The 47999-nt window shown below is 65.4% G+C and carries 47 protein-coding genes, 1 tRNA gene and 1 pseudogene (1 of these 49 only partly in view); 17 read left to right on the plus strand and 32 right to left on the minus strand.

Annotation, left to right across the window (positions count from 1 at the left end; all coding sequences use genetic code 11):
- The 7 genes in view from pknB to AC4D2E_RS16930 are tightly spaced (at most 44 nt apart) and all read right to left on the minus strand, a layout consistent with a single transcriptional unit that may run on beyond the window.
- On the minus strand, window positions 1–547 hold the start of the coding sequence (gene pknB / locus AC4D2E_RS16900) for a Stk1 family PASTA domain-containing Ser/Thr kinase (protein ID WP_490953344.1). The gene continues 1427 nt to the left of window position 1, outside the view; the window shows 547 of its 1974 coding nt (coding positions 1–547); it begins with the start codon at window positions 545–547; its stop codon lies beyond the left edge, outside the window.
- A 34-nt stretch (window positions 548–581) separates the two neighbouring features.
- Entirely contained in the window at window positions 582–2402 is a 1821-nt protein-coding gene (locus tag AC4D2E_RS16905; RefSeq protein ID WP_490953345.1) for a protein kinase domain-containing protein, read from the minus strand.
- The gene (locus tag AC4D2E_RS16910) at window positions 2399–3841 is read right to left on the minus strand and encodes a peptidoglycan D,D-transpeptidase FtsI family protein (protein WP_490911577.1); all 1443 of its coding nucleotides are present in this window, start codon (window positions 3839–3841) and stop codon (window positions 2399–2401) included. The genes AC4D2E_RS16905 and AC4D2E_RS16910 overlap by 4 nt, the downstream gene beginning before the upstream one ends.
- On the minus strand, window positions 3838–5268 hold the full coding sequence (locus AC4D2E_RS16915; RefSeq protein WP_104168187.1) for an FtsW/RodA/SpoVE family cell cycle protein: 1431 nt from the start codon (window positions 5266–5268) through the stop codon (window positions 3838–3840). Before AC4D2E_RS16915 ends, AC4D2E_RS16910 begins: the two co-directional genes overlap by 4 nt.
- Window positions 5261–6844, minus strand: coding sequence for a PP2C family protein-serine/threonine phosphatase (locus AC4D2E_RS16920; protein ID WP_490953378.1), 1584 nt, complete (start codon window positions 6842–6844; stop codon window positions 5261–5263). Before AC4D2E_RS16920 ends, AC4D2E_RS16915 begins: the two co-directional genes overlap by 8 nt.
- 44 nt (window positions 6845–6888) lie before the next feature.
- On the minus strand, window positions 6889–7377 hold the full coding sequence (locus tag AC4D2E_RS16925; RefSeq protein ID WP_104167534.1) for an FHA domain-containing protein FhaB/FipA: 489 nt from the start codon (window positions 7375–7377) through the stop codon (window positions 6889–6891).
- The gene (locus AC4D2E_RS16930) at window positions 7374–8114 is read right to left on the minus strand and encodes an FHA domain-containing protein (protein ID WP_104167533.1); all 741 of its coding nucleotides are present in this window, start codon (window positions 8112–8114) and stop codon (window positions 7374–7376) included. Before AC4D2E_RS16930 ends, AC4D2E_RS16925 begins: the two co-directional genes overlap by 4 nt.
- A 314-nt stretch (window positions 8115–8428) precedes the next feature.
- Between AC4D2E_RS16930 and AC4D2E_RS16935 the strand changes: the two genes are divergently transcribed.
- Window positions 8429–8511 (plus strand) — tRNA-Leu (locus AC4D2E_RS16935).
- A 65-nt stretch (window positions 8512–8576) separates the two neighbouring features.
- On the opposite strand, the gene AC4D2E_RS16940 is transcribed toward AC4D2E_RS16935, so the two are convergent.
- From AC4D2E_RS16940 to AC4D2E_RS16955, 4 genes are all read right to left on the minus strand, one after another.
- Window positions 8577–11996 (minus strand): error-prone DNA polymerase, encoded by a 3420-nt coding sequence (locus AC4D2E_RS16940; RefSeq protein ID WP_490953379.1) that lies wholly within the window; start codon window positions 11994–11996, stop codon window positions 8577–8579.
- Entirely contained in the window at window positions 11996–13621 is a 1626-nt protein-coding gene (locus AC4D2E_RS16945) for a DNA polymerase Y family protein (protein ID WP_490953346.1), read from the minus strand. The genes AC4D2E_RS16940 and AC4D2E_RS16945 overlap by 1 nt, the downstream gene beginning before the upstream one ends.
- Window positions 13618–14409, minus strand: a complete 792-nt coding sequence (gene imuA', locus AC4D2E_RS16950) for a DnaE2-dependent mutagenesis accessory factor ImuA' (protein WP_490911574.1) — start codon at window positions 14407–14409, stop codon at window positions 13618–13620. The genes AC4D2E_RS16945 and imuA' overlap by 4 nt, the downstream gene beginning before the upstream one ends.
- Window positions 14410–14507: 98 nt before the next feature.
- Window positions 14508–14900, minus strand: coding sequence for a DUF5997 family protein (locus AC4D2E_RS16955; RefSeq protein WP_104167530.1), 393 nt, complete (start codon window positions 14898–14900; stop codon window positions 14508–14510).
- 54 nt (window positions 14901–14954) lie between these two features.
- Here AC4D2E_RS16955 and AC4D2E_RS16960 point away from each other — a divergent pair, with 54 nt between their 5' ends.
- Window positions 14955–15659: a LysR family transcriptional regulator substrate-binding protein gene (locus AC4D2E_RS16960; protein WP_490953347.1), complete on the plus strand. Its 705-nt coding sequence runs from the start codon at window positions 14955–14957 to the stop codon at window positions 15657–15659.
- 133 nt (window positions 15660–15792) lie between these two features.
- Here the strand turns inward: AC4D2E_RS16960 and budC are convergent, their stop codons facing one another.
- The 3 genes from budC to AC4D2E_RS16975 all read right to left on the minus strand — a co-directional run bounded on the left by budC (window position 15793) and on the right by AC4D2E_RS16975 (window position 18720).
- Entirely contained in the window at window positions 15793–16560 is a 768-nt protein-coding gene (budC, locus tag AC4D2E_RS16965) for a meso-2,3-butanediol dehydrogenase (protein WP_490953348.1), read from the minus strand.
- 200 nt (window positions 16561–16760) lie between these two features.
- On the minus strand, window positions 16761–18161 hold the full coding sequence (locus tag AC4D2E_RS16970; RefSeq protein WP_104167527.1) for a GntP family permease: 1401 nt from the start codon (window positions 18159–18161) through the stop codon (window positions 16761–16763).
- 40 nt (window positions 18162–18201) lie between these two features.
- Window positions 18202–18720 carry a gluconokinase gene (locus AC4D2E_RS16975; protein ID WP_104167526.1) on the minus strand — a complete coding sequence of 173 codons (519 nt, stop codon included), beginning with the start codon at window positions 18718–18720 and terminating at the stop codon, window positions 18202–18204.
- 148 nt (window positions 18721–18868) lie between these two features.
- On the opposite strand from AC4D2E_RS16975, the gene AC4D2E_RS16980 reads away from it, so the two are divergent.
- Window positions 18869–19588, plus strand: coding sequence for a FadR/GntR family transcriptional regulator (locus AC4D2E_RS16980; RefSeq protein WP_490953349.1), 720 nt, complete (start codon window positions 18869–18871; stop codon window positions 19586–19588).
- Window positions 19589–20002: 414 nt separating this feature from the next.
- Here the strand turns inward: AC4D2E_RS16980 and AC4D2E_RS16985 are convergent, their stop codons facing one another.
- Entirely contained in the window at window positions 20003–20446 is a 444-nt protein-coding gene (locus AC4D2E_RS16985) for a hypothetical protein (protein ID WP_490953350.1), read from the minus strand.
- A 344-nt stretch (window positions 20447–20790) separates the two neighbouring features.
- On the opposite strand from AC4D2E_RS16985, the gene AC4D2E_RS16990 reads away from it, so the two are divergent.
- The 4 genes from AC4D2E_RS16990 (at window position 20791) to AC4D2E_RS17005 (ending at window position 23999) form a co-directional block, all read left to right on the plus strand.
- Window positions 20791–21051 carry a DUF6221 family protein gene (locus AC4D2E_RS16990; RefSeq protein ID WP_490953351.1) on the plus strand — a complete coding sequence of 87 codons (261 nt, stop codon included), beginning with the start codon at window positions 20791–20793 and terminating at the stop codon, window positions 21049–21051.
- 5 nt (window positions 21052–21056) lie between these two features.
- Window positions 21057–21824: a helicase associated domain-containing protein gene (locus tag AC4D2E_RS16995; protein WP_490953352.1), complete on the plus strand. Its 768-nt coding sequence runs from the start codon at window positions 21057–21059 to the stop codon at window positions 21822–21824.
- A 1124-nt stretch (window positions 21825–22948) separates the two neighbouring features.
- The gene (locus tag AC4D2E_RS17000; RefSeq protein WP_490953353.1) at window positions 22949–23194 is read left to right on the plus strand and encodes a DUF2188 domain-containing protein; all 246 of its coding nucleotides are present in this window, start codon (window positions 22949–22951) and stop codon (window positions 23192–23194) included.
- Window positions 23195–23267: 73 nt separating this feature from the next.
- Complete coding sequence (locus tag AC4D2E_RS17005) at window positions 23268–23999, plus strand: SOS response-associated peptidase (protein WP_490953354.1); 732 nt, start codon at window positions 23268–23270, stop codon at window positions 23997–23999.
- Here the strand turns inward: AC4D2E_RS17005 and AC4D2E_RS17010 are convergent.
- Together AC4D2E_RS17010 and AC4D2E_RS17015 are read right to left on the minus strand one after the other, a co-directional pair.
- Entirely contained in the window at window positions 23996–24976 is a 981-nt protein-coding gene (locus AC4D2E_RS17010; RefSeq protein WP_490953355.1) for a hypothetical protein, read from the minus strand. The genes AC4D2E_RS17005 and AC4D2E_RS17010 overlap by 4 nt on opposite strands.
- A gap of 51 nt (window positions 24977–25027) precedes the next feature.
- Window positions 25028–25759, minus strand: coding sequence for a hypothetical protein (locus tag AC4D2E_RS17015; protein WP_490953356.1), 732 nt, complete (start codon window positions 25757–25759; stop codon window positions 25028–25030).
- Between the two features lie 414 nt (window positions 25760–26173).
- Between AC4D2E_RS17015 and AC4D2E_RS17020 the strand changes: the two are divergent.
- Window positions 26174–26863: pseudogene (locus AC4D2E_RS17020) on the plus strand (DNA/RNA non-specific endonuclease).
- A 240-nt stretch (window positions 26864–27103) separates the two neighbouring features.
- On the plus strand, window positions 27104–27523 hold the full coding sequence (locus AC4D2E_RS17025; RefSeq protein ID WP_490953357.1) for a hypothetical protein: 420 nt from the start codon (window positions 27104–27106) through the stop codon (window positions 27521–27523).
- A gap of 101 nt (window positions 27524–27624) precedes the next feature.
- Here AC4D2E_RS17025 and AC4D2E_RS17030 read toward each other — a convergent pair whose 3' ends face one another.
- Entirely contained in the window at window positions 27625–27918 is a 294-nt protein-coding gene (locus tag AC4D2E_RS17030) for a 4-fold beta flower protein (protein ID WP_490953358.1), read from the minus strand.
- Between the two features lie 120 nt (window positions 27919–28038).
- Window positions 28039–29283, minus strand: coding sequence for a hypothetical protein (locus tag AC4D2E_RS17035; protein ID WP_490953359.1), 1245 nt, complete (start codon window positions 29281–29283; stop codon window positions 28039–28041).
- A gap of 828 nt (window positions 29284–30111) precedes the next feature.
- Here AC4D2E_RS17035 and AC4D2E_RS17040 point away from each other — a divergent pair.
- Window positions 30112–30705: a recombinase family protein gene (locus AC4D2E_RS17040; RefSeq protein WP_490911562.1), complete on the plus strand. Its 594-nt coding sequence runs from the start codon at window positions 30112–30114 to the stop codon at window positions 30703–30705.
- A gap of 282 nt (window positions 30706–30987) precedes the next feature.
- Window positions 30988–31926 carry a diacylglycerol/lipid kinase family protein gene (locus tag AC4D2E_RS17045; RefSeq protein ID WP_490953380.1) on the plus strand — a complete coding sequence of 313 codons (939 nt, stop codon included), beginning with the start codon at window positions 30988–30990 and terminating at the stop codon, window positions 31924–31926.
- Window positions 31927–32161: 235 nt separating this feature from the next.
- On the opposite strand, the gene AC4D2E_RS17050 is transcribed toward AC4D2E_RS17045, so the two are convergent.
- The 5 genes from AC4D2E_RS17050 to AC4D2E_RS17070 form a co-directional block, all read right to left on the minus strand.
- Window positions 32162–32506, minus strand: coding sequence for a hypothetical protein (locus tag AC4D2E_RS17050; protein WP_490911561.1), 345 nt, complete (start codon window positions 32504–32506; stop codon window positions 32162–32164).
- Window positions 32506–33261 carry a GAF and ANTAR domain-containing protein gene (locus AC4D2E_RS17055; protein ID WP_490953360.1) on the minus strand — a complete coding sequence of 252 codons (756 nt, stop codon included), beginning with the start codon at window positions 33259–33261 and terminating at the stop codon, window positions 32506–32508. Before AC4D2E_RS17055 ends, AC4D2E_RS17050 begins: the two co-directional genes overlap by 1 nt.
- Before the next feature lie 9 nt (window positions 33262–33270).
- Window positions 33271–34020 (minus strand): GAF and ANTAR domain-containing protein, encoded by a 750-nt coding sequence (locus tag AC4D2E_RS17060; RefSeq protein ID WP_490953361.1) that lies wholly within the window; start codon window positions 34018–34020, stop codon window positions 33271–33273.
- Window positions 34021–34668: 648 nt separating this feature from the next.
- Entirely contained in the window at window positions 34669–35406 is a 738-nt protein-coding gene (locus AC4D2E_RS17065; RefSeq protein WP_490953362.1) for a GAF and ANTAR domain-containing protein, read from the minus strand.
- 468 nt (window positions 35407–35874) lie between these two features.
- A complete protein-coding gene (locus tag AC4D2E_RS17070) occupies window positions 35875–36606 on the minus strand; it encodes an ANTAR domain-containing protein (protein ID WP_490953363.1) in 732 nt (243 codons plus the stop codon).
- A 370-nt stretch (window positions 36607–36976) separates the two neighbouring features.
- Here AC4D2E_RS17070 and AC4D2E_RS17075 point away from each other — a divergent pair, with 370 nt between their 5' ends.
- Window positions 36977–37642, plus strand: a complete 666-nt coding sequence (locus AC4D2E_RS17075) for a GAF and ANTAR domain-containing protein (RefSeq protein WP_490953364.1) — start codon at window positions 36977–36979, stop codon at window positions 37640–37642.
- A 40-nt stretch (window positions 37643–37682) separates the two neighbouring features.
- Window positions 37683–38396: a GAF and ANTAR domain-containing protein gene (locus tag AC4D2E_RS17080; protein ID WP_490953365.1), complete on the plus strand. Its 714-nt coding sequence runs from the start codon at window positions 37683–37685 to the stop codon at window positions 38394–38396.
- A gap of 336 nt (window positions 38397–38732) precedes the next feature.
- On the opposite strand, the gene AC4D2E_RS17085 is transcribed toward AC4D2E_RS17080, so the two are convergent.
- The 3 genes from AC4D2E_RS17085 to AC4D2E_RS17095 form a co-directional block, all read right to left on the minus strand.
- Window positions 38733–39005, minus strand: coding sequence for a hypothetical protein (locus AC4D2E_RS17085; RefSeq protein WP_490911550.1), 273 nt, complete (start codon window positions 39003–39005; stop codon window positions 38733–38735).
- Window positions 39006–39539: 534 nt separating this feature from the next.
- Window positions 39540–40346 carry an aspartate/glutamate racemase family protein gene (locus AC4D2E_RS17090; protein WP_490953366.1) on the minus strand — a complete coding sequence of 269 codons (807 nt, stop codon included), beginning with the start codon at window positions 40344–40346 and terminating at the stop codon, window positions 39540–39542.
- A gap of 267 nt (window positions 40347–40613) precedes the next feature.
- Window positions 40614–41537 (minus strand): DNA/RNA non-specific endonuclease, encoded by a 924-nt coding sequence (locus tag AC4D2E_RS17095; protein ID WP_490953367.1) that lies wholly within the window; start codon window positions 41535–41537, stop codon window positions 40614–40616.
- Between the two features lie 323 nt (window positions 41538–41860).
- Here AC4D2E_RS17095 and gdhA point away from each other — a divergent pair, with 323 nt between their 5' ends.
- A complete protein-coding gene (gene gdhA / locus AC4D2E_RS17100) occupies window positions 41861–43201 on the plus strand; it encodes an NADP-specific glutamate dehydrogenase (RefSeq protein WP_490953368.1) in 1341 nt (446 codons plus the stop codon).
- Window positions 43202–43551: 350 nt separating this feature from the next.
- Here gdhA and AC4D2E_RS17105 read toward each other — a convergent pair whose 3' ends face one another.
- Entirely contained in the window at window positions 43552–43965 is a 414-nt protein-coding gene (locus AC4D2E_RS17105) for a VOC family protein (RefSeq protein ID WP_490953369.1), read from the minus strand.
- Between the two features lie 137 nt (window positions 43966–44102).
- Here AC4D2E_RS17105 and AC4D2E_RS17110 point away from each other — a divergent pair, with 137 nt between their 5' ends.
- Both AC4D2E_RS17110 and AC4D2E_RS17115 read left to right on the plus strand, forming a co-directional pair.
- On the plus strand, window positions 44103–44744 hold the full coding sequence (locus AC4D2E_RS17110) for a hypothetical protein (protein WP_490953370.1): 642 nt from the start codon (window positions 44103–44105) through the stop codon (window positions 44742–44744).
- A gap of 49 nt (window positions 44745–44793) precedes the next feature.
- On the plus strand, window positions 44794–45006 hold the full coding sequence (locus AC4D2E_RS17115) for a helix-turn-helix domain-containing protein (protein ID WP_490953371.1): 213 nt from the start codon (window positions 44794–44796) through the stop codon (window positions 45004–45006).
- A 138-nt stretch (window positions 45007–45144) separates the two neighbouring features.
- Here AC4D2E_RS17115 and AC4D2E_RS17120 read toward each other — a convergent pair whose 3' ends face one another.
- The 3 genes from AC4D2E_RS17120 to AC4D2E_RS17130 all read right to left on the minus strand — a co-directional run bounded on the left by AC4D2E_RS17120 (window position 45145) and on the right by AC4D2E_RS17130 (window position 46702).
- Window positions 45145–45498, minus strand: coding sequence for a hypothetical protein (locus tag AC4D2E_RS17120; protein WP_490953372.1), 354 nt, complete (start codon window positions 45496–45498; stop codon window positions 45145–45147).
- Window positions 45499–45697: 199 nt separating this feature from the next.
- Window positions 45698–46246, minus strand: a complete 549-nt coding sequence (locus tag AC4D2E_RS17125) for a GNAT family N-acetyltransferase (protein ID WP_490953373.1) — start codon at window positions 46244–46246, stop codon at window positions 45698–45700.
- A 6-nt stretch (window positions 46247–46252) separates the two neighbouring features.
- A complete protein-coding gene (locus AC4D2E_RS17130; RefSeq protein ID WP_490953374.1) occupies window positions 46253–46702 on the minus strand; it encodes an AAA family ATPase in 450 nt (149 codons plus the stop codon).
- A gap of 117 nt (window positions 46703–46819) precedes the next feature.
- Here AC4D2E_RS17130 and AC4D2E_RS17135 point away from each other — a divergent pair, with 117 nt between their 5' ends.
- A complete protein-coding gene (locus tag AC4D2E_RS17135) occupies window positions 46820–47527 on the plus strand; it encodes a hypothetical protein (RefSeq protein WP_490953375.1) in 708 nt (235 codons plus the stop codon).
- A 264-nt stretch (window positions 47528–47791) separates the two neighbouring features.
- On the opposite strand, the gene AC4D2E_RS17140 is transcribed toward AC4D2E_RS17135, so the two are convergent.
- Window positions 47792–47999: hypothetical protein (locus AC4D2E_RS17140; RefSeq protein WP_490953376.1), on the minus strand; the 208-nt coding region annotated here is incomplete at its 5' end.

The raw sequence follows: 47999 nt of genomic DNA on the forward strand, positions 1-47999 counted from the left end.
CCAGCACGGCCTGCGTCTGGGTCATGGTGGCCTGTGAATCAGCGATGGCGCGGGCGATCCCGAAATCCATGACCTTGACGGCGCCGGCGGGCGTGATCATCACGTTGGCGGGCTTGATGTCACGGTGGACGATGCCCGCCCGGTGGCTGTACTCGAGCGCGCGGAGGACGCCCGCCACATAGGTGACGGCGTTCTCCGGGGTGAGGTCGCCGGCCTTGACGTGATCGCGCAGGGTGAGCCCCTCCACGTACTCCATGACGATGAACGGGACCCGCACCTCGTGCTGCGGCCGATCGGGGATCTCCTCCTCACCCGTGTCGTACACCGCCACGATGCTCGGATTGTTCAGCCCGGCCACAGCCTGGGCCTCCCGCCGGAACCTCGCCTGGAAGAGCGGATCCCTCGCGAGGTCCTCGCGCAGGACCTTGATGGCGACCGACCGGCCGAGGCGCAGGTCGACGCCCCTGTACACATCGGCCATGCCGCCGCGGCCGATCAGCTCACGGACCTCGTAGCGCCCGTTCAGGATGCGCTCGGTGGTTGTCACGTCGCCTCCTTCCGGCGCCGTCTCGGGTCGCAGGTCACGGACCGGAACTGGCTGTCGGTGTCGGTGTGGGCGACGGGGTCACCGGCTGCTGGGCCGCGGCCGTCGCCGACGGCGTCGTCGGAGCCGCCGGTGGCGGGGTCGGCGCAGGCGCCTGGGTCGGTGGAGGGCCGGACGAGACGACGTAGCTCACCTCGCTGTCGACCGGCACCTCGGCGCCGGGCCCCGGGTTCGTCCGCAGGACCGTTCCCTCGGGCTGCGTCGATTCCTCACTGCCCGCATTCACGGGCCGCAGTCCGAGTTCCACGAGGGCGGCCTCGACCTCCGCCACGGTCCGTCCCTGAAGGCCCGCCGGGACCGTGGCCTGCTCCGGTCCGGTCGACACGGTGAGGGTGACGGTCTCCCCCGGGCTCAGTGCTCCGACGGGGGCGACGCCGATCACCAACCCCTCGGCGTACTCGGCGGACGACTCCCGCTGCGCTTCCACGCGGAACCCGAGGCCTCCGAGTTCCGCCGAGACCTCTGCCTCGGGCCGGCCCAGGTACTGGCTCGGGGTGATGACCACCTGGTCGGCCTCCGTGGTGCTCGGAGACGGGGACGGTGACGCCGAGGTGGGCGACGGTGTTGACGAGGGCGTGCGGGACGTCGCCGGCGCCGCGGAGGTGCTCGTCTCCACCGGCGCGGGATCCTCGCCCCCTGCCAGCAGGGGCTGCAGGACCAGGAAGGCGATGGCGCCGAGGGCCAGCAGGAGAAGCACGATCAGCGGGATCAGCCACGGGCTCCGGCGGTTCTCGTCCTCGTCGCGGTCCGGCGGTGCGGGCGTCGCGTCGAGATCGTCCTCCGACCAGCCGCGCGAGGCAGCGAGGCCGGCCGCCGCGCCGGCTGCGGCAGGTGCGGCGACCGTGGGCAGTGCCGACGTCGTCGGTGCCGGTACCGCCGTGGTCGCCTGCGTGTCCTGGCGGGGAATCGCCGCGGTCGCGCTGTCGTAGTCCGCCGCGAAGGACAGCAGCCCCGGGACGGCCGCCTCCGCCGCACGGATGTCACCGGTGCGGATGGCATCGACGGCACGCGCGAGGGATTCGGCGTCGCGGGGTCGATCGGCAGGGTCCTTGGCCAGCATGGACCCGATGAGCGCCCGGACGGGACGCGGGATGGATTGCGGGAGCGGCGGCGGGGCGTCGTTGACCTGCGCGAGGGCGATCGCGATCTGCGACTCGCCGGAGAACGGGCGTCGTCCGGCCAGCAGTTCGTACCCGATCACGCCGAGTGCGTAGATGTCGGAGGAGCCCGTTGCCGGCTGGCCGGTCGCCTGCTCGGGCGCCAGGTACTGCGCCGTCCCCATGACCTGCCCCGTCGCGGTCAGCGGTACCTGATCAGCCAGCCGGGCGATACCGAAGTCGGTGATCTTGACGCGGCTGTCCGGCATCACGAGGATGTTGCCCGGCTTCACATCACGGTGCACCAGGCCCTGCCGGTGCGCGACGGCGAGAGCCGTGGCGGTCTGTCCGACGATCGAGAGCGTGCGGTCCGGGGAGAGCACCTGTTCCTTCTCGATGACGGCCGAGAGCGGCTGCCCGGGAACGAGCTCCATCACGAGGTACGCGGATCCGCCTTCCTCGCCGTAGTCGAAGACGTTCGCGATGCCCTCGTGGTTCAGCAACGCCGTGTGGCGGGCCTCGGCCCGGAAGCGGTTGAGGAACGCGGGATCGCCGGAGTACTCCTCCTTGAGGATCTTGATCGCAACGACGCGGCCGAGGATCTGGTCCCGGGCCTTCCACACCTCGCCCATCCCGCCGATGGCGATCCGCTCGGTCAGTTCGAACCTGCCGCCCAGGGTGATGCCTGATGTGGGCCTCATCTGTTCAACACCGCCTCTATGAGTCTCTTGGCACTGGGTGAGGTCAATTGCTGACCAGTGGGGATGTCCACGTTCTCCATCACGATCGAAAGGGCCACCTGGGGATCGTCCGCGGGAGCGAAGCCCGTGAACCATGCGTTGTCACCGGTCGCGGAGACCTCCGCGGTCCCCGTCTTGCCGGCCACCCGGACACCCGGAACCTGTGCGCCTGTCGCCGTGCCGTTGTCCACCACGTTGACCATCCACTCCGTGAGCTGGTCCGCGGTGTCCCCGCTGACCGACTGGCGCAACGACTCCGGCTGGGGCGAGTCGATCAGCTCCAGATCCGCGGCCCGCACCGACTTCACGAGCTGTGGCTTCATCTGCTGGCCGTCGTTCGCGATAGCCGCGGACACCATCGCCATCTGGAGGGGTGTCACCCGCGTGTCGAACTGCCCGATGGCGGACTGCGCCAACTCGGGGTCCGTCAGGTCCGACGGGAAGATGCTCGCGACGACGTCGGTGGGGATGTCCATCGTCTCGCCGAAGCCGAATTTCGCGGCCTGCTCCTGGATGGCCTCCTCGCCGAGGTCCAGTGCGATCTGCGCGAAGGGCGTGTTGCACGACTGTTCCAGCGCGAACTCCAGGTCCGCCGTCGTCCTGCTCGCGCAGCCGCCCGAGACGAAGTTCGGCAGGGTGTACTCGATCCCGGGGAATTCCAGTGCCGGAGGGTTCGGGATCTGCGATTCGGCGTCGTACTCCCCGGACTCGAGGGCGGCGGCGGCGTCGATGAGTTTGAAGACGGATCCCGGCGAGACGAGGGACTCCGTGGCCGGGTTCGAGTAGATCGAGAGTCCCGGCTGCTCGGAGAGCATCGCCGCGTTCTGCTCGATGATCGCCGTGTCATGGCCCGACAGGAGATTGGGATCGTAGGAGGGTTTCGAGACCATCGCGAGGATGTTGCCGGTGGAGGGCTCCATCACGACGATCGAGCCGCGCTGACCGTCGGGGATGAGGTCGGAGGCGAGCTGCTGGATCTGCGGGTCGATCGTGAGCTCCACGGATGCGCCCTGCGGATCGACGCCGGAGAAGAGGGTGACCACGCGGTCGTAGAACAGGGAACTGCTGGTGCCCGCGAGGATGTCCGACTCCGTCTTCTCGAGCTGCGACGACCCGAGGGACAAGGAGTAGTACCCGGTGAGGTGCGCATACAGCTCCGGTTCGTTGTACACGCGCTGGTAGTTGAACTGGTCGTTCGAGGGCACGGACTCGGCGATGGCACGGCCGTCGACCAGGATCGCCCCACGCTGCCGGCCGAAGTCCTGGTACAGCTGGCGGCTGTTCCACGGGTTGTTCTTGAGCTCCTGCGCCTGGAAGAACTGCACGTAGGTGAGGGAGCCGAGGACGAGGGCGAACATGCTGATCGCCACGACCCATGCCCTGCGGATGGCCTGATTCATCGGGTGGCCACCTTCGCGGTCCGCTTCTTCACGGGTTTGCCGCTGACCCCGAGCGCTTCGGGGAAGGAGTCCTTCATGGGTGCCGTCGGCACAGGACGGCGCGCGGTCTCGGAGATGAGCAGGATCAGGGCCACGATGAGCCAGTTTGCCAGCAGGGACGAGCCACCGGCGGACATGAACGGCGTGGTGAGTCCGGTGAGGGGGATCAGGCGCGTGATGCCGCCGATCACCACGAAGCACTGGAGGGCGATCGTGAAGGAGAGGCCGCAGGCGAGGAGCTTGCCGAACCCGTCCTTCGTGCCGAGGGCCGCCCGGATCCCCCGGGAGACCAGGAGCACGTAGAGCATCACGATGGCGACGACGCCGATGAGCCCGAGCTCCTCTCCCAGCGCCGCGATGATCATGTCGCTGTTGGCGTACGTGACGAGATCGGGACGCCCGGCCCCGAATCCGGTGCCGGCCAGTCCGCCGTTGGCCAGACCGAACAGGCCCTGCACCACCTGGTGGCTGCCGCCCGGCGCGCGGTCGTAGACCTCCGGGGCGAAGGCGTTGATCCACGAATCGAACCGCAGCGCGACGTGGCTGAACAGTTCCAGGGCCACGAAGACGCCCACGCCGATCATGGCGAGCCCGATGAGCACCCAGCTGACACGGCTCGTCGCGACGTAGATCATGACCATGAACAGGCCGAAGAAGAGGATCGAGGACCCGAGGTCCCGCTGGAAGATCAGGACACCGATGCTCACGAGCCAGGCGGCCGCCATGGGCGCGAGGTCCCTGAAGCGGGGGAGCTGGAGCGGACCGATCTTCTTGCCCGCCAGCAGGATGAGGTCGCGGTTCGTCGAGAGATACCCGGCGAAGAATATGGCGAGGGTGATCTTCGCGATCTCACCCGGCTGGAAGGTCCCGAATCCTACGGAGATCCAGATCCTCGCCCCGTTGATCTCCAGGCCGATCGGCGCCGGCGCGAGTGGCAGCAGGAGAAGGACGGCGCTGACGATCAGCGAGATGTACGTGAACCGGCGCAGCAGCCGGTGGTCCCTCAGCAGGATCAGGAGGGCGGCGGCGGCACCCATCGCGACCGCCGTCCACATCACCTGCTGCGACGCGACGGGATCGATGTCCGGATTGGACTGCATCGCTGAGAGGTCCAGCCGGTGGATCATGGCCAGGCCGATCCCGTTGAGTGCCACCACGATCGGAAGAATAAGCGGATCGGCATACTTTGCCCGGAGGCGCAGGACGATATGCAGGAAGAGGCTCATGAAGGTGAGCGTCAGTCCCTGGGTCCAGAAGAACTCACTGAACGCCTCCTCGCGATCGACGCCCGCCAGGTAGCTGGCGGTGATGGCGACGGCCAGCGCGAGGAGGAGCAGGAGCAGCTCGACGTTGCGCCGCGACCGGGGCGCGGTCAGGACATCACTCATCTGCTGCACCTTCACATTCGACGGCTGGGGATGACACGGCGGGGGAGGACGCCGTCGCCTGCGGTGATGCGGACGCAGCGGCAGGACCCGGCGAGGACGACGCGGACGCGGACGCGGATGAAGAGGGAGCGGCGGTCGGGGGCGACGGGGACCCGGACGGGCGGGGAGAGGCCGTCCCCGAGGGCGCGGGTCCGCCGGTGCCGGTGGTCGGGCCCGGTGATGCGGACGCCGTCGAGGACGGCGCCGGGTCGCAGCTGACGGCCCGCAGTTCACTGCGCAGGTCCTTGACGATCCGTTCTGCTTCCTCCAGGCTCGCCGCCGGAAGCGTGTTCGAGAGCTGGGACCGCTGGTACTCGGGCAGGTTGGAGACGGGGATGTCGGTCATCTCGTACAGCTCGCTGAGGCTGATCGGCCCGATCCGCTGGGGAACCCCGGTGTAGATCGCGACGCGGTTCTCGGAGTCCGCCACGTAGTAGCGCGTCTGGGTCCACGTGTAGCCCAGACCGACGACGGCGATGAGGATGAGGGCCATGAGGGCGAGGATGGCGGGGAGGAACCAGCGCTTCTTCCTCGGCGAGGCCTCGTCCTCCGTGTCCTCCGCGATCTCCGGCTCCGCCTTGTGCGTCAGCATCATCGCGGCGCGCCGTTCGGTGGACCGCTGGGTCACGATCGGGATCTGGCCCGTCTCGGTCGCGAGGGCCGCGGAGCCCACGAGCACATGCGGTCTCGTGAGCAGGTCCTGGCGGATGACATCGGCGCGGATCGCCGCACCGGGCAGGTCGCCGTTCCGGTCGATCTCGTGGGAGGCCGCATCGGGCTCGCCCGGCGTGTCGCGTTCACCGGCCGCCTGCCGGGCAGGGGGGATGAAGGCCGGTGGAGATGCGTCGTCGTCGTCCGCTTCGATGACCTCGACGACGGCGATGGTGATGTTGTCCGGGGAGCCGCCCGCGAGGGTCAGGTCGACGAGGGTGTCGACGCATTCGCGGACGCCCCTCGACTCGCGCATCACCCGCTCGACCGCGCGGTCCTGCAGGACCGCGTTCAGGCCGTCCGAGCAGAGCAGCCAGCGTTCGCCGGGTTCGACGTCGAACTGGGCGAGGTCCAGTTCCGGGCTCGCGTCGACGTCACCGAGGACCCTCATGAGGACGTTCTTGTGGGGGTGGGTCTCCGCTTCCTCGGGCCTGAGCCGTCCTTCCTCGATGAGGCGCTGGACGAACGTGTGATCCGTGGTGATCTGCTCGAAGACGCCGTCCTTGAGGCGGTAGGCGCGTGAGTCGCCGATATGGGCGAGGTGCAGCGTGCTGCCCTCGAGCAGGAGCGCCGTGACCGTCGTCCCCATGCCGGCGAGCTGGGGATTGGTGGCGACGAGTTCGGACAGGAGCGAGTTCGCGGTCTGGATCTCGTCGGCGAGGTGGGTCCCGGCGTCGCCGTCGTGCGCGCCGTGATCGAGGTGGACCAGGTCCAGGACGGTGGAGGCCGAGGCGACGTTGCCACCGGCGTGACCGCCCATGCCGTCGGCGACGACAGCGAGATAGCGGCCCACGTACGCGGAGTCGTCGTTCTTCGCCCGCACCATGCCCACGTCGGAGCGGGCAGCGAACCTCAGGGCGAGCCGCACGCCTATGGCCTCAATTCGATGACCGTCTTACCGATCCTGATGGGGACATTCGGTTCGACGGGCAGCGCGCGCGTCAGCTGGGTTCCCGCCAGGTAGGTGCCGTTGGTGGACCCGAGGTCCTCGATGAACCAACGGCTGCCCTGCGGGAAGAGGCGGGCGTGACGGCCCGAGGCGTAGTCGTCCTCGAGCACCAGCGTGGCCTCCTGGGCGCGGCCCAGGAGGATGGGGCTCGCTGCGAGGTCGAGGCTGGTGCCGGTGAGAGGGCCCTCCGTGACGACCAGCCGGCGGGCGGCTGCGCGTGCGGGGGGTGGCTCCTCCATGAGCTCGGGATTCCTGCGGATCTCGCGCGCGCTGGGTGCGCCCACCCTGTTGCGACGTCCCACCGCGAGGTCGCGGCGCAGGGCACCGACCGTGCTGAGGACGAGGACCCACAACAGGATCAGGAACCCGAAGCGGAACAGGGTGACGGTGAGTTCTCCGGCCTCGCTCATCGGTGGCTGGTCCCGTCCTGGGTCGGGACGAGGTGGAACGTCATGCGTGAGCGTCCCATGGTGATCGTGGAACCGTCGGTGAGTTCCGCCTGGCCGACCACCCGCTGCCCGTTGACGTAGCTGCCGTTGGTGGATCCCAGATCGACGGCGTAGATCCGGCCGCCCTGCGCCCGGATCTCCAGATGGCGCCGGGAGACCCCGGTGTCGTCGACGAGGATATCCGCCTCCGAGGAACGACCGAGGACGATGGAACCGGAATTGATCGAATAGCGCTGTCCGTCCATCTCGAGGATCGGCTGGAAGCGTGTGGGCTGGCGGCGGGGAGCCGTGGGAGCCAGCGGGCCCGGGGAGCGCCGCGCGGCGCTCTGCTTCTCGATGGAGGAATCGATCTCGAAGACCCCGGCCCTGAGTTCCGGATCGTGTTCGAAGGAGACGCGGACGGGCCCCTGGAGGCTGTACTGCTGACTGTTCACATGGGCGATGACGACGTCGCAGAGTTCTTCGGCGAGGGCCGAGCCCCACTGCTGCGCGAGGTCGAAATCGGAGTCGGACAGCCGGGCGGTGAACACGTTGGGGGCGAGGGTGCGGCCCTGCGCCAGGACGAGGGAACGGTTGTCCAGTTCCTTGCGGAGGGCGCTGGCGATCTCGAGGGGCTGCACCTGGGAGCGTGCCCCCGTGGTGAAGGCTCCACGGACCAGCTTTTCGAGTCCCCGCTCCACGTTGTCGAGAATGCCCATCGTCCGCCTCCTCCCCTGTCGCACAGGTGTTCAGGGCCCGGTCAGCAGGGTGCTGAGGGGCATGGCCCGGTTCTGGTCATGGCAAGGTCCAGCCGGGCAGGTTCCCTCCGATACTACTGGGAGCCTCTGGTAATGGGCTCCAAGCCGTCGCGCCGAGGATTACTTTGTCCTAACGATCATCCGCAGTCGCGGCCCGTATCGGCCCTCCGCCGGGCCCGACCGGGGGCGGTTTAGGTAATTGCCGCCGGGCTCCGTTATGCTTGTCTCTGCTGTTCACAACACCTGCCGGGTGCAGATGTTGGAATCTCGAAATTGCGCGAGTGGCGGAACGGCAGACGCGCTGGCTTCAGGTGCCAGTATCCGAAAGGGTGTGGGGGTTCAAATCCCCCCTCGCGCACAAGGACGACTGCAGGACATGAAGGGCCTCCGCTCAGCGGGGGCCCTTCGTCGTTCCCCGACCCGTCAGCGGAAGTCGCGGGACTTCGTGGTCGCCCTGAGCTGCAGGACCTCGATGCGGTCCGCCACGACATTGACGATCCCCTCCGCAGACCGCTCGAGGACGCCCCTGACGATCACGCTGCTGGCCTCCCGGGCGACCCGGCGGTAGCGCTGCCACACCCCCACCGAGCAGATGACGTTCACCAGTCCTGTCTCGTCCTCCAGGTTCATGAAGGTGATCCCGCTCGCCGTCGCCGGCCGTTGCCGGTGTGTCACGACTCCCGCCACCTCGATCCGCCGGCCGGACTCGGACGTCCTGAGCTCCTGCGCGGTCAGGGCTCCGCGGCGCTTCAGCCTCGCCCGGGCGTGGCGCACGGGGTGATCATCGGGGGTGATGCCCGTGGACCACAGGTCGGAGCCCACCTTGTCGATGTCCGAGAGTTCGGGCATCAGGGGAGGCTGGATATAGACGGCCGTGCCCCTGATCTGGCCCTCGCGCTCGGTGGACGCCGGCCCGGCGTTCCAGAGTGCCTCGCGGCGGCTCAGACCCATCGAGTCGAACGCGCCGGAGGCGGCGAGGGCCTCGAGCTGGCCCGCGTTGGCCCCCGTGCGGCGCGCGAGGTCCGGCATGTCCTCGTAGGGCCCGTTGCGATCCCGGTCGGCGACGATCCTCTCGGCGAGTCCCACCCCGACGGACTCGACACTGGCCAGCCCGAGCCGCACGGCATAGTTGCCGTCGCGGCGGTGGGGTGTGGAGTCGAACGGCGTGCCCTGGTCGAAGTAACCGACCGGCGGCTGCTCGTCCTCCGTGCAGCAGTCCCTGCCGGTGGTGCGTTCCGCCGGATCGTCGGCAGGCTCGTAGCCCTCGAGCGGCTCGAGGTCGGCGTGCACCCCGGAGTGCAGGATGTCGGGCCGCAGGACCACGGCTCCGTGCCGCCGGGCGTCGGCCACCAGCGTCTGCGGTGAGTAGAACCCCATGGGCTGTGCCCGCAGGAGCGCGGCGAGGAACGCCCCGGGATAGTGCAGGCGCAACCAGGCGCTGACGTAGACCAGCAGGGCGAAGCTGATCGAGTGGCTCTCCGCGAACCCGAAGTTCGCGAAGGCGTGGATCTTGTCGTAGATGGTGTCCGCGACGTCACCGGTGATCCCGTTGGCGGCCATGCCCTCGTACAGCGTGGCCTTGAGGGAGTCGATCCGCTCCTCGCCCCGCTTGGACCCCATGGCGCGGCGCAGGAGATCGGCGTCCGCTCCCGAGCACCCGCCCACCACCATCGCCATCTGCATGAGCTGTTCCTGGAAGAGCGGGACGCCGAGGGTCCGCTCGAGGACTGGTTCGAGGTCGGGGTGGATGTACCGGACTTCCTCCTCGCCCATCTTCCGTTTGATGTAGGGGTGCACGGCCCCGCCCTGGATCGGTCCGGGCCGTACGAGGGCCACCTCGATGACGAGGTCGTAGAACTGCCGGGGCTGCAGCCGGGGGAGCATGCCCATCTGGGCGCGGCTCTCCACCTGGAAGACACCCACCGAGTCGGCGAAGCACAGCATGTCGTAGACGCCCTGCTCCTCCTTGGGGATGGTGTGCAGTTCCCACTTCTCCCCGAGATGCCGTTCCACGAGGTCGAAGTTGTACTGGATGGCTGCGAGGATGCCGAGGCCCAGCAGGTCGAACTTCACCAGCCCCATCCAGGCGCAGTCGTCCTTGTCCCACTGCAGGACCGTCCGCCCCTCCATCCTTCCATGCTCGATCGGGCATACTTCTCCCACGGGGCGATCGGTGAGCACCATCCCGCCGGAGTGGATCCCCATATGGCGGGGGAACGTCAGGACCTCCTGCGCCAGGCCGACCACGGACTCGGGGATGTCGTGGTCACTGCTGGAGACGAGCCCGCCCCACCGCTCGATCTGTCGGGACCAGGCGTCCTGCTGGCCGGGACTGTGGCCGAGGGCCTTCGCCATGTCCCGGACGGCGAACTTGGGACGGTAGGTGATGACATTGGCCACCTGGGCAGCGTTGAAGCGACCGTACTTCCGGTAGACGTACTGGATGACCTCCTCACGGCGGTCCGAATCGAAATCCACGTCGATGTCGGGCTCCTCGTCGCGCATGCTCGAGAGGAAGCGCTCGAAGGGAAGCCGGTACTTGATGGAATCGACGGCGGTGATCTCCAGCAGGTAGCACACCGCCGAATTGGCGGCCGATCCCCGCCCCTGGCACAGGATGCCGTTCCGGCGCGCATAGTGCACGAGGTCATGGACGATCAGGAAGTAGCCCGGGAAGTTCTTGCTCTCGATGACGTCCAGTTCGCGTTCGATGCGGTCGTGGACGTCGGTCCGGCCCCTGTAGAGCTTGTCCGCCCCCTGCCGGACGAGCTCGCGGAGATAGCTCATCTGGGTGTGGCCCTCGGGCAGGTCGATGGCTGGCAGCCCGGGCCTGACGCTGCGCAGGGTGAAGGAGAGATCCGCGGCGATATCCACCGTGCGCTCCACCGCCCCGGGATAGTCCAGGAACCGCCGCGCCATCTCCGCACCGCTGCGCAGGTGGGCGGCGCCGGCCGCGGGAAGCCAGCCGTCCATCTGGTCCAGGCTCCGGCGGGCCCTGACCGCGGCCAGGGCGGAGGCGAGCCGGTGCTGCTTCGGTGTCGCGTAGTGCACGTTGTTGGTGGCCACGGTGGGCAGCCCCACGCGGGCCGCGACGGCGCTCAGGGCGTCGTTGTGGGCCGTGTCCAGGGGGTTGCCCTGGTCGATGAGTTCGACGACGACCGACTCCCGGCCGAACAGGTCGACGAGCCTCCGGAGTTCGGCCTCGGCCGCGGATTGGCCCGTGGCGACGAGCGCGGAGCGGACCGAACCCTTCCGGCACCCCGTGAGGATCATCCATTGACCGGCGGCATGCCCCGCCAGGCGTTCGAGGTCGTAGCGGGGCTTCCCCTTCTCGGCGTCCGCGGCGAGTTGGGCCTCGGTGATGGCCGTGGCCAGGCGGTGGTAGCCGGCCGATCCACGGGCGAGGACCAGCAGGTGCTGCCCTTCCGGATCGGCCTCCCCGTTCTGCGGCCTGGACAGGCCGAGCGAGAGTTCGGTGCCGTACATGGTCGAGATCCCCGGGTACTTCTCGGCGGCCTCCGCGAAGCGCACCGCACCGTACAGCCCGTCATGGTCGGTGAGGGCCATGCCGGTGAGCCCGAGCCGCTGGGCTTCCTCGGCGAGGTGCTCGGGGCTGGAGGCGCCGTCGAGGAAACTGAAATTGGAGTGGGCATGCAGCTCCGCATACGGCACCACGGGTCCTTCGGGGACAGGGACCTCGGCCGGGACGGTGTAGGGCTGCCGCTTGCGGGACCAGGCGGGGCTGTCGCCGCCGTCGGCGCCGACGGGCGGCGCGCCGGGCCGGGTGCCCGAGAGATTCCGTTCGAAGTCCGACCACGGGATGGGGGGATTGTTCCAGCCCATCAGTCGTAGCTCGCCTCGACCCACCACGCGTGATCCTCGAGCAGCAGCAGCCAGGCCGATCCCGAGTGGTCCACCAGCTGGAAGCGGCTGAGCACGCGCCCCTCCGGGTCCCACCAGCGTTCGTTGATCGGCCACGGGCCGGCCCAGGAGTGCACGGGCCGCCGGTCGTCGTGGGGGCCGGCGCTGAAGAAGGAGGGATCGGCGGTCAGGAGGCCCCGGGGATCGACGTCGACCGGGTTGCCCCGGGCATCGACGACGACGGCGGGCAGGGGGGCGGCGAACACCGTGGCCGGTGCTGGGCCGGGCAGGCGTCCGGGCCAGGGCTGCGTGCGGTCCCTGACCCGTGCTGTCGGGGACTGCGCCGGCGTGTCCCCCCACGGGATGAGGACCCGGCGGTCCGCGAGGAGCCGGCCCCCGGCGATGATCCCGGTCAGCACGGCGCCGTGGCCCAGCATGCTCTGCACGCGGGCCAGTCCGTGGTGGATCCCCTCGTCCGGTCCCGTGCCCCACAGTCCGTCCGCATGGTCGGCGAGGTCCTCGACGATCTCGGGCACGAGGTGGACCCGCGTGATGCCGGAGGTCAGGCCGTGGTCCGAGGCGTTGGTCCCCTGGAGCTGCCAGCGCACGCGGTCCACGACGTCGTCGGCGTCGAACCAGCGCGGATGCCGCCACTGGCGCTCGGACACCTCTCCCGACTCCGTGTGCAGACGGACCTGCAGCGCCGTGCACACCAGTCCGGCCTCCCGCAGTTGGTCGACGAACTCGCCGGCCCGGGTGCGGAACGCGAAGGCCAGCTGGTCGATGCGCGCGAGGGACGGCTCGAAATCTGCGGTGGCGTCGAGGTGCGGCGGAGGTCTCCGGGCGACGACGTCCCGGTGGTCGAGTCCGCTCGCCCGGCGGTGTGCGAGGGCGCCCTCGACGCCGAAGCGGTTGCGGACGTCGGAGGCATCGAGGGCCGCGAAGTCGGCGAGGGAGCGGATGCCGAGACGCTTGAGCAGCACGGTGAGCTTCGGCTGTTCGAGGACTTCCAGGGGGTAGCTGCCGAGGAACCAGGGCGAGCCGCCCTCCGGGATGACGACCAGCTGCTCGACGTCGTCCTCCAGCTCGTCGGTGGCCCTGGCGGCCTGCTCGGCTGCGAACGGGCCGTCCGCGATGCCGATCCGCAGGTCGGTGAGGCCGATGGCCGCGAGGGTCCGGAAGACCACGCCCGCGGCTCCGCGCTCGCCGCCGTAGTAGCGCGCGGGGCCCTTGATCCTGATGGCGCACAGCCCGGGGCGGATGACCTGGACGCCGGGCATGATCGTCTCCACGGCCGCGGTGACCGGTTCGAACGTGCGCTCGTCCAGCGACGGGTCGTACGGGAGTGACACGAGTCCGGTGCTGCGGGCCTGGGCCTCCCGGATGCGCAACCCCCTCCTCACGCCGTCCTGCCGTGCTGCGGGGGAGCACGCGAAGACCTCCCCCCGGTCCACGAGGACGAGTGCCGTGTCGGCGGGCAACGCGTGCTCGCGCAGGGCCGCCGTGATGGGCCAGTCGGGGCACCAGAGCATCATGGTCCGGGTGGCGGGCACGGTCCCCGCAGCTGCTTCGGTCGGCGGGGACGCTGCCGGCGGCGGAGTCGTCATGAGGACTTCATCAGCCGTGGTTCGAACAGGGTGGACGCCGGGCCGAAGGAGGTCTGTGCGAGGGCGGTGGACGCCGATGCCTCCGGAGAGGCGTCCTGCAGGTCCGCCAGTCCCACGTAGGCGTGGCGGAGCCGTCCGGAGGGCTGGGTCGCGGTGATCTTCAGGCGCCGGGCCCTCAGGTGGCCCGATCCCGAACCGAGGCCCTCCCAGGCGCTCTCCGCCACACCGAGCGTGGAGTCGCTCTGCTTCCAGTTGCCGAGGGTGATGAGCGCCGTTCCGCGCTGCCGGAGGCGTGCCTTGAGCCGGGCCCATTCCGTGGGTGCCAGGTGGTCCGGGGCCCGGGTCAGGATGATGGAGACGACGTCCACGAGGGCCGCGGTGACCGTGAGCCACTGGGAGCCGGGATCGGGGACCAGGATGAGGCGGTCGAGGTTGATGCCGAAGCCCTGGGCCGCCTCCACGCTGAAGTCCGGCATCCCGATGACGCTGCACCACGCGCCGGTCGAGGAGGGGCCGGCGAGCAGGGCCATGGCCAGGGTGGTGGAGTTCCGGACGGTGTAGGAGCCCCCCGACTGGAGGCCGCCGCCCGGCAGGATGTGCGCCAGGGCCGGAACCGTGGGCAGGCGTCGGGAGTCCAGCGTGCCGGCCTGCATGCTGTTGATACGGGCCTGGAGGTCGAGGGTGGTGTCCGGGATTCCCCGACCGCCTGCCGCCCCCGGACGCGTCGTCCCGGCGTCGGGGGAGGGCTCCTCCCTGTCGGGGGCAGAGCCGGCAGCTGGAGGCGTCACTCGTCAATATTCGAACAGGCGTTCGAATAAGTCAATCGTCGCGTCTCAGCCCCGACCTGGGTCCTGTGTGACGGATGGGACTCTGTTCCGTGCAGTGTTCAGGCGTCGGACGCCTTGCGTGCGGCATCGCGTTCCTTCACCCGTGCCGCCTCCGCGCGGACGGCCGCCTGCGTGGCCCGCTCCGCGACCAGCCATGCGGGCGGGTCCTGCAGCAGGGCGGTGATCTGCTCGCTCGTCAGGGGATCCGTGAGGCCGCCCCGGGCCAGCCCGCCGTTGGAGATGCCGAGCTTCTGCGCGACGACGGGACGCGGGTGCGGGCCGGTGCGGCGCAGCTCTGCGAGCCACTCCGGCGGGGTCTGCTGCAGTTCGTTGAACTCCGCGCGCGTCAGCTCGGTCTCCTGGAAGTCCTGGGGGGCGGCGGGCAGGTAGATTCCCAGTTTCTTGGCCGCCGTGGCGGGCTTCAGGGTCTGGGGGGTTTTCGCGGGAGTCATGATCCCAGCTTAACCGTCCGCCTCGCCGTCGCCGGTAGGCGCTACTGTGATCAGATGCCCGCAGACCCGCCCAGAACCCTGTCCGTCGGCTTCGTGCCGGGCGTGACGCCGGGGAAGTGGGTGGCCCGCTGGCGTGAACGGCACCCCGACGTGAACCTCGCACTCCACCAGCACGACGACGCCCTGACGGCGCTGCTGGACGGATCCGACGACGTCGTCTTCGTCCGTCTGCCGGTGGAGCGCACCGGGATCCACCTGATCCCCCTCTACGAGGAACAGCCCGTCGCGGTCATGTCACGCGACAACGAACTGTCCCTCTACGACGACGTGCCGCTCGGGGAACTCGAGGGCGAGCCCCTGCTCGACATCGAGGAGTGCGGGGGGCCGAAGACGGCCGTGGAGGTCGCCGCGACCGGCGCCGGCGTCGTCGTCCTGCCGATGTCCCTCGCCCGCCTGTACGCCCGCAAGGACGCCGTCCACCGCCCCGTCCCGGGGCTTCCCGTGACGACCATCGGGATCGCTTGGCGTGTGGAGGACGAGTCCGACGACGTCGAGGAGTTCATCGGCATCGTGCGCGGACGCACGGCCCGGAGTTCACGGCAACCCTCGCAGCGTGAGGCCCCGAAGAAGACCGCGTCCCAGAAGGCCGCCGCGAAGAAGGCAGCGGCCGGCGGGAACACCAGGGAGCAGAAGGGGGGCGGGAAGGCGCAGCCGGGGAAGCCGGCGCGTCCCACCGGGTCCCGCGGGAGACGGCGCTGACCTCCCCGTAGCAGCCGACCTCCCCGCGGTGCGGGCCTGCTCGGTGCGCGGCTGCGGCGGGTGCGGAGCGCAGGACCCGCTCTACCCACGCAACGAAGCCCGGGAGGGAGGCGCCGACATCGTCAGGGCCGGCTCAGGCCTGTGCGGGCTGACCGTTGCTGGCCATGGTGCCGCCGTCGACCGGGAGGACCACCCCGGTGATGAAGCGTGCGTCGTCGCTCGCGAGGAAGGTGATCGCGGCCGCGACCTCGTCCGGCAGGCCTCCGCGTCCGAGCGCGATACGCGCCGCGAACTCGTCGGAGAGTTCGTGCGGCTCGCCGTCCTCGCTCGTGAGGTCCGTCCAGATGAAGCCGGGCGCGACGGCGTTTACCCGCACGCCGTCCTTGCCGTGGTCCAGCGCGACGGCACGCGTGAAGTTGCTGACCCCGCCCTTGGCCGCGTTGTAGGCGCTCATGCGCCAGTCCGCCGCGACACCGGAGACGGAGGACACGTTGACGATGCACCCCCTGCTCTCCAGCAGGTACTCCAGGGCCGCCTTCGTCCCGTAGAACACCCCGGACAGGTCGGTCTCGATGACGCGGTGCCACTCCTCGACGCTCGTGTCCCGGACGGTGCCCTTGGAGATGGTGCCCGCGTTGTTGACGAGGACGTCCAGGCGCCCGTACCGCCGCACGGTCTCCTGCACCATGAGGGCCACCTGCCCGGCGTCGGACGAGTCCGCGGTCACCGCCGTCGCGCGGTCCCCGGGCAGGGAGGCGACGACGGCGTCGATCTTGTCCGCGACGGAATCCGTCAGGACCACCCTCGCCCCTTCGGCGACGAAGCGCCGGGCCGTCGCCTCGCCGATCCCCGAGCCGGCGCCCGTCACGATCACGACTTTGCCGTCGAATCTCTGCTCCATGCCGTGCTCCTCCTGGTCAGCCGGGCGGCCCGTCGATCCGTCCGGGCCGTCCGGGCCGTCCGATCCACCGTGTCACCGGGCGTCCCCGGCCGCAATGGCCGGATCCGGTACCCCGCCCGGCCCACCACCTGCTACCCGGGACACGGAGAGGCCCGTCCCGCACGATGCGGGACGGGCCTCTGGGTGGTGCTGCCGCGCTGTCAGGCAGCGGAGGCGAGGGCGAAGACGGCGGTCGCGATGGCGAAGCCCATGACGCCGATCGTCGTCTCCATGACGGTCCACGTCTTCAGGGTGGTCTTGACGTCCATGTTGAAGAAGCGGCCCACGAGCCAGAACCCGGAGTCGTTGACATGGCTCGCCACCACGGAACCGCCGGCGACGGCCACCACGAGGGCCGCCAGCTGCAGGCCGTTGTAGTCACCGGCCAGGATCGCGGGGGAGATGAGGCCGGCGGCGGTGGTCAGTGCCACGGTCGCCGAGCCCTGGGCGATGCGCAGGATCGCGGCGATCAGGAAGCCGGCCAGGATGATGGGGATACCGAGATCGCCGAGGACCGCGGCGAGTGCGTCGCCGATGCCGCTCGCCCGGAGGACGCCGCCGAACATGCCGCCGGCGCCGGTGATGAGGATGACGGAGCAGACCGGGCCGAGCGCCGATTCCAGCGTGCTCTCCAGTGCGGTCTTCTCGATCCCGCGGCGGCGGCCGAGCACATAGGACGCCACGAGGAGGGTGATCAGCAGGGCCACGGGGGTCTCCCCGAGCATGCGCAGGAACTGGAACCACCCCTGCTCGGTCACGCTCTCGTCCACGGCACCCGAGCGGGCCAGGGTGTTCAGGCCCGTGTTGAGGAAGATCAGCGCGAGGGGCAGCAGCAGGATCCCGACGACGGTGCCGAACTTGGGCGGGTTCGCCTCGGCGTGCTCGTCGGCCGTGCCGAGCAGTTCGGGGACGGGCAGGACGTACTTCCTGCCGGCCCAGAGCCCGTACAGGTAGGAGGTCACGTACCAGGTGGGGATCGCGGCGAGGAGGCCGACCATGATGACGAGGCCGACGTTCGCGCCGAAGAACTCGGAGGCGGCGACCGGGCCCGGGTGCGGGGGCACGAAGATGTGCATGACGGAGAAGGCACCCGCGGCGGGGAGGCCGTAGCGCAGCACGCCGCCGCCGAGGCGGCGGGCGACGGAGAAGACGATCGGCAGCATGACCACGAGGCCGGCGTCGAAGAAGATGGGGAAGCCGAAGATCAGCGAGGCGACGCCGAGCGCGAAGGGCGCCCGGTTCTCGCCGAAGACCCGGATGAGGTAGTCCGCGAGTACCTTCGCGCCGCCGCTGGTCTCGACCAGGCGGCCGAGCATCGCGCCGAGGCCCACCAGCAGCGCCACGGCGCCGAGCGTCGATCCGAAACTGCTGACCATCACGGGGACGATCTGCGACGTGGGGATCCCGGTGGCGAAAGCGGTGGCGAGGCTGACGAGGATCAGCGAGACGAACGCGTGGACGCGGAGCTTGATGATCAGGAACAGCAGCGCGAGGATGGCGGCTGCGGCGATCAGGAGGAGCGGACCGGCGGTGAGGCTCTGGGTCCATCCTTCGATGGGCATGTTTTCTCCGTTGAAAGTAGTGCGGATCGGGGGTGGGGGGTCAGTTGCTGGGCAGGTCGAGCCGGTCGATGACGTCGGTCGTGACGTCGTCGGGCGTGCCGGTGTTCTGGATCCGGATGCCCAGCTCGTCGGGTTCCAGGGGTTCGAGCGTGCTGATCTGCGAGGGCAGGAGCGATTCCGGCATGAAGTGGCCGCTGCGGGTCTTCATGCGCTCGAGGATGAGATCGGTGTCGCCGAGCAGGTGCACGAACCGCACCCGGCCCTCTGCTCCGGTGAGGAGGTCCCGGTAGGAACGCTTCAGCGCTGAGCAGGTGACGACGGTGCTGCGGCCCGCCCGCGCCTGGAGGGTCATCCAGTCACGCATGGCCTCCAGCCAGGGCCAGCGGTCCTCGTCGGTGAGCGCGGTGCCGGCGGTCATCTTCGCGATGTTCGCGGCGGGGTGGAAGTCGTCCGCCTCGGCGAACACCCACCCGAGCCGTTCCGTGAGTCGGGTGGCGATGGTGGTCTTGCCGGATCCGGAGATACCCATGACGACCACATGGTGTGGCTGTGCATCCATGCTGACTCCCTTGTCGGTGCTGTGGAACGGTTCGCGATCTGAGTAAAGGTAACACCTTTCAGATCAAAGGTAGTACCTTTTCGGGTGTGAGTGATCGCTCTATCGTTAGGGAATCGGTCAAGTGGCCGCCGGCGCCTGGAGGAGGACGATGACGTCGCAGTCAGTACCCGCGGGATCACCGCCGGGAGCAGCCGCGGTGTTCCCCACGCGGATCATCGACGCGCTGGGCCAGGACATCGCGGACGGCGTGCTGCCCGAGGGTGCACGCCTGACGATCGAAGGCCTGCAGCAGCAGTTCGGGGTCTCGCGCACCGTGGTGCGGGACTGCATGCGCGTCCTGGAATCGATGAACCTGATCGTGCCCAAGCGCCGCATCGGGCTCGTGGTGCAGGGCCCCGAGCGGTGGAACGTCTACGATCCCCGCGTGATCAGGTGGCGGCTCCACGGCCCGGGGCGGGCGGACCAGTTCCGTTCCCTCACGCACCTGCGCCGCGCCGTCGAACCGGTCGCGGCGGCGCTCGCGGCCCGGCACGCCTCCGGGGCACAGCGCCTGCGGATCGCGGCGCTCGGCGAGGACCTGCGGCGGCTGGGCGAGGCCGGACTGCTCGAGGAGTTCCTGGACGTGGACATCGAGTTCCATACGCTCGTCCTCGAGGCGAGCGGCAACGAGATGTTCCTGGCCCTGCGCGAGGTCATCGCCGAGGTGCTCGCGGGCAGGACGCAGCAGGGACTCATGCCGCACAATCCGAAGGAACATGCGCTGCAGGCGCACGAGCATGTGGCGTTCGCCATCAGGGACGGCGACGCGGCGGCCGCCGAGGCATGCATGGAATCGCTCCTCGCCGAGGTCAGCGAGGCCATCGACTAGTAGGGCGAGCAGAGGCCCGAGGGTGCGGCAGTTCCACGCTTCCCGATCTATTCGAGGCAATACCACTCGGAGGAAAAGGTTCTCGTGATCTGGCTGCACAGGCGACATACGTGGGCACACAAGGGTTATGCCCAGCCTTCCCGCGGGATCCTGACCGCCGTACGCGTGTACGCAGTTGCGTGTGCCTGCTTACGGATGGCCTTCGAGGGGTAGCGGACCCACGCATGCACTCGGCGTGGCTCGGGGAAGTCGCTGGGCCCCCAGTTCTCTACGTCGAGCTCGGCCGCGGTGCGCGTGTACGCAGTCGCATGACGAACTCCTCGATTCGCTCGTCCATCAGCCTGGCGTAATGCTTGCCGTACCTTTCGAGCCGCTCACAACCGCGTCACGCCCCGATCGTTGCCTGCCGCCGGTTCAGAACCCGTCGACGCCGATGACGCGGCGCAGCTGCCAGTCCGTCGAGCGCGGGTCCGCGCTCATTTCGAACTCCAGCACCGGGGATGCGGGTCCGGTCTGCGCCTGAAACCGCCAGGACCGGGTGCCAGCCGTGCCACGAGCCTCGTACAGGGGAGTAGGGGTAGAGGCGGGTCCTGGTCGGTTGTCCGGGCTGAACCCGGAGACGGGGGATCCGATGACCTGCCAGAGGCCACCCCGCCAGCGCAGCGCCAGCGGGAGTCCCGAGGGCAGGAACCGGACGGCCGCGGCCTCATCGAGCACCAGACCGGCACCCAGCCCACCATCGGTTCCACTGTTGGCCCCACCATTGGCCCCACTGCCCGTCCTGCTGCCTGTCCTGCCGTTCTGTGTGGGGGTGTGTGGGTGGGTGGTGTTCCTGCGGTGGGTGGCCGTGGTCGCCATGGTCTGCTTCTCCTGATCCGTTTTGCCGTCCTTTGGACAGGCTCCTTAAAATAGAACACAAGTTCGATTATTTGGAAAGCTGCACCTGATGATTCGGCCCGGTTGCTGACACATGGGGGTGTGGGGCATCCCCATGAGTCGGGTGGAGCCCGTGAGGGGTTCACTGCCGTCCACAGCGGGGGGGGGGGCGCCGCACCCCCCCCCGCTCCGCGGGTCCTCTGGTCGCCCTCGGCACCATGAACCGCACGAACAGTACGGACCGGACAGGCCGGACGGATCACACAGGCCAGACGGACTGGATGAGTCAGGTGGACGAGCCGGGATCCGGCGGTCAGGGGGACGCGATGGATGAGCTCGCTGCGTTCATCCTGGCGCGTGTCGCCGACGATCTGGAGGTCCTCGCCGGGGCCGGCGTGATGCCGGCACAGGTGGGGGAGCGGTTGCTGGTCGAGTGTGAGGTCAAGCGCCGCCTGGTCGGACACGTCCAGAGCATCGACGGGGCGTATGAGCCGGCCGGGGATCAGGACTACAGAGGCAAGATCCTCGAGTTGCTCGCCCTGCCCTGGGCCGCACACCCCGCCTACAACCCGGACTGGGCAACCTGACGCCCATGAAGACCCCCATCCAGGCCCCTGCTGACCCGATGGAGACGCCATCAGAACGCCCAAACGACCTGATGACGGCTCCCGTGTTCGTGGATGAGCCGATCATGGCCGAGGACGAGGACCTGTGGGCGGGGTGTGAGAGCAGGCAGGAGTGGCTGCTGATGTACTCCCGGGGAGTCCCTATCCCGGTGATCGCCGCCTGGTGCAGAGTCAGTGTGAAGCGCGTGATCCGCGCCGTCGACCGGAAGATCGAACGCGACCCGGCGTGGTTCGACCGATGCTGGCTGATCCATGACCAGCCCGCATGGCCTGCGAATAGGAAGCACCGCCGGCGCACCCGGGAGCAGTCGTGGTGGGAGCACTACGCGCGCCTGGCAGGGCATGTGCGCGAGCGCGGGGGCATCCCGGCGCAGAACGACACTCAGGACAGTCGCGTGCTGTATCGGTGGGTGGAGAACCAGCGCAGGAACTACGACGCCGGCACCCTCACCCCCGACCGGACCGAAGCCCTGAACGCGGTGGGGGAGTGGGTGGGTACCCGGAGGGGTAATGCTGACGCGCTGTGGGGGCGGCGCCTCGAGCAGGTCCGCCAATTCCGGGCTGATGCTGGGCGGTTCCCGATCTACGACCGGGACCGGCACCCGGACGAGAAAGTCCTCGCCGTGTGGATAGGTCGGCAACGCACCTGGCAACGCAAGGACCGGCTACGACCCGACCGCCTCCAAAAACTCAACCAGACCCTGCCCGGCTGGTATTCCTTGCGCCACTGTTAGCCGCCGTCGATTCAAACTCGTCGTGGTTGGCGGCAAGGCGCTTGTTCTGACCCACCCTGCGGACAGTACGAGGGGCCGCCGACAATCAGACCCTGATCGTGATCCCTCCTCTAGTCCCGGCCCGCACCCGTGGAGGCTGTGCACAACCACCGCTCGCTCGAGGTGAGCTGCCCGTGTCGGTGACGCAGGTGGGTGTGTGCAGGCGGGTCCGTGGTTCCTGCTGTCCCCCTGTGTGCGGGCCAAGCCGCGAAGCGAGGGGGAGCTTGGGCCGTGCCCAGGTGGGCAGGAGGCGCGCCAGGATTATGGACTCGACCCGGCCAACCCGGGCGGCTCATCTATGCACGCGGCTCGGTGCGATCGTTCGGAGTTTTGCCAAGTGCAACGTCCCCGCTCTCTACAGATCTAGAGGTCGAAGGCGCACAGCCCAAGGAAGCTACGCGGAAGGGAGGCAGATGCGGCAGTAAAACGTACAAGAAGATGCGCCGCCGGTGGCTCGCGACACGCCGTGAGGAACGCGACACGAACTTTTTCTGCCTGTGAGGAAGCGCTCCACAGGGCTGTGGGCGACGCCCCTGCGAGAGCCGCGATCGGCTGATTTCCGGGCTTTCCGATCGGCCCCGTCTGTGGACATCGTGTGGACGACGACCGCCCCGAATGACATGCTTGTAATACATCATCTAGGGGTTGGCATCACGGACTGGCACTAGATGTAGTATCGAAAGCGTCCAAGGCCCAGTTGCCGATGGACACGAAGAAGCGCACGGAGTCGACACTCCATGCGCTTCTTCAATAAAAAATCGCGACACCTGCCCAGCGGTGAAAGTCACCGCCCGACGGTCCCGCAATCGTGTGGTTTGTTCTCAATCTTTGGCGAGAGTTGGAACGAGCTAAGCGTATGAGCGGCGTGTACGAGAGTCAAAGGCTCCCGTCACGATGACGGACCTGGCAGTCGCGGGAGAGGAACGATGCCTTATGGCTACTCGCGTAGTCCGCATCCGCATCAAACGGACCATCCGGATCCAGCCCGTCCGTCACTGACCCCTCCCGGTCAGTGACACCGCCGACCGCACCCCACGCTCGAGGGGTGCGGCCGGCGCCCATCTCATACCCATAGGAGTACCAGCATGACTTCCAAGCAGGACAACAGCCGCCACATTGTTCCCTCGGACAAGGGCGGATGGGACGTCAGGAAACCCAACGCAAGCCGGGCTTCCTCGCACCACGACACCCAGGCAGACGCCATCAGCCGCGGACGGGACACCATCCGCAACGCAGGTGGCGGCGAACTCAACATTCACGGCAAAGACGGCGCTATTCGCGCCAAGGACACCATTCCCAACGGGAACGACCCGCGCAAGAGCAAGGGATAGACCATAGTGAAGGTCGGCAGGGACACCTGCCGACCTTCACTATGCGTCACCTACACGGGGCGGAATGGCGAGCATGTGTGGACGCTTCGTAATAGCAGGGAACAAGGCCGCTATCCGGGATGCGTTCAGCGTCGACGAGTCCTTCCAGGATGAACTGAAGCCTTCGTGGAACGTGGCCCCGATGCAGGGGATCCCGTTCGTGTCCGAGCAGCTGCGCGAGGGTGAGCTGGTGCGCCGGCTCGAGATAGCCCGGTGGGGACTGGTGCCTGTCTGGAGTAAGGACCCCAAGGCCGGCGCGAGAATGATCAACGCCCGCAGCGAAACGGTCGCGGAGAAGCCGTCGTTTCGCACCGCCGCCGCCAAGCGCCGCGCACTGATCCCCGCGAATGGGTACTACGAGTGGCAGAAGAACCAGGACGGGACGAAGACCCCGTACTACCTCCACGGCGAGGACGAGGAGCAGTTGCTGGGTTTCGCGGGCCTGTACGAGTTCTGGCCCGACCCCACCAAGCCCGAGGACGCCGAGAACAAGTGGCTCGTGACAGCGACGATACTCACCCGTGCCGCGCATGATGCGCTCGGCCACATCCACGACCGCACGCCGGTCATCATCCCTAAGGATCTGCAGGATCAGTGGTTGGACCCGACCATGACCGAGCGCGACCAGGTGCAGCACTTCATCGACACCATTCCCGAACCCAACCTTGTCCCGCGGATCGGCGGCAAAGAGGTCGGATCAATCCGCAACAATGGACCGCAACTCATCCAGCCGATCAACGATAGAACTGATACCGGCGGTAATTAGGGGCTGATCGCTTTCGAGGGCAGTGGGCGTTCAGCTTCTAGGAGTGCCAAGTTAGAAATTATCGACGCTGGGTCTGCTTGTAATCCAGGGTGACGCTTGTAGGTCGCGACCTGTTCCGACGTGAGGATGGTGGTGACGATCGTAGATTTACCATCCGTGTCGGGGTACTTGAGAACGAGGATTGCGCCAAGAAGACAAGCCGCTTTCTCAATGTCACCGAGCGAAGTGATCAGGCGCGCCGTGGACTGAGACCGTAAGTCATCGACGGATGCTTGAAGCTTCTCTACCGTCGCCAGTTCCGCAAACTGCTCTAAATCGCTGGCAATGCGAGCCGCTTGCTTACGAACGAAGAGTGGTCCTTCATCCCTCCACCAGGCTTTGAAATCAATACGAATCGACCCTCGTACGACCTCCGAAACGCGACTGTTGTAGCCCAGTTCCCACATGACCGCTTGGACTGCAGCTACAACCTCGACCGCTTGAAGAGCATCGTCTGTGCTCAAGTACACGGAGGCAATAGCGTCGTGATCCCACCCTCTGTGTCTTGCCTCGTTCGCGTAGTGCCTGAGGATCTCCGCGAGGACCGGCTTCTCCTGGTCGGTAACCACCAAGACGTCCTCCCATGAGGGAGTAGCAGCAGCTCGCTCGCTGAGAAGTTCGGGGTCGTGCAGCAGGTTGAGCGCATCTAGTTCTGCTGCATCAGAGCTGTCCCAGGACCCACGCGGGATTTGCAACGCCGTGACGGACGGTTCCGGTATCGGTTGAGCTTTCGTAGCGCGTGTAGCGGGCTTGTTCGTGTTCCGTGCGAGAGCAGAGCCCGAAGCCTTTCTTGTCTGCTTGACGGTCGTTTTAGGTAGTGCTTTCGCAGCGGCCTTCGTCACTTTGCCGTCCGAGGATGCACGCAACATCTTCGATGAAGCCTTACCGGACGAACCCGCACGGGTGATGTGTCCGAGCTTGCGTCGCTTGAAGGCCATTGTCAGATGCTAGCAACGTCGCCCTCATGCGACTCACCCGATTGCTCAAGTTCACCTGCGATGGAGGTCAGAGGCCTTATCGCGTTCCTTCAGATCCCGCTTCCTCAGCAGTTCGACGCCATACCGAACCTCGTCGACGCTGCCTAAGTGCTCAGCTTCCTCAAAAAATAGGTTCTGATTTCTGTCTAAGTAGCCATACTTGACCTCCCACGTACTCCCAGGTGCGGGAATCAGTTGACCGATGATGAGATCGTTCGACCTCCAGGAAACGGTGAGAATCGAGTCGTACATGCCCTTGTCAGTGCGGAGCGCCCCATAATTCGTGCGGAAGGCCACGCCGCTAGCCGTCCCCTTCGGTGGTCCTGCTTCAGCTTTTTCTTCGTTCTTGGCTTTGATTTTCTGGCTCAATCGCTCGTCGAGAGCTTTCCGGCCAACCAGTAAGAAACCGAGCCAAACTCTCACTGCCCGAAGGACTCTGCCGATGCCGGAAAAGATCCATCTCGGGAGCGCAATCCACACCCGATCGCGTATCGGTTTGATGACGAGCGAGATGACCAAGAGAGCTAAAGCCACCCAGACACCGACACCCAGAAAAACTATCGAGTCTTGTTGCTCACGAGTGAGCTTGGTGGGAGCATCCGTGGCGAAAAAGTTGTACTCAAGGTAGTGCGATGCAAAAGCGGCAGGAACTACGGTCACAGCCGCGGCCCCCGCAGCGATCAAGACCCCGATGAGAATCTGCCGGCCGATGCTGGAGCTGCCTTCAGGCCTCTGTCCTGTCACTTAATAGATGCTATCCGTACTGGGTGCGGACGGCCTCAGCGTTGCGTTGGGGTACACCTCAACGCAACAGCGCAGGTCTTCTGAAATCCTGTCGCTCTAGGGTCCCGGATAGGTTTTTGCAACGGAAGCGAGCAAGGGTCTAGGCCTCGTGCAACGTCCGAGAGCTGGCTCGTGATTCGCTAGGCCGGCCGTCTCACTTCTGGTTGAACTGTTCATCGTGCTGTCACCTGTCGCTGATAGCTTCACCGGATGGACGCCACTCTGCCCACACCTCAGACCGCACACCACGCCACGGCCGGGAGTCTTGTCGGTCGTGAGGGGTTCGACGAGCAGTTCCTCGGAGTTCCAGTGCCTGTGCTCGCGCTGGTCGGGGTCGAGACGGTCCTGCTCCCGTACACGCACTTTTCGGTGCTGATGCGGCCGGATAAGCGTCTGGCTGCTGTCACGGCGCTCGGTATCGACGGGGCGAAGCTCATGGACCTGGATCGCTCGGGTATCGACTGGCGGTTGGATCCGCGGTTGCCTGAGGACCAGCAGACGGGGGAGCGGGTCTACGCGCGTAACGACATCGACCGTGGACACCTGGTACGTCGGGCATCGGCGGTCTAGGGCGATAATCGCGCTGAGGCGGCGACCGCGAACGAGGACACGTTCCACTACACGAACGCTGCCCCGCAGGCCGCGAAGTTCAACCAGGGCCTCGAGTTGTGGCTGGGACTTGAGTCGTACCTGCTCGAGAACGCCGCGGACAACGGGCGGCGCCTGATCGTGTTCACGGGCCCGATCTTCAGCGACGTCGACCCCGTGTACCGGGGCGTGGAGATCCCGTTGCGGTACTTCAAGGTCGCCGTGTTCTTGCAGGGAGGGGCACTGGCGGCGACCGGGTACGTCGTGGACCAAACCCCGCAGCTCAGCGACCTCGATGACGTGCTGAAGCCCGGCGCCGTTGGTGATGCTGTCGGGGATAACGCACCGCCGTTGGGGCCGTTCCGGACTTTCCAGGTGCCGATCCGCGACATCGCAGCCCTCACCGGGCTGGACCTCGATCAGCTGGTTGCGGTTGATCGGATGCCGATCGCCGGGCCCTACCCAGCGCGCGCGTGACTTCCGCCTGGCGGGAGCTTTCCAGCCCTGCGTCCCTCGACCTGGACTTCGACCTCGAGGACTGACCGGACGCAAGCGGCTGTTCATCTGTCAGGAGGGATGGCGAGGTGAAAGATTGGTCATCCATCTGTGGACGGGTGGAGCCCGAAGGGTGGAGCTCAAAGCCGTTCACCTGTGGGTGAGCTACCGCATCGCGCGGTCGATTCGCTGCCTGAAAAGATGGTGCTCTACCTTCTACTCATGAGCGATCTAACGGTGGTCATCCAACCTGCCAAACGGACCGAGATTCGGAATCTGCCGTATGAGGGCGCGGGGGCTGGATATTCCATCCTGGGTGAAATGTTCAACGCATCGCGCAGGGGTCAGGTGATTTACAACCGTGGAGTTTGGTCCGTGTCGCGGCCCCACACGAACGCGGTCATCTTCGGACTGGCTGAGCGCTACGGGCGGGTCAAGGTCATCCAGCACGGTGGCGTCGACAAGTGCGTCGATCAGTGTTGGGACCGCGGCAAGCCTGAGAATACATGGCTATGTGAATGCGCATGCGCGGGCAGGAATCACGGATCGGGCGAGCCATACGCGCACACGGTCGGCGGCAACGGACCGGGCGGGTCGCTCTCGGTTCAAGCCAGTGAGCCTCGTGAATTTTATGTGCCATAACGGGCTCCGTCCAGACACTCCGGATCTGTAGCCTGGCCCGCCGGAGGCGGTGGCTGCAAAGGCGAATGGACGCGCGGTCGGCATATCACGTTGTTGAACGGCTAACGGAGTTTGTCGAATACATCCCGGTAGGGACAGCCCTGGTTACCCCTGTTTCCGGGATTCCCAGGGTTTCCAGGACTCCCTGGGTTCCCCGGATTCCCTATGTTCCCGAAGCTGCCCATGTGTTGGTCCACCACTTGGTCCTTGTAAAGCTCTCCGACGTACTGACCACTAAGGCGGTGCACGTGGGTTCCGTTGAGTTGGCCAATCGCCTTCCCGTTGAGTGAATGGACGAATCGACCTCGTATGAAACCGACTGCTTTTCCCGAGGTGGCATAGATGTAGTTAGTCATGAACAGATTCTAAACTTCACCTACGACATCTATGTGTGATCTGCAGGGTTCCAAAACGACCGTATCTGCGCCGCCCTCATCCGCTGCCCGCAAGCCGGTCCCTCATGGAAGGATCTTGATTCACTGCAGGCCGGCGCAGCAGAAGCGGTTCTTTCTCCCGCTACCGCAGCCGCAAGGTCCGTAGACCCCGAGGCGAGAACGTGCCTGCTCGTCGATCTCTGGCTCGACGAGTGTGCGCGGGTCGGCATCCCAGATCAACTCACCAGCTGTGACGGCGACGGTCATTGCTGGCTGGGTCGGTATATCCCAAGGCGACGCCGTCTCGGCATCGCTCTCTGCTGCCGCTGTTTCGTCGCGACTTGCGTTGGATGCGGGCACTCGCGTAACGCGGTCGAGTTCGTCGGCGGCGGTGCGGTTGTGCGCGACAAGGGACGACCAGATGCGTTGAGGTCCTTTGCGCCGGCGTGAGAAATCGTCGAGGAACGTACCAGCAACTGTAAGGGCGGTTGCCGCGCCGACTGTCCCGAACGTGACGTCGGCGGCAAGGGCGGCCGCGATGCCGTACTTGTTTCCGGTGAGCGAAGCCCCTAAGCGAGTGAGCAGTCCCTCGGAGGCGCCTCGTTCTGCTTCCGCGATCAGTGGGCGCAGTAGTGCGTTCTCCTGGTCCCTGAGGTACGCCTCTGCCTGCATAGCATCTTCGACTGGGGTGGCCTGGTAGACCTCATGAAGTGTGCTTCGGAACTCTGCGAACGAATCGTCGTCGTGAATGTCTCGGACTAACCGTGGGCTGAGACCGTGGAAGATCGGCAGACCCGACCGCAGGACAGATTCGACAACCCTCGTTGAGCTTCCGACGATGGGAGTGATTCCTTCGCGACAAAGGAATCGCTCGTGGTCGAACGGAGCGCTGTAGGTGACGTCGTAGGCATTTGCCAGTGTGTACTCGCGGGAGAAATATCGGATGCCGTGATCGATGGCTCTCTCGATTTGAGGGCCGGGGTTTGTGCCCGGGGCCATGGCAAAGTATCCGCGAACGTTGTCCTCAGCGGCAATCTCGGCGGCCCCGAATCTGTTCGCATACTGGAGTGGGTCTTGGAGGACGCGCGCGCGTACTTCGCGTCGCAGTTGGTCGATGGCGGCCTGCCGCTCGAAGTAGAGCGGTTCAGACGCAACGGGGACGACAATGCCTGCTTCGATGAGAGGGCGCATGCGAATCAGCGCCGGTATCACGGTGCACAGGAACGCGCGGGTTCGTCGAGTTCGGGTTTCTGCGTCGTCGTCTGGGTGGCGATAGCCACGGCGAGCAGCGATCATGTGCTCGCCGTGGCTATCGCCACCCAGAGAACCAATCAGCGATGGGATCACGCACGAGAACCTGTCCGCTGTAAAGCAGGCTCGAAAGGATCAGGTCGCCACCGAGTAACGCGAAGTTTGCTGAGGGCCAACCCCCCAGGTAGATGGGGTGTGCGTCTTGCTGAATCGTCGGGGTGTGGCTAGCGGACAATTCTCGCACCCGCTCACCAAACGCTTCGATGTCGCGTCCGGGGACGGTGGAGAAGTCAGCGTCCTCTCGCGCGGTGAGGTAGTTGTCGATGACGTCAAGCGTGGATAGCACGTGATTATCATCCCTGTAATGGTGGACATCCTCGGACGACACAGCGGTGTGGCCAATAACTGATCGGCTGTGGTTGACTCCCTTCCTCGTCAGAGGGCTCGACGATTACGAACGCGTACTGGCCTCCGACGTCCGCTACTGCTTCGTTCTCAACCCCCGGGAATTCGTTCAGCGAAGCACACTTCGTGGGCGCCTCACTAACGATCATGTGGTCGGTTGGCGCGATCGCGTGAAATAGCGGGCTACAACGCCATGACGAAGAGCCGGCGCGGACGCCCGCAAGCCGGTCCTTTGACGCGCACCCTGCAGCTGTAGTCCTCTTACCTGTCAGCACGACAGTGGCGGTTGGCGTCTTACCCGGACGTTGAAAATGTACGGGAAGGTGCCATGTGCGTATGCCGAGGAAGCTTCCGACCACCGACCAGCCGTCCAGTCAAAGGATCCTTTGACCGGACGGAGAGCGGGGTCCGACGGTGGGTCGGTGAACTCCAGGATCGGCGCGGGAGTCCGTCGCCACATTACGTCTCAGCAATGTGTCTCAGTGAGGGTATTCTCAACAAGGGACAAACAGACCTTTGATGAGCGCTGGGAGCGTGGGGATGGGAAGTGTTGGGTATGCGAGGGTTAGCACGCTGGAGCAGAACGCTGATTTGCAGCATGCAGCGCTCACAGCGGCCGGCTGCGATCGGATTTTCACCGACCACGGCGTGAGCGGGACGATGGCCAGCCGGCCCGAGCTCGATAGGCTCTTCGATCATCTTCGGAAGGGTGATGAGGTGGTGGTGTGGAAGCTGGATCGGTTGGGGCGCAACACCCGCAACCTGCTGGCTTTGATCGATGACCTCGAACACCGTGGCGTGCATTTCCGTAGCGTCACCGAGGGCATCAGCACCACCGGTCCGATGGGTCGGGCGATGCTGACCGTGATGTCCGCGTTCGCGCAGCTCGAGCGGGACCAGCTCGCCGAGCGGACCAGGGCGGGTATGGCCGCGGCCGCCGAACACGGACGAAAGGCCGGGCGGCGTGAGATTACCATGGACCACGCGAAGGTCCGGCGTGCACTGGAGTTGAAGGCCCAGGGGCTCGCCCCGGCGGACATCGGGAAGATTATCGGGGCCAGCCGGGCTACCGTCTATCGCTATCTCGGACTGGCTGCCAGCCGGGCGGATTGAAGCGACACGCGGTGCCAAGGGTGGTCGGGCAGGGCTTGCTCAGGGCCGCACTGCCTTTGTCGGCTTCTATCTTCTTCGCCCTCGAACGCGATTAGGTTCAGAGGCCCTCGAACGGAGCCCGCGCTCCGTGGTGAACGCAACGATCCGGAATGATTCGGCGGCCCTCGAAGGCCCTCTACTCTCCCCGAGAATAGAAAGGATACTTATTATCGGGGTAGGAACACTGGGATTGCACTGTTACTGGCATGAACGATCAGGAAGGGCGCATTCATGAAGGCACCGCTGGAGTCACCACGTAGGTTCGACGTGATCACGATCATCTTCAACCCGAACAGTACCGGGGACGCTCCGAAGCTCGCCGAGGAACTGCATGACGAGTTGATGATCAAGCTGCCCGGGACCGATGTCCGGTTGACTCCCACAGAGCACGCCGGTCACGCGGTGGACCTGGCCCATGAGGCCGCGTCATCGAGGAAGGCCTTGGTTGTGTCGGTCAGTGGGGACGGCGGGTACAACGAGGTCGTCAACGGAGTGATGGCCAGCGGCAGCGATGATGCTGTGTGTGCGGTCTTGGCCGCGGGCAACGCGAATGACCACAGCCGCGTCACGGGACGCCAGCCCTTGGCGGAGGCGATCGTCGAGGGTCGGGTCCGGCGGATTGACCTGCTGCGGATCAGCATCGACGAGCCGGACACCAGCCAGGACACCAATCAGGACACGGAGCGCGAGGCGAAGGCGGACACGGGGCCGGTGCATGCGCATTCCTACATCGGATTCGGGCTGACGCCGATCATGGCCATCGACCTTGAAAAGGGCAGCAAGGGCGCGATCAAGGAGATGTTCTCCGTGGTACGGACCTTCTCGAAGTTCAAGCCGTTCGAAATTCGGCAGAACGACGGCCAGCGAAGGAAGTTCGACAGCCTTGTGTTCGCTAATATCTCGCAGATGGCGAAGTACGCAACCTTGAGCGAAGCCGACGATCACCCGGCCGATGGAAAGTTCGAGGTCATCACCTTCCCTCACATGGCCAAGTGGAAGATCCTCCTCACGGCCCTGCGAGCCTCGACCAAAGGTCTCGGCGATCAGCCGAGCTACGAGCAGTACCGGTTCTCAGCCCTGAAGCCCATGCCGTACCAGATCGACGGCGAAGTGAAAGAAGTTGGGGCCGGGGCGGACATCACGATCGACTGCATCCACAAGGCCCTGCCCATTCTTGGGTGAAACCACCGATTGAAGGACGCCGATAATCGACCCAGCCACATCCCCAGGAACACCTGCCGCCCCAACCGCCCCCGCAGGCAGCTTCACGTGCCGCTGCCCTCGTACCGTCCGAGACATCATGAGTGGACTCGTTTGAGGTGAGTGCCGATCTTTGGTGTGAATATCGTCATTGGCTAGTGCAGGGCGGTGACGACGGGGATGGTGGCCATGAGCCCGAGGGCGATGAACATCACGCCTAGGATGCCTCGTTGAGGTCGTCCCGGTCATCCTGGTGGTTGAGGACATCCAGGGCGACCAATGTATCGGGTTCGTCGGGTTCGTCCGGTTCGTCGGGGTCGTTGCTGTAGGGGGCGGTCGGTGGGAGTGTTTCGGCGATGAGTTCGTTGACTGCAAGGGAGACGAGGTCCCGATCCATGGGGGTGAGGGTGATCAGCCCGTTGAGGTAGGCGTCGATCTCGAGCTCGTCGACGTCCCCGGTGAAGGAGAAGTAGCGGACCCATACGCTCTGTACGTTGAGTCCACTGCTGTGGATGGCGTGCAGTGTGCGTTGTCGTTGGTCCTCGGGGGTGTTTTTGGTCATCACGGATCAGGGGTGGGCTCGGTGTCGTCGTGACGTTCACTGATGATGGTGGCCATGAAGCCGATGGTGGTGTTCGCGTCGGTGGCGAGGTCGATCAGGTGGTTCATGGCTGCCTGCCGGTCCAGATCAAGGCGTTCCATCAGGATGCCGCGGGCGACTCCGATGGTGTCCCGTTCGGCCAGGGACGCTTTGACGTCGTTGCTGATCCGCTGGGGGGTGTCGCTGGCCTGGATATGGTCGAGGAGGGTCGCGGCGGAGCGGGCGAGGTTGGCCAGTAGCCGCTGGTCCTGGTCCGAGAACGCGTCGACGGTGTTCGAGTAGACCTTCATCGCCCCGAGGCCTGTCGGTTTGTCCAGCAGGGGCACGCTGAGGCAGGAGCGGACACCGAGCGGTGCTACCGCGGTCGTCCATTTCTGCCACCGCTGATCGGTGTGGGTGTCGGCGATGTACACGGGCTCACCCTCAAGCCAGGCGCTGATGCAGGGTCCTTGGCCGAGCTCGTACTGCTGGTCATCGGCTTCGAGCACGCGCGGGTCGGTCGCGCCCACGCTCATACGGGTGCCGTCGGTGTTGATCAGGCTGACGCCGGCGCCCTCGGCGGCACGGATGATGTCGCGGGCGATCTCGGCCAGGCCGTCGACGGCGTTGTGGGCGGTCTGTTCCGTGAGGAGGTGACCGTTGGTGCGCCCGAAGATCGCCAACAGTTCAGGCGGAAACAGGGACGGTGAGGAGGGGGGTGGGGGAGTGGTGTTCATGGAGGGCCTCTAACTGTTTTTGTTGGGGAGGTCGCCGCTGCTGATGAGCTGCTCGGCGACATCCCGGAGTTTCAGGTGGGTGCGCTGGCTGGCTATGGACAGCACGATGAACGCCTGGACGCCGGTGATCTTGTGGCGTTCCATGAGGATGCCCTTGGCCTGACCGATGGCGTCCCTGGAATCGATGGCCTGGTGGAGTTGCCGGCTCTTCTCGGCCTCGGCGAACGCCACCGACGCGTGGGAGGCGACCAGCAGGCCCACGTTCTCGGACTCGTCCGTGAACGCGTCGGCCTCGTACGAGTAGAGGTTCAGGGCCCCCAGATCGTCGCCTTCGACCCACAGCTGGATCGAGAGCATCCCCTTGGCGCCGGCCTCGGTGGCCCGCGGCGCGAACAGGGGCCACCGCTGCTCGTGCGCCATGTCGGGGACCCGCACGGTCCGGTGCTCGTAGGCGGCTTCCAGGCACGGCCCCTCCCCGGTCTCCATCTGCAGCGCATCGATGCGCGCCGGAAGATCCCCGGACGTGGCCCGGGATCCGATGTTTTTCCGTCCCAGGACGACGCTCACCGAGCCTTCGTCAACCCCTGGGATCAGGTCGAGGGCCGCGTGGACGAAGCCGGCGAGGACCGCATTCGCATCCGGTTCCTGCTGCAGCGACCGGGCCAGTTCGGCCAGTTCCGTGGCGAGATCACGTACACGCGCACTGCCGCCGTGATGCGACGACGGCATACCCCTGTCCACCCCGGACTCCTCACTCACCAAGAACACCTTCTAGCAGTGGGATCGCCGCATGATGGAGCCGCGTCGCACCCACCGCAGTGCTCGTCACGGCGTCAAGGTGTTCATGAACCGTTCGCAGCGGCAAGGCCCGGTTGAAGAACATGTGCGGTAATCGGCGAGGCGCGCCAAGATCGGTGGGATGCAGTGCGTGTGGCATGGGACTTCCTGGAGGAACGGCAAAAGCGGTTCTCTGCCAGGGTCCGGGGCGAGAACTTCAGCGTGCTCGTTCACCGGAAAAATGTCAAGAATGATCGACCCCGCAGGTGCTCTGTAGCCACAGTGCGAGTCAACCTCAGGAGGAAACTCCCAAGAGACAGCTAATCCTTGACTGTCTCACTGCGGGCTGACTACTGACTCCGCGGCTGATCTACGGGTGCCGCCCATTCGTGGAGGCCTCACGAGGGACTGCCGTGCTGGTGTTCCTCCGGTGGCCGACTGCTTGACGGCCGGAGGGACTCCCACGCTCGGGCACGAGGCCCGTCGGTGTAGTCCGGCGGAGGCCTGCGGACGAATCCGGGGGACCTCTTTCGGGGTGTTCTCAGTATGCGGTGTACTCGGCTGCCGCTAGCTAGTTGATCCACTTCAAGGAAGACGTGCTCATCGCGATAGAAACTGATACAGCGGTCCCTAGCGTGCTGTGTTCTTCCCCGGGAGTTCGCCGCTGTTGATGAGGTGGTCAGCCACGTCCCGAAGTTTCGTATTGGTGTGCTGGCTGGCCATGGAGAGCACGATGAACGCTTGCTCGCCGGTGATCTTGTGGCGTTCCATGAGGATGCCCTTGGCCTGACCGATCACGTCCCTGGAGTCCACCGCTGCATGGAGTTGGCGGCTCTTCTCGGCCTCGGCGAACGCCACAGACGCGTGGGAGGCGACCAGCAGGCCGATGTTCTCCGACTCGTCGGTGAAGGCGTTGGCCTTGTACGAGTAGAGGTTCAGCGCGCCGAGGTTATCTCCTTCGACCCACAACTGGATGGAGAGCATCCCCTTCGCGCCGGCCTCGGTGGCGCGCTGCGCGAAGAGCGGCCACCGCTCCTCATGCGCCATGTCAGGGACCCGGACCGTGCGGTGCTCATACGCTGCTTCCAGGCACGGGCCCTCCCCGGTCTCCATCTGCAGCGCATCGATCCGCGCCGGAAGATCCCCGGACGGGGCACGGGACCCCACGTTCTTGCGTCCCAGGACGACACTGACGGAGCCTTCGTCGACCCCGGGGATCAGGTCGACGGCCGCGTGGACGAACCCGGCGAGGACCGCGTCTGAGTCCGGTTTCTGCTGCAGCGATCGGGCGAGCTCAGCGAGTTCTGTAGCGAGATCACGCTCCCGATCATTGTTGCCGTGGTGCGACGACGGCATACCCCTATCCATGCCGGACTCCTCGCTCATCATGCACGCCTTTCAGAAGTGGGTCACCGTTTGATGGAGCCGCGTCGCACCCGGCGTGGTGCTCGTCGTTGCGCGCCAAGACCCGCGGAACATGCGACGGAACGGGTGAGAGCACCAAAATTACAGCGCTTACATTAATGCATTGCTGTCCAGAGCCAAACTCTCACCAGGCGCGAAGCGCGGCCGAACGGCATCGGCACGTATTCAGGAGGACGGGATGTGGGAGCTCACCAACATTGGTTACTCCGCCGCAGGATAGTCGCCGCCGATCTCGGCGCCGTCATCCATGCGGGATTGGGAGTGGGTTCGGTCAGCGCGGACGGTGTCGCCCCAGGGCGTCTGAGCGCGTGAGGACCGTCGAACATGAAGGCACGCGCACCACTCGACCTGTGGGGGCAATCCCGTGGGGTACGTCCGCTTCCCGTCCCGGATTCCTTCAGGGTGACCGTGTCAGGCGGTTTCGCGTTGCTTCTCGCAGGCGGTCTCTTCGCCCGAGTAGATCAGGTCGTGGGCGACGTTGACGAGCTTGCGGTGGCTGAGACTGCTTTCGTCTCGCAGCATCACGAAAGCGGCGTCGGCGCTGATTTTGTGCCTTTCCATGAGGATGCCCTTGGCTTGTCCGATGGTGTCGCGACTGCCAACGGCTTGGTGGAGTTGCCGCACGGTGTCGCGTTCCTGTTCTAGTTGGGCGCGTGTGGCTGTCAGTTCACGGGTGAGCGCGGCGACGTGGGTGAGTTCCTCATCGCGAGCCTGGGAGGCATCGAGGGCCACCAACGAGTTCGACGGGTTGTTGCCCCTGACGGGCTCAGGAGGCCCAGTGGATTCAGTGAACCCGGTGGGTTCAGTAGCCTCGGAAGTTCTTCGCTGATCGGACCGTGCAGCTAGAAGGGTCCTCTCGTAGTGCGCTGCGATGACCTCGTAGGTGAGGTCCTCAACGTGTGAGAGGCCAAGGACCCGCAGCGCCTGATGCAGGTGACCTTGCACTGTGCGCAGCGGGAGCATCAGTTCAAAGGCGATGTCCTGGCAGGTGACCCCGTTTGAGGTCATGACCGCGATGACAGCCTGGCGATCGCTGAGTCCACGGGCCCTAGCAGGATGAGGGGGTGTCGTCTGCCCAGCACGATCACCACGGGAGTCACTCTGAGGGGTGCTGCGGATGAGGTGATGGAATGTCTGCGTCATGGTGACCCCTGGTAAGCATGGCGATGGATGCATAATGCCGGGGTCCGGGGCAATACCCTAAGCCTGCTGTCATTCAGGAAGGGTGTCAAGAGTGGGGAACTGCCTGGGCCGGTGGTGAGTAGGGCCAGATGGCCCGGGCCTGGCGTGGTGTTCTCGTGTAAGCGGACGAAGGACCGGCGAGAAGCGCCGCATTTATTGGCCCTGTCATGGTGCTGATGGGCGCCTAAACTTGGGGCAGTTCGTTGGCGGATCCAGAACAGGGTCGGGCTGGCGTAGCTCATGAAACGAATGAGCGTGCTGCTGCGGGAAGGGTGAGGGAGATGCTGCACCGGTCTGACTTTCCTGTTCCTCGTCTTCGGGTGGTGTCCAGATGAGGGAGGGCAAGTTATCCGGTGTGGATGAGTTGTGCTCGAGCCTCTGCGCATCGTTCATCGACGCGCTGCCGGTGACGGGTGCGGCGCTGTCGGCGTTCAGCGGCTCCCTGCAGGAAACGACTCTCGGTACCACTGATGAGCTCGCGGCGAGGTTGGATGAGTTGCAGTTCGACCTCGGCGAAGGACCCCGGTGGGAAGCCTCCCGATCGCGCCGTCCCGTTCTTCTCCCGTATGTGCGATCGATGGAGCACGAGAAGTGGCCGGTGTTCGGGAAAGCCCTCCTCGACACGGACGCGGAAGCCCTCTTCGTGTTCCCGCTGGTCGTCGGTGCCATGGATATTGGTGTCGCGGAGCTGTACAGCTCCACCCCGGGAACCTTGGGCGAAGGCGACCTGGTGACCGCCCGCGCACTGGCGGACGGGGCTGCGTGGAGCTTGCTACGGCGCATCCTCGTCCCGGAATCCGAGCAGGATTCTCACTGGTCTGGCTTGTCCCCGTCCCGCCGAGAAATCCATCAGGCCACAGGCATGGTGCTCGCCCAGACCGGGGGGACGGCCGCGGATGCTTTGTTGTTGCTGCGGGGTCATGCGTTCGCCAGCGGGCAATCGGTGCACGAAACCTCCACCGAGGTCCTGGAGCGGCGGCTGGATTTTACCCCGTAGCCCACCGATGAATCGTGATAGTGGGCTCTACACTGGGTCCATGGAAGCTATCACCCGGGCAAGTCGGGTCAGTGCAGCATTCCTGAGAATCGCGAACACGCTCATCGATGACTATGACGTCCTGGACCTGCTGCACACCCTCGTGGAGGAATGCGTCGACCTGCTCGACGCGACCGCCGCCGGGCTGATGCTTGCCGGCCCCGACGGCGTCCTGCAGGTGCTGGCCTCCACCAGTGAGGAAAGCCATCTGATCGAAGTCCTGCAGCAGGACACCGGGGCGGGTCCCTGCGTCGAGTGTTACGTCACCGGTGTCCCCGTCACGATCCGGGACATCGCTGGAACCGGGGACCGTTGGCCCCAGTTCAAGAACGCGGCCGCAGCCCAAGGCTTCCAATCCGTGCATGCCTTTCCGATGCGTGTCCGCGGCAGGACCATCGGCGCGATGAACCTGTTCCGCACTGAGACGGGTGAGCTGAGCGAAGAAGATGTGGCGATCGGGCAGGCCCTGGCGGACGTGTCGACGGTCAGCATCCTGCAGGAGCGCACCCTCCGCGAATCAGCTGTCGTCAACGATCAGCTACAGCGCGCCCTCAACAGCCGGATCCTCATCGAGCAGGCCAAGGGCGTGATCGCCCACATCTCGAACGTCGACACGACCGAAGCCTTCCAGCTGCTCCGCGCACACGCCCGATCCCACAACACAAGTCTGCACGACACCGCAGAAGCCGTACTCCGCCGAACACTCACCATCTGACCCACCCGCTACATCCGTCACGAGGGAAACACCATCGACTCACCGCAAGCTGCGACTGCGGCCCCCGCCCACCGCTGCGGCCACCAGCGTCTGCACGGTCGTCCAGACCAAGCCCTGCCGATGGTCCTGAATCACGCTGAGATACCCGCCCACTGGTGAAGATCGCGCGACACCTGAACCGCCCGAAGCGTTGGGACGGTTTAGGTGCGAACGTAGTTTTCGGTGGAAGGTTCCGCACTCAGCGGGCTGTCAGCGCAGGTGGTGTGATTCCGGGTTGTGCCTGGTGTCGCAGGCAATAGCGTGCAGCTCGTCCAGGATGAGGTCGTGTTTCTGTCCCTAAATGGCGTCCCGGAACTCTGCCGGTTCGACGACGGTCATCAGGTGTCGCTTCGGTTCTGATTCTGCTTGACGGTTTTCGGTGTCGTCGCGGTGGTCGAGTTCGTCATTGAGTTCCTCGAGGCGAATCTCCGTCTCCAGTGCGGGTTCACCGTCCTGGATGTATTCATGATCGAGCTCGCGGTGCACGCGGCTATTGAGGATCTCCACCTGCTCCAGATCCAACGTGGTGAGATCTTCAGGGAACGGATCTGCGGGAGTCAGACGGGTCACATCATCACCTGTTCTTTCGGCGCGTGCAAAGAAAGTAGGCTCACTTCAGAACCAAGCAGACGAAAACGTGCGAACGCTTCGCTTCAAAGAACTATACGACCTGCAGGTCTCGATCACGCCGCCCATCTTGCGTGCAAAGCCACCCACTCCCGGGCATCGAAGTTCGCGATGCGCCGGTACCGGGTGGCACGGTGGTAGGGTCCCCGTCAGCAGTCCAGTGGCTATGCGATCGCTCGGTGTTTGTTTGCGGTTCAGCGTTTCCAGGACAAGAACGGTAATCGCAACCTTCTATTTATTCGATAGTCGGTGTTGGGGTCGTCATGGAGGTAGCCGTCGCAGTCACCGCAGCCTAGTTGGTGTGCCAGCAGGTTAACTGCTGCTACTTGGTAGGCGGCTCGGGTCGTGGAGTGGGAAAGGCGTCGAGCGTGCGTAGAGCGCGGGATACGTCGGCACGCAACGTCTCGATGATCGCGGCGCAGGGCAGCGCGTCCCTGCTGTTACCCGATGCGGTTGGTATGGGCCCTCTTGAGATGCTCAAGCCGTCGGGTGCGGGTACTGGCCCGTGCCGAGTGCTTGGTGGACGGCCGCTTCTATATGGATTCGTGTGGTGGGGAAGACGGGCACAGGGCTGTCGTCCGCGGTGATCAGGAGCTCGATCTCTGTGCACCCGAGGATGATGCCTTCGGCTCCTTGCTCAACGAGGTCCTCCATGATCCGGCGGTACTCGGCCCTGGATGCGTCCACGACGATGCCCCGCACCAGCTCCTCGAAGATGACGGCGTGCACGATCGCTCGGTCAGCGTCATTCGGGATGATGGTGTCGATGCCGGCAGAGGCGAGGCGGTCGCGGAGGAAGGGCTGTTCCATCGTGAAGGATGTGCCTAACAGGCCAACCCGGTGAAGCCCCTGCTCACGGATGGCCGCTGATGTCGTATCGCCGATGTGCAGCACAGGAATCGAGACGGCCTCCTCGATGCTGTCGATGACGATGTGCATGGTGTTCGTGCAGAGCACCAGCAGTTCCGCGCCGGCCCCTTCGAGTGCGCGGGCCCGAGAGGCCAGAAGCTCGCCGGCTTGGTGCCACCGGCCGGCAGCCTGGAGTTCCTTGACGTCGGCGAAGTCCACAGAGTCAAGCAGAACGCGCGCTGAGTGCACACCGCCCAGCTGGTCACGCACGAGCTCGTTCGCCAACCGGTAGTACTCAGCCGACGACGCCCAGCTCATCCCACCGAGCATCCCAATGACCTGCACGCTGTCCTCCAAATCAGTTGTGTGTGGAGTGTAGTGCCTCTGGCAGGAACGACTGCCAGCGCGCAGCCAAGAGGTTCCGGGGAGGGGCACCAAGAAGATCCGCTTGCGTGCAGTCTCCAGTCCACGATGCCTATGGAAACCCGTTGGATACGTTCTTGGAGTGGCGGGCAACAGGCCACCGCTCGGATCCGGATCCCTCGTACAGTTCGATCTGCAATGTGGCGTCGAGTACACCTCCACGCCACAGGTCGATTTTGGTCTACGGCGTATGGGATTGAAGTCGGTTTCGGTTGGCCTCCGGCAGAAGTGCGCGGGAGTCCGGACACCACGCATCGCATGGATGGTTGAGTGGTGTGCCTAGTTCTTGAGGTCGAAGTCGAGGTCGAGGCATTCGGGGCTGGTGAGTTCCCGCCAGGTCGAGGTGACCCTGGCGGTGGAAAGGGCTGCGGCGATGGGCATGCGGTCGAGGGCGATCAGTTGTGTGAGGTCGAGTCCGGTCAGCGCGGCGATGTCCCGGATGGGTGCCTGGAAGGTGCGGAACGGGCCCAGCGGGGAAGCGTCCCCGTCGTCCACGGCTCCCGGCCGTGGCACGTCCGGCAGGTCTTTCAGTTGCGGTGTCTGGTCCACCACGTAGCCCGTCGCGGCCAGTGCCCCGCTTTCGAGGAACACTGCGACTTTGAAGAAGCGCAACGGGATTTCCACCCCCCTGTACACGGGATCGACGTCGCTGAAGATCGGGCCGGTAAACACGATCAGGCGCCGACCGTTGTCGGCGGCGTTCTCCAGCAGGTACGTCTCCAACCCGAGCCACAACTCGAGGCCCTGGTTGAACTTCGCCGCCTGCGGAGCCGCGTTCGTGTAGTGGAAGGTGTCCTTGTTGGCTTGGGCAGCTTCGGCGCGGGTGTCACCCCAGACAGCTGAGGCCCGGCGGACGAGGTGCCCACGGTCGATGTCGTTGTGCGCGTAGACCCGCTCCCCGGTCTGCTGGTCCTCGGGCAACCGCGGATCCAGTCGCCAGTCGATGCCTGACCGGTCGAGGTCCATGAGCTTCGCACCGTCGATGCCGAGCGCCGTGACCGCGGCGAGGCGTTTATCCGGGCGCATCAGGATGGAGAAATGCGTGTAGGGCAGCAGGGCCGTGTCGACGTCCTTCAAGGACGGGATCGGCACGGGTAAGCCCAGGAAGTCTTCATCGAAGCCCACTCGGTCCGAGAGGTCCTCGATCCTTACACCGGAAGTTGCAGTGGTGGTGATATGTGGTTCGGGCAGGATGGCGTCCATCGGCCGACGGTACCAGTGGCAGGTGACAGGCGGATGAACGCACACACCAGGGGCACATGCCGCTACTTGTCAGACGCCACTTCGACGAAGGAGCGTCGCTGCACCGCAAAACGTCTCGCATGACCTCCATAGATCGTACGGTTCGGCGGGTGATCCACCCGCGCCGGATCGGGAGGGAAAACTCAGTGGATGCCGGAGCGGACTCCACGATGTACGGTGCACTCACGGCCTGTTGATTTGCAGCCTCTAGTGCTGCAGATGTGCCAGGAACGTGCTTGTACTTCGTCCCGCGGAGGATCCCAATCTCGAGAGCGGTGGGTGTCATGGATTCGGCGTTGTCTGCTGTGCGCGATCAGGTGTTTCGGCGTAACCCTGGTGAGACGGAGTTCCATCAGGCTGTGGTCGAGGTGTTCGACTCGCTGGGGCCGGTGTTGAAGAAGCATCCTGAGTTCGTCGATGCGGCGGTATTGGAGCGATTGTGCGAACCCGAGCGGCAGATCATCTTCCGGGTTCCCTGGGTTGATGACGTTGGGAACGTGCAGATCAACCGAGGGTTCCGGGTGGAGTTCAATTCCGCGTTGGGGCCCTTCAAGGGCGGGCTGCGGTTTCACCCATCGGTGTATCTGGGGATCGTGAAGTTCCTTGGTTTCGAGCAGGTTTTCAAGAACGCGCTCACCGGGATGCCGATTGGCGGCGGGAAGGGCGGCTCGGATTTCGATCCCAAGGGTAAGTCGGATGCGGAGGTTATGCGGTTCTGCCAGTCTTTCATGACGGAGTTGTACCGGCATATCGGCGAGTACACAGACGTGCCGGCGGGTGATATTGGAGTCGGCGGACGGGAGATCGGTTACCTGTTCGGGCAGTACAAGCGGATTACGAACCGGTATGAATCCGGGGTACTGACCGGCAAGGGGATCAGCTGGGGAGGGTCGCTGGTCCGCCCGGAAGCAACAGGGTACGGGGCGGTCCTGTTCGCCCGTGAGATGCTTCGAGCGCGAGGACTGGACCTCGAGGGACAGCGGGTCATCGTGTCCGGTGCGGGCAATGTCGCTGTCCACGCCATCGCGAAAGCACAACACTTCGGTGCGACCGTCGTGGCATGCTCGGACTCCTCCGGCTATGTCGTGGACGAGACCGGCATCGACGTAAACCTGCTGCGAGAGGTGAAAGAGAACGAGCGCGGACGGATCTCCGACTACGCGCAGCGTCGAGGCTCCAGGGCTCACTTCGTAGAGGGTGGTTCTATCTGGGATGTGGGAGCAACCGTCGCACTGCCATGTGCCACGCAGAATGAACTCGACGAAGCAGCAGCAGGCTCGCTCATCCGCTCCGAGGTGCTGGCGGTGGCAGAGGGGGCGAACATGCCGTGCACACCCCAGGCTGTGGAAGCTTTTCAGCAAGCGGGTGTCCTGTTCGGTCCCGGAAAGGCTGCCAACGCCGGCGGTGTTGCAACATCGGCGCTTGAGATGCAGCAGAACGCCAGCCGCGATTCTTGGACCTTCGAGCATACCGAGCAACGCCTCACCGAAATCATGGTGGGCATCCATGACAGATGCGCAACAACCGCGGAGGAGTACGGACTGCCGGGAGACTACGTGGCAGGCGCCAACATCAGCGGCTTCGTGAAGGTCGCGGACGCCATGCTCGCACTCGGAGTTGTTTGATCACACTTCCCTGATGGCTACCAGCGGCCCTGAGCTCCGGGCACACCCACACCCGATGAGTGAGAACCCGGATCACGGACGAGTGCGGGCGTCGGTTCCGCACTACTAAGAGCGAGCCTTCGACATCCTTACGTTTGGGCTTCCCGATGGCGTGAAACGGCCCGACGTGAAGTCGGCTTTGGTCAAGCAACTTGCCACGCCTAACCCTCGTGCCATAGAAGCAGCGGAAGTTGACAAGTTTCCCGTCGTCATAGGCCCTATTGTCGAAACGCTTGAGCGCTATCGCAGTCGGTTGCAATAACCGTCCCGTTGAGGGATCCTTCATCGACCCGCTGACTGTTCCTCGTCGCTCAGGCTACGAAGATACAGAACGGATGACCGGCTGGATCGGCGTAGACGTATAAGGGCTCGTCCGGGTCGTTCGTACGATCGAAGCGGAGCTCTGCTCCTAATGCCAGCGCCCTGGAGTGGTGGTGCTCGAGTGTTGCCCGGTCGGGAACGGTCAGATCGAGGTGTAGCTGCATCGGCACGTCAGGTGCGGGCCAGGTCGTCCGCTTCAGGTGATCGACGTGCTGAAAGGCGAGCTTGCGGTTGCCCTGTCCGTCTGTGAGAACGAGCCAGTCGACGTCGTCAGGCATGCTTTTATCCGCGGGCTCGTCTCCTGGCCGGTACTGGAGTCCGAGTAGTTGGCGGTAGAACTCCGCTAGTCCTCTCACCTCAGTAGTGTCGAGAACAGTGTGCAGTATTTGAGGGAAGCCGGTCATGGGCCGAGACTAACGATCCTCGAGGTTTTCACGCTAGCGAATCCTGCCTTCTGTCTCGTATGCACGAAGGACCGATCCTCTTCCGAGCTGCACTCCCGTCGCGGTACTACGGTGATTGCTAAACGATATGGGGGATCATGAGCGACACCGCGACATCCGACCGGGCAGCAGGAACATCCACGAATCTTGCGGTGATTAGTGTTTGGATCGTCGCAATCCTGGCCGTGATCGGGAGCGCCGTCGAGGTGTCCACGACGATCGCCGGCCGTGTGGTCTTCGCCCTCGACGGGGCCGAACCCCGTCTGGCCCTGACAGCACTACCTCAGATCAATCAGGCCGAGCTCCGTGAAGGCGCCACCGGGTATCTTGTCGATGCCCCTGCCTGGCTGCGGGTGCTCTGCGCGACACCGGCCATGCTGTACATCCTTATCGCTCTCGCGGCCGCGGTTCTCATCACCCGAGCCCTCCGCAGTATCGCTGCCGCCCGACCCTTCTCGCCCACGATGAGGATCAGCCTGACAGCGCTCGGCCTGATCCTCATCGTCGGAGGCGTCCTCTACGGCATCTTGGACACCATCGCCGGGCGGATGGTCTTCGAGGTCTCCGGCAGCCTCACCCAGGGGGTCCAGTTTCCGCTCGGGGCCGACTACGCGGTAGTGAGCACTGAACTGCCTCGCTGGCCTTACTTCATGATCATCACCGGCGTCGTCAGCCTCGCCCTATCCGCCGCATTCAAGGCCGGAGCCCGACTCGAGGAAGAGGCAGACGGCCTTGTCTAACCAGCCGAAAACCACCACCGAGGAAAGCGCATCCGGTGGAGTTGAACCGGTGAAGCGCCGCATCGAATGCCAGCTCGACCGTGTGCTCACCCAACGCGGCATGACCCTCACGGAACTCTCCCGCAGAACCGGCATCACTGTCGCGAATCTGTCCATCTTCAAGACCAACAAAGCCAAAGCCATCCGTTTCACCACGCTCACCACGATCTGCGACGCCCTCGACACCACCCCGGCCGAACTCATCTCCATCCGCCCCCAGTAGACGAAACCCGGGCATTTCCCTGATGCGCCTGAGCGACGGCACGACCCTCCACACGAAAGGCATGCCGCAGCGTGCCGCAGAGCCCTTCCTGCCGCGGAATCCGTCGGAAGGCGAGGCGCCAGGGCTCGTGGCGAGGCTTTAGCCCCAGTAGCCGACGGGGTTCTCGCGTGCTTTGGTGTCGTGGGGGTTGGTGGGACGGTCTTCTGCTGTCAGGGTGTGATCTTCGTGCTGGTCTGCGTAGGTCCGAGGCCGGTTCATGTCCGCGGCATGGCGACGGCGGCCGACAGCAAGGAGGGCGCCACCAGCGAGGAAGGCCACAGCGCCGAAGCCGATCAGCAGGTACGCGCCAAAGCCAGAATCACCGGATTCCCTGTAGGTGACGGCGTTGAGCGCGTCGATGCCCAGGACGAGAAGAACGGCAGAGGCGACGAGAACGATTCCTCCGACCACGCTGAGCACCAGTCCTGGCCGAGCTGTCTTCTTGCTGGTCATGAATACCCCTGTGTGATGTTGCGGCTGAACGAATTGCCTAGGACGAATCTGCGCGCAGCATCCGCATGCTGAACAGAGTCAGGACCGCGGCGGAACGTTACTGCGGCCGATTCGCGATGCCCATGCTCGAACCATTCGAGTGAGTGAATCCAAGCTGACGGTCTCACAGCGGAAACGATGGATCCTTGAACGACCGTGCTCAAATGCTGAGGTCCTCCCAGATGAAGGTCGTCGTTCGCCCTGTCTCCCAATCACTGCGAAGGATGGAGTAGGCGACCGAAGCGACTGGCTTGCCGTCCTTGACTGGCCATCCTTCGCGGTAGTGGGCTTCCTTCACCCAGCCGCAGCGCAGAAAGGTTTTGCGCATCGCGATGTTGTCTTCCCTGGTTTGCCCTTCGAATCGGTTCACGTGCGGCAATGTTGTGAAGACATGCTGCGTCGCCGCCTGCAGGGCTTCGACTCCCAAACCTCGGCCCCGGTACTTTTCATCGAGGCGCAGGTCGAACATCGGAGTGGGATCACCGAGATCCTCGAGGCGGAGAAAGCCGATGCGGCCGTGTTCGGCATGGTCGACCCAGAAGGAGGCGTTGTTCTCGCTCCGGTACGCGCCGTCAGCAATTGCGGCTTCGACGGCCTCAGCTGCAAGGCGCGGATTGCTGTGGAACGTGAACTCGTTGCGCGTCATGAAGTCCACCAGCGCCTCGTGATCGTCATCAACGGGATCGAGACACACAAGATCGATTGGCATAGTGATTCACCCTACTGGCGCGATGAACGATTCGACCTCGTCTGCGAGCTCTGAAACCGGTCGGCGACCATCGAGTTCGAGGGTCGCGCTGCTGCGTAGCAGCGGTTCGACGTCGAGGACTTGCCGACGGATTAGGGACTGATCCGCCGTCGACTTGCCGTAGGGGTTGTTCGTACGAGCTGCCACGCGTTCGATGAGGACATCCACCGGTGCACTGAGGAGTACGACGGCTGCGAAACGGTCGTAGAAACGTCCCTGGTTCTCCACCGTCCCCGAAACAACCAGGGAGTGGTCGGACGCGAGAAGCGCCGACATACGCGCTTCATCCCAGGTCCCGTCGGGAAGTACCCAGTCGTCGTAGTCGGTGTCGATCGTCCGGTAGCCCCGCCCGAACAGCTCGTGCAGCAGGGTCGACTTTCCCGCCCCTGATATGCCGGTGATCAGAACGTGAGCCATGGGAGCCAGCGTAACGACACCCGGTTCCTGCGACGGGCATGGCAGGACGCCAGTGGTCCGAGGCTCGCTGTTGTGGTCGTGGTTGGATGAATCATGGGGAACAGAGGAAAGGCGCTCGTGAGCACGACCGTCATCGTGGCCGCACTCCTGTCGCTGGCAGCCTGCACTGGCGACTCCGGGGAGACCGAACGCGACAGGCCGCCGGGTATCGTCAGCGAATCGACACCCGCAGCCGCGGAGGCAGCCGCGGAGTCCGCGGACCGTTTGACCAACCGTCTGGTCGGCCTCACGGATCTGCGAGGGCGACCGCTGTATGTCGTGCCGGAAGCGCAGACGCGCAGTCACCTGGAGGCGCTGGCGAAGCCGCCACTCTTTGAACGGGTGTATACGCCCGCAAACTGCGCACCCGACACGGCGTTCACGCCGCCGCCAGCGGAGCTTGAGGGGGTGCTCGGGCGCAGCAACCTCAACGACGACCAGTCCAGCCTGCGGGTGGAGATCTACACCGCCCCGGACGAGGCAGAACTGGTCGACTACTTCGTCGGCAACGACCCGGGCCCGTCCGCACGGTGCACCGATTTCAGCGCGACGGTCGGCGAAGTCACGCAGGGCTTTTCCTACACCCGCGTCGACGCACCGCCCATTGCCCCTCATTCCAACCTAGCCCAGTACAGGGTCGCGCAGGACGGTTCCATCACCCACTATGTGAGGGTGACAGCAGTCAACGGACTCCTTGCGGCGTCGGTGATCCTCTCCACCGCCGAACCCGCGGACCGAGACATGACCGACACGGTCCTGCGCCTCACTCAACAAGCCATCAGCTGACACCGACCAAACGGCCGTACGCGGATCGCCTTGGGGACACGCAACAACGAGACGCTGCTGCCCGCCGCTGAGCTTTACGGGCTTGCAGCCGAGCTGGTGGTCGTAGCCTCACTCTGTCAATTCCTGCGGGAAAGATCGGTAGGACACTATGAGAAGGAGCCAAGACGGCACGGAGGTAGGGAATACCGACGAGGGTCCGCGGGCAACGAGGCACGCATGGTGATCGAGGACGGGGTAACTCCAGCTGATGGTCCCTGCGGAGGCTCAGGTACTACCTGATGTTCCGTGGTCCTGGTCCAGAAGCCACCAGTCCCCGATCCGTGCGGTGGCGGCGCGCCGGGCAAGAGCAGGATCGATGAGTTCACGCCCCTGGAGGGCGTCAAGGACCTCGCGCCGCTCGGCGATAAGTATCTGCTGCTCCCCGGGGGGCAGTAAGCGCATCCGTTTGCCCAGTTCCCTGAACCTAGCCTCC

Source organism: Arthrobacter sp. TJ-265 (genome assembly GCF_058269135.1).

Coding starts and splice junctions, on each gene's coding strand:
- AC4D2E_RS16905 (WP_490953345.1), bottom strand. CDS start 2,402: ATGAGGCCCACATCAGGCATCACCCTGGGCGGCAGGTTCGAACTGACC.
- AC4D2E_RS16910 (WP_490911577.1), bottom strand. CDS start 3,841: ATGAATCAGGCCATCCGCAGGGCATGGGTCGTGGCGATCAGCATGTTC.
- AC4D2E_RS16915 (WP_104168187.1), bottom strand. CDS start 5,268: ATGAGTGATGTCCTGACCGCGCCCCGGTCGCGGCGCAACGTCGAGCTG.
- AC4D2E_RS16920 (WP_490953378.1), bottom strand. CDS start 6,844: ATGGTGCGGGCGAAGAACGACGACTCCGCGTACGTGGGCCGCTATCTC.
- AC4D2E_RS16925 (WP_104167534.1), bottom strand. CDS start 7,377: ATGAGCGAGGCCGGAGAACTCACCGTCACCCTGTTCCGCTTCGGGTTC.
- AC4D2E_RS16930 (WP_104167533.1), bottom strand. CDS start 8,114: ATGGGCATTCTCGACAACGTGGAGCGGGGACTCGAAAAGCTGGTCCGT.
- AC4D2E_RS16940 (WP_490953379.1), bottom strand. CDS start 11,996: ATGGGCTGGAACAATCCCCCCATCCCGTGGTCGGACTTCGAACGGAAT.
- AC4D2E_RS16945 (WP_490953346.1), bottom strand. CDS start 13,621: ATGACGACTCCGCCGCCGGCAGCGTCCCCGCCGACCGAAGCAGCTGCG.
- AC4D2E_RS16955 (WP_104167530.1), bottom strand. CDS start 14,900: ATGACTCCCGCGAAAACCCCCCAGACCCTGAAGCCCGCCACGGCGGCC.
- AC4D2E_RS16960 (WP_490953347.1), top strand. CDS start 14,955: ATGCCCGCAGACCCGCCCAGAACCCTGTCCGTCGGCTTCGTGCCGGGC.
- budC (WP_490953348.1), bottom strand. CDS start 16,560: ATGGAGCAGAGATTCGACGGCAAAGTCGTGATCGTGACGGGCGCCGGC.
- AC4D2E_RS16970 (WP_104167527.1), bottom strand. CDS start 18,161: ATGCCCATCGAAGGATGGACCCAGAGCCTCACCGCCGGTCCGCTCCTC.
- AC4D2E_RS16975 (WP_104167526.1), bottom strand. CDS start 18,720: ATGGATGCACAGCCACACCATGTGGTCGTCATGGGTATCTCCGGATCC.
- AC4D2E_RS16980 (WP_490953349.1), top strand. CDS start 18,869: ATGACGTCGCAGTCAGTACCCGCGGGATCACCGCCGGGAGCAGCCGCG.
- AC4D2E_RS16985 (WP_490953350.1), bottom strand. CDS start 20,446: ATGGCGACCACGGCCACCCACCGCAGGAACACCACCCACCCACACACC.
- AC4D2E_RS16990 (WP_490953351.1), top strand. CDS start 20,791: ATGGATGAGCTCGCTGCGTTCATCCTGGCGCGTGTCGCCGACGATCTG.
- AC4D2E_RS16995 (WP_490953352.1), top strand. CDS start 21,057: ATGAAGACCCCCATCCAGGCCCCTGCTGACCCGATGGAGACGCCATCA.
- AC4D2E_RS17000 (WP_490953353.1), top strand. CDS start 22,949: ATGACTTCCAAGCAGGACAACAGCCGCCACATTGTTCCCTCGGACAAG.
- AC4D2E_RS17005 (WP_490953354.1), top strand. CDS start 23,268: ATGTGTGGACGCTTCGTAATAGCAGGGAACAAGGCCGCTATCCGGGAT.
- AC4D2E_RS17010 (WP_490953355.1), bottom strand. CDS start 24,976: ATGGCCTTCAAGCGACGCAAGCTCGGACACATCACCCGTGCGGGTTCG.
- AC4D2E_RS17025 (WP_490953357.1), top strand. CDS start 27,104: ATGAGCGATCTAACGGTGGTCATCCAACCTGCCAAACGGACCGAGATT.
- AC4D2E_RS17030 (WP_490953358.1), bottom strand. CDS start 27,918: ATGACTAACTACATCTATGCCACCTCGGGAAAAGCAGTCGGTTTCATA.
- AC4D2E_RS17040 (WP_490911562.1), top strand. CDS start 30,112: ATGAGCGCTGGGAGCGTGGGGATGGGAAGTGTTGGGTATGCGAGGGTT.
- AC4D2E_RS17050 (WP_490911561.1), bottom strand. CDS start 32,506: ATGACCAAAAACACCCCCGAGGACCAACGACAACGCACACTGCACGCC.
- AC4D2E_RS17055 (WP_490953360.1), bottom strand. CDS start 33,261: ATGAACACCACTCCCCCACCCCCCTCCTCACCGTCCCTGTTTCCGCCT.
- AC4D2E_RS17065 (WP_490953362.1), bottom strand. CDS start 35,406: ATGGATAGGGGTATGCCGTCGTCGCACCACGGCAACAATGATCGGGAG.
- AC4D2E_RS17070 (WP_490953363.1), bottom strand. CDS start 36,606: ATGACGCAGACATTCCATCACCTCATCCGCAGCACCCCTCAGAGTGAC.
- AC4D2E_RS17075 (WP_490953364.1), top strand. CDS start 36,977: ATGAGGGAGGGCAAGTTATCCGGTGTGGATGAGTTGTGCTCGAGCCTC.
- AC4D2E_RS17080 (WP_490953365.1), top strand. CDS start 37,683: ATGGAAGCTATCACCCGGGCAAGTCGGGTCAGTGCAGCATTCCTGAGA.
- AC4D2E_RS17095 (WP_490953367.1), bottom strand. CDS start 41,537: ATGGACGCCATCCTGCCCGAACCACATATCACCACCACTGCAACTTCC.
- gdhA (WP_490953368.1), top strand. CDS start 41,861: ATGGATTCGGCGTTGTCTGCTGTGCGCGATCAGGTGTTTCGGCGTAAC.
- AC4D2E_RS17105 (WP_490953369.1), bottom strand. CDS start 43,965: ATGACCGGCTTCCCTCAAATACTGCACACTGTTCTCGACACTACTGAG.
- AC4D2E_RS17110 (WP_490953370.1), top strand. CDS start 44,103: ATGAGCGACACCGCGACATCCGACCGGGCAGCAGGAACATCCACGAAT.
- AC4D2E_RS17120 (WP_490953372.1), bottom strand. CDS start 45,498: ATGACCAGCAAGAAGACAGCTCGGCCAGGACTGGTGCTCAGCGTGGTC.
- AC4D2E_RS17125 (WP_490953373.1), bottom strand. CDS start 46,246: ATGCCAATCGATCTTGTGTGTCTCGATCCCGTTGATGACGATCACGAG.
- AC4D2E_RS17130 (WP_490953374.1), bottom strand. CDS start 46,702: ATGGCTCACGTTCTGATCACCGGCATATCAGGGGCGGGAAAGTCGACC.